The 57,671-nt window shown below is 56.5% G+C and carries 31 protein-coding genes (1 of these 31 running past the window's edge); 18 read left to right on the forward strand and 13 right to left on the reverse strand.

Features of this window, described 5'->3' with window-relative positions:
- Nucleotides 1–1,648: 1,648 nt before the first annotated feature.
- From CI070_RS02770 to CI070_RS02785, 4 genes are all read left to right on the forward strand, one after another.
- Complete coding sequence (locus CI070_RS02770) at nucleotides 1,649–2,119, forward strand: hypothetical protein (RefSeq protein ID WP_094153260.1); 471 nt, start codon at nucleotides 1,649–1,651, stop codon at nucleotides 2,117–2,119.
- 2 nt (nucleotides 2,120–2,121) lie between these two features.
- On the forward strand, nucleotides 2,122–3,816 hold the full coding sequence (locus tag CI070_RS02775; RefSeq protein WP_094135407.1) for a hypothetical protein: 1,695 nt from the start codon (nucleotides 2,122–2,124) through the stop codon (nucleotides 3,814–3,816).
- A 35-nt stretch (nucleotides 3,817–3,851) separates the two neighbouring features.
- A complete protein-coding gene (locus CI070_RS02780) occupies nucleotides 3,852–14,120 on the forward strand; it encodes an ADP-ribosyltransferase-containing protein (RefSeq protein WP_094135408.1) in 10,269 nt (3,422 codons plus the stop codon).
- A 353-nt stretch (nucleotides 14,121–14,473) separates the two neighbouring features.
- Nucleotides 14,474–14,752 carry a hypothetical protein gene (locus tag CI070_RS02785; RefSeq protein ID WP_094153252.1) on the forward strand — a complete coding sequence of 93 codons (279 nt, stop codon included), beginning with the start codon at nucleotides 14,474–14,476 and terminating at the stop codon, nucleotides 14,750–14,752.
- A 320-nt stretch (nucleotides 14,753–15,072) separates the two neighbouring features.
- Here CI070_RS02785 and sucD read toward each other — a convergent pair whose 3' ends face one another.
- Both sucD and sucC read right to left on the reverse strand, forming a co-directional pair.
- The gene (gene sucD / locus CI070_RS02790; RefSeq protein WP_094135410.1) at nucleotides 15,073–15,966 is read right to left on the reverse strand and encodes a succinate--CoA ligase subunit alpha; all 894 of its coding nucleotides are present in this window, start codon (nucleotides 15,964–15,966) and stop codon (nucleotides 15,073–15,075) included.
- A gap of 21 nt (nucleotides 15,967–15,987) precedes the next feature.
- Nucleotides 15,988–17,169, reverse strand: coding sequence for an ADP-forming succinate--CoA ligase subunit beta (gene sucC, locus CI070_RS02795; protein WP_094135411.1), 1,182 nt, complete (start codon nucleotides 17,167–17,169; stop codon nucleotides 15,988–15,990).
- 201 nt (nucleotides 17,170–17,370) lie between these two features.
- Here sucC and hisD point away from each other — a divergent pair, with 201 nt between their 5' ends.
- From hisD to CI070_RS02815, 4 genes are all read left to right on the forward strand, one after another.
- Nucleotides 17,371–18,669, forward strand: coding sequence for a histidinol dehydrogenase (hisD, locus tag CI070_RS02800; RefSeq protein WP_094135412.1), 1,299 nt, complete (start codon nucleotides 17,371–17,373; stop codon nucleotides 18,667–18,669).
- A 263-nt stretch (nucleotides 18,670–18,932) separates the two neighbouring features.
- Nucleotides 18,933–19,829 (forward strand): bile acid:sodium symporter family protein, encoded by an 897-nt coding sequence (locus CI070_RS02805; protein WP_094135413.1) that lies wholly within the window; start codon nucleotides 18,933–18,935, stop codon nucleotides 19,827–19,829.
- A 217-nt stretch (nucleotides 19,830–20,046) separates the two neighbouring features.
- Nucleotides 20,047–21,714 (forward strand): tetratricopeptide repeat protein, encoded by a 1,668-nt coding sequence (locus tag CI070_RS02810; RefSeq protein WP_094135414.1) that lies wholly within the window; start codon nucleotides 20,047–20,049, stop codon nucleotides 21,712–21,714.
- Between the two features lie 76 nt (nucleotides 21,715–21,790).
- Complete coding sequence (locus tag CI070_RS02815; protein ID WP_094135415.1) at nucleotides 21,791–23,383, forward strand: tetratricopeptide repeat protein; 1,593 nt, start codon at nucleotides 21,791–21,793, stop codon at nucleotides 23,381–23,383.
- A 364-nt stretch (nucleotides 23,384–23,747) separates the two neighbouring features.
- Here the strand turns inward: CI070_RS02815 and CI070_RS02820 are convergent, their stop codons facing one another.
- The 3 genes from CI070_RS02820 to CI070_RS02830 all read right to left on the reverse strand — a co-directional run bounded on the left by CI070_RS02820 (nucleotide 23,748) and on the right by CI070_RS02830 (nucleotide 27,746).
- Nucleotides 23,748–24,074: a hypothetical protein gene (locus tag CI070_RS02820; protein ID WP_094135416.1), complete on the reverse strand. Its 327-nt coding sequence runs from the start codon at nucleotides 24,072–24,074 to the stop codon at nucleotides 23,748–23,750.
- A 141-nt stretch (nucleotides 24,075–24,215) separates the two neighbouring features.
- Nucleotides 24,216–25,580, reverse strand: coding sequence for an exodeoxyribonuclease VII large subunit (xseA, locus tag CI070_RS02825; protein ID WP_094135417.1), 1,365 nt, complete (start codon nucleotides 25,578–25,580; stop codon nucleotides 24,216–24,218).
- 3 nt (nucleotides 25,581–25,583) lie between these two features.
- A complete protein-coding gene (locus CI070_RS02830) occupies nucleotides 25,584–27,746 on the reverse strand; it encodes an AMP-binding protein (protein WP_179218292.1) in 2,163 nt (720 codons plus the stop codon).
- Nucleotides 27,747–27,987: 241 nt separating this feature from the next.
- Between CI070_RS02830 and CI070_RS02835 the strand changes: the two genes are divergently transcribed.
- The 10 genes from CI070_RS02835 to CI070_RS02885 all read left to right on the forward strand — a co-directional run bounded on the left by CI070_RS02835 (nucleotide 27,988) and on the right by CI070_RS02885 (nucleotide 49,252).
- A complete protein-coding gene (locus CI070_RS02835) occupies nucleotides 27,988–28,284 on the forward strand; it encodes an autotransporter domain-containing protein (protein WP_094135419.1) in 297 nt (98 codons plus the stop codon).
- A 305-nt stretch (nucleotides 28,285–28,589) separates the two neighbouring features.
- Nucleotides 28,590–34,451 carry an autotransporter domain-containing protein gene (locus CI070_RS02840; protein ID WP_094135420.1) on the forward strand — a complete coding sequence of 1,954 codons (5,862 nt, stop codon included), beginning with the start codon at nucleotides 28,590–28,592 and terminating at the stop codon, nucleotides 34,449–34,451.
- Between the two features lie 322 nt (nucleotides 34,452–34,773).
- Nucleotides 34,774–37,332 (forward strand): DNA topoisomerase (ATP-hydrolyzing) subunit B, encoded by a 2,559-nt coding sequence (gyrB, locus tag CI070_RS02845; protein ID WP_094135421.1) that lies wholly within the window; start codon nucleotides 34,774–34,776, stop codon nucleotides 37,330–37,332.
- A gap of 23 nt (nucleotides 37,333–37,355) precedes the next feature.
- Entirely contained in the window at nucleotides 37,356–39,977 is a 2,622-nt protein-coding gene (gene gyrA, locus CI070_RS02850; RefSeq protein WP_094135422.1) for a DNA gyrase subunit A, read from the forward strand.
- A gap of 59 nt (nucleotides 39,978–40,036) precedes the next feature.
- Nucleotides 40,037–40,669, forward strand: coding sequence for a lactate utilization protein (locus tag CI070_RS02855; protein WP_094135498.1), 633 nt, complete (start codon nucleotides 40,037–40,039; stop codon nucleotides 40,667–40,669).
- 3 nt (nucleotides 40,670–40,672) lie between these two features.
- Nucleotides 40,673–41,944 carry a peptidase U32 family protein gene (locus CI070_RS02860; RefSeq protein WP_094135423.1) on the forward strand — a complete coding sequence of 424 codons (1,272 nt, stop codon included), beginning with the start codon at nucleotides 40,673–40,675 and terminating at the stop codon, nucleotides 41,942–41,944.
- A gap of 280 nt (nucleotides 41,945–42,224) precedes the next feature.
- A complete protein-coding gene (locus CI070_RS02870) occupies nucleotides 42,225–45,770 on the forward strand; it encodes an SUMF1/EgtB/PvdO family nonheme iron enzyme (RefSeq protein WP_094135425.1) in 3,546 nt (1,181 codons plus the stop codon).
- A gap of 14 nt (nucleotides 45,771–45,784) precedes the next feature.
- Nucleotides 45,785–47,647, forward strand: coding sequence for a hypothetical protein (locus tag CI070_RS02875; protein WP_094135426.1), 1,863 nt, complete (start codon nucleotides 45,785–45,787; stop codon nucleotides 47,645–47,647).
- A gap of 17 nt (nucleotides 47,648–47,664) precedes the next feature.
- Nucleotides 47,665–48,789, forward strand: coding sequence for a Rid family hydrolase (locus CI070_RS02880; protein WP_094135427.1), 1,125 nt, complete (start codon nucleotides 47,665–47,667; stop codon nucleotides 48,787–48,789).
- A 79-nt stretch (nucleotides 48,790–48,868) separates the two neighbouring features.
- Entirely contained in the window at nucleotides 48,869–49,252 is a 384-nt protein-coding gene (locus tag CI070_RS02885; RefSeq protein WP_094135428.1) for a hypothetical protein, read from the forward strand.
- A 144-nt stretch (nucleotides 49,253–49,396) separates the two neighbouring features.
- On the opposite strand, the gene CI070_RS02890 is transcribed toward CI070_RS02885, so the two are convergent.
- The 8 genes in view from CI070_RS02890 to cysK are tightly spaced (at most 55 nt apart) and all read right to left on the reverse strand, a layout consistent with a single transcriptional unit that may run on beyond the window.
- Nucleotides 49,397–51,037, reverse strand: a complete 1,641-nt coding sequence (locus CI070_RS02890) for an NADPH-dependent assimilatory sulfite reductase hemoprotein subunit (protein ID WP_094135429.1) — start codon at nucleotides 51,035–51,037, stop codon at nucleotides 49,397–49,399.
- 15 nt (nucleotides 51,038–51,052) lie between these two features.
- Complete coding sequence (locus CI070_RS02895; RefSeq protein ID WP_022198896.1) at nucleotides 51,053–51,832, reverse strand: ABC transporter permease; 780 nt, start codon at nucleotides 51,830–51,832, stop codon at nucleotides 51,053–51,055.
- Nucleotides 51,817–52,614, reverse strand: a complete 798-nt coding sequence (locus tag CI070_RS02900; protein ID WP_094135430.1) for an ABC transporter ATP-binding protein — start codon at nucleotides 52,612–52,614, stop codon at nucleotides 51,817–51,819. The genes CI070_RS02895 and CI070_RS02900 overlap by 16 nt, the downstream gene beginning before the upstream one ends.
- Nucleotides 52,607–53,632: an ABC transporter substrate-binding protein gene (locus CI070_RS02905; RefSeq protein ID WP_094135431.1), complete on the reverse strand. Its 1,026-nt coding sequence runs from the start codon at nucleotides 53,630–53,632 to the stop codon at nucleotides 52,607–52,609. Before CI070_RS02905 ends, CI070_RS02900 begins: the two co-directional genes overlap by 8 nt.
- A gap of 34 nt (nucleotides 53,633–53,666) precedes the next feature.
- Entirely contained in the window at nucleotides 53,667–55,394 is a 1,728-nt protein-coding gene (gene cysN, locus CI070_RS02910) for a sulfate adenylyltransferase subunit CysN (protein ID WP_094135432.1), read from the reverse strand.
- Nucleotides 55,395–55,439: 45 nt separating this feature from the next.
- On the reverse strand, nucleotides 55,440–56,435 hold the full coding sequence (gene cysD / locus CI070_RS02915) for a sulfate adenylyltransferase subunit CysD (protein ID WP_256943512.1): 996 nt from the start codon (nucleotides 56,433–56,435) through the stop codon (nucleotides 55,440–55,442).
- Nucleotides 56,375–57,058: a phosphoadenylyl-sulfate reductase gene (locus tag CI070_RS02920; RefSeq protein ID WP_094135434.1), complete on the reverse strand. Its 684-nt coding sequence runs from the start codon at nucleotides 57,056–57,058 to the stop codon at nucleotides 56,375–56,377. Before CI070_RS02920 ends, cysD begins: the two co-directional genes overlap by 61 nt.
- Nucleotides 57,059–57,113: 55 nt before the next feature.
- A protein-coding gene (cysK, locus tag CI070_RS02925) for a cysteine synthase A (protein WP_022198890.1) crosses the window boundary here: on the reverse strand, nucleotides 57,114–57,671 show its 3' portion. It continues 372 nt past the right edge of the window; 558 of the gene's 930 nt are visible here — the last part of the coding sequence; the start codon falls outside the window, past its right edge — the gene reads right to left on this strand; the stop codon is at nucleotides 57,114–57,116.

Raw genomic sequence — 57,671 nt, forward strand, 5'->3', positions numbered from 1 at the left:
AGATGTGTATAAGAGACAGGTGTATGATCCTGTGGCGCAGAGTTTGACTGCCTGCACGGTGACCGGGAGCAAGAAGGCTGTCTGGCATGTGATGCCGTTGCGGGATGGCCGGGCTGTGTTGTTGTGCGGAGAGAGTGCTGGGGATGTGGCGGATGGGGAGGCTGCCATGGGGAGTGTGTGTTTGTATGAGGATGGGAAGGTGGTTGAGAAGATGGGTTCCTTTTTGTGGCTGGCCGGGTGTGTGGAGAGGGAGGATGGGCGTGTGGTGTTGTTGTATTTTGGTTTTGGCGGTTGGGGCGAGTTTGTATGGGATTTGGAGGATGGCAAGACGATCGAGAGCAAGGTGACGGTGAATGGGTTTTGGCCGAGGAAGTGGAAGTGGTGCGGGTGGCGCAGCGGGGGGATGGATATGGTGAATTTTTTGTCCGGTGCCGTGGGGAGAGGCGTTGATCAGGTTTGGACGGCGGCAGAGATGGGTGGGATGAAGTGGAGGGTGCTGAGGTTGAGTTATAAGACGTATGGGGGGGCCGGATTGCCGTATGAGAGGGCGGTGACGGATGTGTGGAGCAGGGGGATGTTTGGGGGAGGGTGCGGGTGGCCGAGTGCTGTGGCGATGCACCAAGGGAGGTTGTGGCTGGCCGGGACGGCGGCGAATCCACAGACGGTGTGGGGGAGCGTGGTGGATGATTTTGCCAATTTCCAGATTGGGGACAGCGATGAAGATGCGATTCAGGTGACGCTGGCGGCCAAGGATTGCCACCGGATTGTGTGGATGGAGAGCGTGAATGATTTGTTGATTGGTTCCACGGCCCAGGTTTGGCGGCTGAGCGGAGGCGAGGGCGGCGTGGTGACTCCTGATTTTTGCCGCGCTGCCGTGCAGTTGAGGGTGGGGTGCAGCCGGGTGGATGCGGAGGCGACGGATGGAGGATGCGTGTTTGTCCAGAGAGGGGGGATGAGGGTGAAGGAGCTGGGGTACAGTTTTGAGGCGGACGGGTACAGGGCCGCCGATACGACGACGTTTGCCGAGCATGCAGGCGGGCCGGGAGGGTTTGTGGGGCTGGCCGTGCAGCGCGTGCCGGAGGTGAGGATTTGGGGGGTGAGGGCTGATGGCGGGCTGGCTGTTCTGACGTATAATGCCGAGCAGCGGGTGTGCGCGTGGACGAGGCATGTGCTGGGAGGGGGCGGCAGGGCGTTGAGCGTGGCCGTGATGGATGGGCAGGATGCCGATGAGGTGTGGCTGGCTGTGGAGCGTGATGGCCGGGTTAGTCTGGAGCGGCTGGTGGAGGGGTGCGGCGTGTTCCGGGACGGATGGAGCCGTGGGGGAGATGCCGGGGCGCCGTATGAGTCCGTACTGGTTACAAATGGGCTTGCGTTTGAGCAGGGTGCGGGGGTAAAGTCAGGGAGTGTGAGCGTGCGTGCGCGGTTTGTCGCGAGCGCGGCGGATGGGGTGCGTGCAGGGTTTTGCGGGCGGTTGACGGAGTTGAGCAGGAGCCGGGGCGATGTGCTGGACGGCTGGCAGGATTTGACGGTGCCGGGGGTGTGGAGTGATGAGCTGGTGTTTGAGTTGCGGTGCGCCGGGGATGGCGATGTGCGTTTGCTGGGGTTTGATGTGCAGTTTTCAAAGTAGTTTATTGATAGATATTATATTATGGAATGGTTTCAGTTAGGTATGGCCGGTCTTCAGGGGCTGGCCGGCGCGTTCCGGGGACGCGCCGAGAGGGAAGCCGGGCGGCAGGCGCGGCAGACGGCTTATTATAATGCGTCCGCGCTGGACAGGGAGGCGGATGCGCTGGATGCGGAGAGCGCGGAGAATCAGATGAGGATGCGGGCAATGCAGGGGGTGGCCACAGGGCAGGCCGCCGCGCAGACAGCGGCGAGCGGCGTGGAACGGAGCGGGAGCGCGCTGGGGAGGGAGATGAAGGTTGCGACGCGGTTTGAGCAGGAGGTGAATGATTTGGCGGCGCGCAGTTTGCAGCGGTCTTCCGCCATGAGGGAGCAGGCCCAGATGGAGAGGTGGAAGGGGAGGCAGGCGGAGCGGGCCGGCAAGGTGTCCGGATTCGGGAGTTTGCTGAGCGGCGTGGTGCAGGGCGGCGCAACGGCTTTTAATGCTTTCAAGTAGATATGGATAAGTTTTCTTTGTTGAGCGGGTATCATGAGCCTGTGCTGGCTGATACGGGGGCCGCAACGGCTCCGGCGCGCGCGGCGGCGGAGATGGCCGGGGAGATGGGGGCCGGGACGAGGTTGCTGGCGCGGGAGGATGAGGAGAGGGCGCGGTTGCAGGAGAAGGCGGACAGGATGGCCGATGCGGGGAGTTTTGAGGATGTGAAGAGGTTGATGGAGGAGGAGAGGGGGGTATGGGATAATGCCGAGCTGGCGGCGGGGAATAAGCCGGGGAGGGAGGCCCGCTGGAATGCGCTGGTGAGCAAGAGGCTGGGGCCTATGTTCCGCAAGGTTAAGTTTAAGACGCCGGAGGTGAAGGAGCGGGCGCGGCTGTGGTATGATGCGTTTACGTCAACGGGCCGTATTGATGCCGGGCGCAGGGAGTTGCTGGCGAGTAAGGAGAGGGCTGCCAAGTCTTTCAAGGCGAGGTATGATTTTTGCCTGAGGGGTGGGGATTATTATGGCGCGAGGGAAGCGGTGCAGACGGCTGGCGCGGAGGGGGTGATGGAGCCGGATGAGCAGCAGTTGATGTTTCAGGATGTGAGTTTCAAGGAGACGGAGAGCAGGGTGCAGACGGCGATTCAGAGAGATCCTTTTCATGGGTTGGATGCGCTGGAGAAGTCGGGAGGGCTGGATGCGGTGAAGGGTAGGCCGGATGTGATTGAGGGGTTCCGGAAACAGGCGGAGGCGGCAAGGCGCAAGGCTCAGGCCGGAGTGGCTCAGGGGTATGTGATGGATGCGTTTGAGGGCCGGGAGTTCCGGGGAAATGATTTGGAGAAGGATGTGAAGGAGGGGCGCGTGGCCGTGGATGACGCGATGAGTTTGCGGGCGGCGGAAGAGCGGCGGAGGAAGGCTGTGGAGAAGATGGGGAAGGAGGAGGCGGAGTTGTACACGAGTCCGGAGGATTTTATGCGGGTGGATGGTTTGTTGCGGGGGTATGAGCCTGATTTGGATGTTGACGGGACGATGTATGCGGAGGTGGAGAGGGAGATTGCCACGTCCATGCTTTCCAAGACGACGAAGGAGAGGATGATGGCGGAGCTGAAGGATCTGGCCGTGGGGAATGTGCCCGCACGGTTCCGGGGGGCGGCCAGGGAAGCGGCGAGTGTGGTTGAGGGGATGGTGGATGGAGAGGTGTTCGGGAAGTGGAAAGAGACGCAGAAAGAGGGAGATTTTGCCGGGTATGAGAGGTCTATGGCGGCGGCTTATCAGGTGAGACAGGGGCTGGAGCGGTGGGTACGAGAGAATCCGGGGGCAAGCCGAGAGGAGATTAGGGCACAGGCTGAGAGGCTGGCGGCGGATGGTACAGGGGTGAAGTTGTCAGGCCGTCAGAATGTTCCGGGTGTGGCGGCTCCTGAGCCTGAAGTGAAGCTGAAGAGTGTTGGCGCGAGTGAGGTGCTGGATGAGTTGGGGGTGGATATGAATGAGCAAGGTAATGCTGCTCTGCTGCCTCCGCTGAATGGGGATTGGGGTGCTCCGGCTCAGAACAGGGAGGGATGGAGAAAGGTTCTGGAGGGTGTGAGTATGAAAGGGAAGGATTTGAGGCAGTGCCATGCTGCCGTATTCAAGGTTTTAGATGTGAAGTCCGCCAAGGATGTAGCGGCATTGAAGCGGGTGGTGGAGGAGAAGTGGGCGTGGGAGAATGGGGAGAAGTGATGTTTCTGGTTAATGTTTAATAGTTAAAAGTTTTTATGTTTGGTAATGATATTTCACAGGTAGCGGCTCAGGCGAGGGAATTTGAACGTAGCGGGAAGAGGGATAAATTTTTGGAAGAGAGCGCGAATGCTGTTTATGATGACGGAGAGGGCAGGCAGTTGTTCCCTGTGGAGATTGATCCGGCAATGGATCGGTATTTGCGGCAGAAGGGGGAGGGTTGGCAGGCTGACGCTTATCGGAGCTGGCAACGCGGGAAGATGTTGGCCGCCGATTTGAGGAAGGGCGGGGATGATCCGATGAAAGCGGAGAAGGAGCGCGTGCTGGGCGAAGAGAGAGCCAAGGTGCAGGAGTATGTTAATGAGAGGACAAGGCGCGGCATGCCTTTGTTTCCTGATGCATTGGCGTTTAAGAGTGCTCAGGAGGATGAGGCGGAGTATGCGAGGAGAAAGGATAAGGTGGATTGGCACCGGAGCGTGTTTAACGGGGATTTGAAGAAGGTGCCGGAGAGTGTGAAGAAGGAGTTTGAGGCGCAGTTTTTCCCGGATAATGAGCTGGGGGATGAGTTGCGAGCGCGGTCGCTGGTGCTGGGATGGGCGTTGGATGAGGGAGGATATACCGAGAATCAGGTTTCGGCGCGAAACGGGGTTCCGCTACTGGAACAGATGGCTATACGGCTGAAGGAGCAGGGGGAGCAGATTGATTTTAATAAGCCGGGGCTGACGGTGTACAGGTTTCTCAGCAGGCGGGCGCAGGAGGATGCTCATGCTGACGAGTTGCTGAAGGGGGCTGCCGAGAGCGTGAGGCAGGCTGTGCTGACGGGCGGGGACGGAAGACAGGCGTTGTGGGAGCAGAGGGGACAAATGGGAGAGGATATGTATAAGAAGGTGGGGAATACATTGCGATGGGTGAAGGCGGATGCGGAGAGGACAAGGCGAGGGCTGGAGCCGGTATTGCCGCGCGTGATGGAGGGGCTGGAGTGGGCCGTGAAGTATGCTGACGGGACGGCGAACCGGATTTTTCAGCCGGAGGGGATGGCTTCAATCCACCAAGCCCTGAAGGCGATGGATGGCCTTACGGATGCCCAGATGGATGCGCTGGCGGAGATTGTGCAGCGCAAGGGCGGGAATGAGAGGAGTTATATGGCGAATGTATGGAAGGCCGGGAACCGTGGCTGGGAGGATTTAGGTAATGGAATCAGGTCTTTGTTGCGCGGCGGGATTGCCGCACAGTTGGATGTGGCGGGGGGAGTGAAGGAGTTGTTTGGCGGGGACGGGTCTGCCCTGAAGGCTGACGCGAAGGCGGCGGATGAGTATGGCCGGAGGCTGGATGCTTTTCTGGCGATGGCGCAGGGGACGTACAGGCCGATTAACAAGCCGGAGTATGGGTGGTTTGGGAATGGGGTGCTGAGCGCGGTGCGGTCTGTGCCGATTACGGCGTTGAGTTTTTCCGGCGTGGGGGCCGGAGTGGCGGCGATGTCTTATGCCGGGGATAGTTACAGTAAGGCCGTGCAGGAGCGTCCAGATGGCGGCAGGCTGGCGAGGCTGGGAGGCGCGGCGGCGAGCGGCGCGGTTCAAGGGGCGTTGGATCGGGCCGGGGCGATCGTGGCAAAGGGAGTGATGGGGTTGAGATCCGGGAGCGCGTTTGTGGATAAGTGGATGAGCAAGTTGAGTCTGAGCCGTCAGGCGATGCGGCTGAAGAGTTCCGCCCTGCGGGCAGGGGCGCGTTCCGGCGTGGCTGGGGGAATGGTGCTGGGCGAGGAGATGACGACGGAGAAGTTGCAGGATTTGGCCGATCCTGTGATGCAGAGTTTGGCTTCCGTGATGGCCGGGGAGGCTCCGGGGATTGATTGGGAGCGGTTTTGGAAGGATTTTACGAACCGTGACCAGAATATGGAGTTGTTTGGTTCCGTGCTGGCGTTTGCGCTGGTGGGGGCCGGGGCGCGGTTTACGGCTGAGGCCGGGATGCAGCGGCAGTTGAGCCGGGAGTATGGGAAGCTGAAGCGGACGTTTGGTTTTAGCGATTCCCTGCTTGCCCGGATGCGGGCGGAGGAGAGTGACGTGGCGCGGTATGCGATGATGCAGGATGGGATTCAGGATTTTATGCGCCAAAATTATGGGAAGGAGGTGGACGGCGTGAAGGTGGGGCTGGGTGACGCGGACGGGATGAGGAAGCTGGCTGCCCGCGGCGGGGTGAGGACGATGGATGTGGTGGCCGCCGCTGAAGCGCATGCGGCGGAGACGGCGCGAGGGGTGGATGAGGTGCGTGTGGATGGAGCGGAGGTGCAGGAGGGGAAGGGTGCTGTGGTGGGTGTGAAGGGGCCGGAGAGCGGCGGCGTGAGCGAGGTGGGGAGTGGGCCTGTGCTGAGTTTTGAGCATGGGCCTGTGCCGGAGCGCAAGGGTGGAAGGCAAGTGGATGAGAAGGAGGCGATGAAGCAGTATGTGGAGGCTGTGAATGAGCAGTTGCGGGAGTTCGGGGCGAGTCCGATCCGCGAGGAGATGAATGAGTTTACGGAGGAGATGCAGTATGTGGTGGAGCTGGGGGACAGGCCGGAGTTTTATGATACGTATGATGATGCGTATGAGGCCGTGCTGCGGCATTTGGAGGAACGGGAGGATGAGGTGGTGGCCGGGCTGAAGAGCAGCTTGCGGCAGTACCGGGATAAGGATGAGGGGTATGTTGGGAGGGTGCAGGATGAAGCGAATGAGGAGATGATGCAGCATTTGAGCGATGTGGGGCAGGATGGGCGGATGAGTTTTGACCGGAGCAAGTTGAGTGTGCCGATGACGTTGGCGCAGTTGAAGACACAGGGTGATTTTATGCGTAAGTCTGCCGAAGGCCGGGAGAGGATTTATGCGGCGCAGATGGGAGTGGAGGCCGGGGTGGATGCTGCCCGGTTGCGGGTGTACGGAGCCAATGTGGCGCAGGAGTTTGCGAACGGACGGTATGAGGTGGTGAGCAGATTGTACCGGGGGGCTAATCCGTTTGACGTTTATGAGGAGTGGACGGAGGGGATGACGAAGGTGTTGATTAAGGATAATGAGTGGACGGTGGCGGAGTTTGAGGATGAACTGAAGCGGCTGGAGGGTGCAACGGGTGAGACGTTTTTGGCGACCGGGGAAGGGGTGGACAGGTTACAGGCGGTTTGCGAAGGGGTGAGCAAGGCGGCGCGAGCACATTTGATGGGGCACATTTCCGATGAGAGGCTGCCGGATAAGTTGCGGCGGTGGTTCAAGATGTTCGCTTTGTTGTTTGCCAAGTATTTTGAGTTTGCACAGGATGTGATGCTGGCGAAGAAGATGCTGGGCGCGGACGTACAGGGGAAGATGAGCGAGAAGTTTCGCCGCCTGTTGAATGATTTTGCCGGGTTTGACGAGGCGGCGATTGCGGAGCGCGCGAGGAGGGAGGAACAGGCGCAGATTGAGGCGGAGGCGATGGGGGATGTGCCGGAGATTGGAGAGTGGGTGGCCGGGAGGCTGCCGCACCCGAAGACGGCGGCTGAGGCCGGTTCCGATTTAACCGGAGAGCTGCAACGGATTTATGATGCCCTGACGACGACGCGGACGGCCAAGGGCAGACGCAGGAAGGATGGTACGCTGGGGAAGAGTTTTGAGCAACGGGTGGTGGCGCGTGCAGAGCAGTTTTTCAGCCGGGAAGGGCGTGTGTCCGATGTGCTGGAGGCGGCGAATGAGGCCGGGTTTGATTTTGCCGATTCCGGGGAGTTGTTGAGCGCGGTGTATGATAGCGTGGTGTATGGGTATAAGCGGTATGCGGCGCGAGGGGAAGGGCAGGAGGTGAGTTTCAGCATGGGGGACAGGGTAAGGCGCGTACCGATGGCGGAGGCCCGGCGTGTGGCTGATGCGTTCCACCGGGTGGAGGGGATGGAGCCTGTTGCTGCGGATGTGCCGGCAGCGTATGCTTCTGATTTGAAGGATGCGCTGGGGGATATTCGGGAACGGTATAGAGTGTTGCAGAAGGAGACTCAGGAACAGGGGTATGCGCTGGTGATGGGGGACGGGAAGCGGGTGCAGGTGGGAGGCAAGGGGTGGAGGGAAGTGAAACAGCATGCAGCCGATAGACGGGTTTTAGCTGCGTTAGCCGTGCTGCCGGAGTTGGCCGGGCGGGCTGAGTTTATTTATTCCGGCGAGAATTCAGATTTGAAACGTAAGCCTAATATAGCCAGATTTCATTATTATTTGACGAAAGCGGATTTCAAGGGGGCTTCCGATGATGGGAGTGCTGATTTGGCCTATGTGAATATTGCCGTGGCAGAGGGGAAGAATGGGGAGTTGTTTTATGATCTGGATGCTTCCACGGTGGAGGACGTAGATAGCATGAAGGGTACTTCCGCCACCCTGCAACGACCCCGCGTCCCAAACACGGGCGAGGCAGGGGATGGAGTACCCCACAAGGGAAGGGTAGCGTTGTTGAAGGAGTTTGTCAATTATGTTGACAGAGATTTAGCTGGACAAGGAAGAGAAGGGCGTGAGGTGAGTGTGCAGGATGTGGAGGCGCAAGGTGGTTTTGATGAGCATGGGGTTCTGGCTGCGGAGAATGCGGTGGTGGTGAAGCCGGATGGCGATGTAACGATGTCTGTCCGCGCTCTGCATGCAAGTCCTCACAGTTTCCGGAAGTTTGATACGGCGTTCATGGGCAAGGGCGAGGGAGCGCAGGCGTATGGCTGGGGGCTGTATTTTGCGGAGTCAGAGAAGGTGAACCGGGATTATATGAACTGGTTCGCGCAGGATAATGCGACATGGAAGTTCGGCGATGTGGAGACTTCCAATATGGAGGTGATGCATCAAGCCCTGTATGACAGGTTGTTGCCGAAGGATGCCCTGCCGGAGGTGAAGGAAGATGCGAGTGATATGATCTGGACTGTTCTCGGCGATTTGTCTGACGCCAGAGGGGATGAGGGAAAGATAGAAGCGATTAAGAAAGAGTTGCGCGAGGACATTCAACATTCCATGGAATACGGGAGTACGTACCACCAGACGCTGGAGAAGATGCTCCAGCTGCACGGCGTTTACCGTTCCCTGATTGATCTTCTGGACGAGATAGAGGTCAGGCCGGGCATGCCTTCCAATTACAAGGTAGAGTTGAATGTAGAGGATTCTGAGCTGCTGGGCTGGGATTACGTGGACGAGACGGTTCTTTCTTTGTTGAAGGATTCCCCGGTGGAAGAGGTGCGGTATGCTTTGGAACGTGCCGAAAGCCGGGCGGATTACCGCGGCGAAAACGTGAGCGGCAAAGATGTTTATCAGGAGTTGTTTGATGCTTTTTGGGATGGAGAAGATGGCACGAAACAGGAGGCACAGAAGGCCGCCAGCGTGTCTTTGCTGTCCAGCGATATTAAAGGCATCAGGTACGCAGACGGCTATACCCGCGGGAAAGCGGAGGAAGAGCAGACGTATAATTACGTGATTTTTGATGGCAACGATATTAAGATTACGGCGTTTGCGGATGAGAGCACCGGGGGAGAGTGGGCGGATTATGTGGATGGGTCGGCAACGTTTTCTATAAGGGAAAAGGCGGATATTAAGAAGAAAGCGGAAACTGAGGGCACGTTCATGAAGGCCCCGAATGGGAAAGAAACGAAGTTGACGGAAGACCAATGGCTTGCTGTGCGCACGGAGGCGTTTAAGAATTGGTTTGGGGATTGGGAGCATGACCCGGAGCAGGCCTCCAAGGTAGTTGACGAGAACGGAGAGCCATTGGTGGTGTATCATGGGACGCAGAATCGAGGCTTTACGGTGTTTGAGAAAAGCATGATGCGTTCAGGCGGCGCCAAGAAAAATAAGGGAAAGAATCTTTACGGAGACGGGTTTTATTTTGCCTCGGATTACTATACGGCACAGAGTTATGGAAGAAATATCCTCGAATGTTTTCTTAATATCAGGAATCCCGCTCCTAATGATTTGATGTTGGATGCGGAAAATGACGGCATCAGAGGCAGTGTGCCGGGTAGTGTCATTTTCGTCGCTTTCGATTCTACACAGATCAAGTCTGCCACGGATAACCGGGGTACGTTTGACAGCGAGAACCCGGATATTACGTTTTCTGTCAGGGGACTTAGAGCACTTGACCGGGAGTATTTGGATGCCGTGGAGAAAGGCGATATGGAGAAAGCCCAGCGCATGGTGAATGAGTTTGCCAAGGCAAAAGGGTATGTCGTAGATGATAGCTGGAAAATGGACCACAGGGCTCCGAGCAAGTCCGGCGATACCCCGCAGGAACGGCAGAAGAATGGGGAAGTCAGCCTACTGGATATGGCGGATGGGTTCGGAATCATCCCGGAAGAAATGATTCTTGATTCCTCCCGGAATCTTGAACTGGGCTGGGATAATGCTCACATGAATGCTTTGTCCGCCGTGAGGCGTGCTATGGAGCAAAGGAGGTCTCTTCTGGAAAAGGGGAAGAACAACAAGATACCGGCGATTGCCATGTACAGGGCTGTCCCCCGTGAGATTAAGGAAGGTGATTTCCGGGGCGGCGATTGGGTAACTCCCTCCATGGAGTATGCCCGCGAACACGGAGAGTCCAGCCTGGATGGAAAATTCAGGATTATTTCACACAGGGTGTCCATCAAGGATGTGTATTGGAACGGGGATGATATTTGCGAGTGGGGGTACGATGACGGGGTGAATTATGCCTATCGCAATACGAAGAATAACCGTAAGCTGCTGGACCCTGTCACTTATGATCTTGTAGAGGTAAGAGACGAGAATGGAGAGTATGAAGGGTACGATCCCGGAGAATGGGATAGCGAAAAGAAGAAGTTCTCCCTGATTCCCTACCGGTTTAATTATGAAGAGAGGGTTATACCTCTTTCCAAGAGATTTAATTCAAGGAATTCTGATGTATCTTTTTCCATGCGGATGATGCGTGGCGGGCAGAGTGTGTGGGATTATTTGACGGCTGTGCAGGGGCAGGCTTACGAGCAGGAAGCAAGGTTGTATGAAGCAATGCAGAAACGGCTGGAGAGCGCGTTGCAGGCGAACGGGTTTACAAGGGATGGAGTGTATAAGGATGAGCAGGGAAGAGATGATGAGGCTGTGAGGGAGCGGATGCTGGCCGTGATGGCCGTATGTGATGCCGTGGTGACGGAGCTGCCGAGGGATGTGCGCGGGGGGATCAGGCCGGAGGTTGTTGCTTCCTACCGGGAGGAGGTGATGGAGAAGAAGACGTGGAGGGGGAGGATGAATGCGCTGAGGCGTATGGTGAAGTATGTGGATTGGCATATTGTGAATGAAGGGAAGAAGAGCCGATTTAAGGAGTTTGAACGGTTTAGAAAATGGGCGGCGGCAAGTGTGGGCGAGAACCGGGTACGGCGTGGGAAGATGAATGCGGAGATTCAGAAGCGGCTGGATATGGTGGAGAGGGCGTTGGAGTTGGATGCGGATGAGCTGGAAACGGCGAAGAATACGGCTGAGAAGGTGGTGGAGGAGAAGGCATTGATTGGCGGGGCTGAGTATGATGAGGCGGTGGAGTGGGTACGTGCGCTGGATGCGTTTGGCGGGTTGTATGAGAGGAATATGCACGGGAGGCTGACGGCTGATTTGGAAAGAGTGCAGGCCGCGCTGGATGCCCTGAAGGAGATGTATGCTGCCGGGAGGCTGGCGAATGAGGCGTTTTGGGAGGATCGGCGTGAGCGTATTGCGGATTTGCTGGATGAGGCCGGGAAGGGGCTGGGGCGTGAGCAGCCGGTGAGCGTGAATGAGCGCACCGGAGCGGCGAAGCATGATGTGGGTGTGGGTAAGGGGATGCGGAATTTGGTGCGGGGGTTTGTGAGTTTTGAGAATTTGATGGAGGATTTGTTTGGAGAGGGGAAGGTGACGGAGTATTTTGCAGAGGGCATCAGGAAGGCGCGGCTGGAGTTTAATGATGTGCGACAGAGGCGAGTGTTGCGGTATTACGGTGCCTTGTACCGGATTGCGAGGCCGGAGGAGTTTTTGAAGAGGGCTGACAGAAAGGTGGATGGTCAGGTGAAGCTGGGCGTGAGGCGTGTGGTGGATGGTATGTTGAAGGATTTAAGCGAGAATCGGACTTGGGGGATTGAGGTGAAGATGCCAGGCGAGTTCAGGAGTGAGCGGGTGCGGATTGAAGAGGCGCGGGCGGTTGCGGAGGGTAAGATGGAAGCAGAGCAGATGCCGAAGTGGGCGAAGAATCAGAAGGCGATGGATGCCCTGAAGATGGCGTTGAGCGAGATTCCGGCGAAGAGCAGGAAGGAGTTTGTGAAGTTTTCATGGCTGGAGCAGGGCGCGGAGCTGGTGGAGATGGAGATGAGCGATTTGGAGGCGGCGTATTTGCTCCAGATGTCCGCGATGCCGGAGTATGAGGATAATCTGGAGGCGTTGGGTTTTGACGAGGCTGCGATTGGGAAGGTGAGGGATCATATTGATGTGCGGGCGTTGCGGGTGGCGGAGTATTTAGGGGAGGAGTATGAGCGGGGATATAAGGAGTATAATGAGGTGTACAGGAGGTTGTTTGGGTGTGATATGCCTAAAGTGCAGAATTATGCTCCGGGGTTTTTCGTGACGGATAATGCCGCTGAAGCCGTTGATCCGATGGAGTCCAGAGGGAGCGGATGGCTGAGTGTGGGGAGCATCAAGATGCGTCGGAAGCATTATGCGCTGCCGCGTGTGGTGAGTTGTGTGAATGCGTATTGGGCGCACAGTATGCAGATGGATCACTGGGCGAGTTTTGCGGAGATTATGAGGGATATGAAGGCGGTGTTGTTGAATGGAGAGCTGGGGAACAAGATTGATGCGGTGCATGGGGCGCAGGCAAGGACACATTTGACCAAGTGGGTGAAGGATTTAGAATTTGACGGTTCGCAGGATTCGGGCGGAGCCGGACAAGCTCAGCAAGTAGTGAGCCGGGTGTTGGGGGCGATGGCTCAGGGTGCGCTTTCATATAACCTGAAGACGTGTCTGAAGCAGCTCCCGGCCATGTTTTCCAGCATGGCGGATATGTCCCCCTCAGATGCCATGAAAGGGTTTATTGGGGCATTGGCGAATCCGGGACAGTTGGCGGAGGTTTGGCAGAGTCCGACGATCCAACAAAGGCTGATGCAGGGCATGAGTCCCGAAATGAGGCGGGCTTTGACGGCGAACAGGATGAAGGTGAGCATGCTGGGGGATGCCGTGGAAGCCGGGATGTTGCCGATTGGATTGACTGATGCGGCATTTACAACGTTTTCCGGGGGTATTGCGTATATGGCGGCCAAGAAGAAAGCCATGAAAGAGGGATTGAGTGATGAGGTTGTGGAGCAGAGGGCGTTGGCCGCGCTGGACAAGGCGGTGCGGAGGACAGCTCAACCTATTGAGACAGAGCAGAAGAGCCCTTGGGAGATTCATGCGAACGCGCTGGGGCGTATGTTTATGATGTTCCGCTCTGATCCGCGCAAGCAGATAGCGTTGAGTTATATGGCGATTGCGAAGTGGAAGAGAGGAGAGATTGGTATGGGAGAGGCTGCGTGGCGGTTTGGTCAGGCGTGGGTGGTGTACGGAATCATGAATCAGGTGATTGTGGAGTTTCTCAAGTGGGTGATGGGGCAAGGTGACGATGAGGAAGAGTTGGATTTGTGGGATAGGTGGAAAGGGTTTGCGGTGAGTGGAGCGATGGGGGCGTTTTCCGGTATTTTTGGATTGGCTGAGGTAATAGAGTTCATCTATTCAAAACTGGCTGGCGAAAAGTACATGAAGTTTAGTAATACGATGGTCGATCATGCTGAGGCGTTATGGAGAGGAGGAGAAGGTGTAGTGAGGATGTATAACGGTGAGGAAGAGGAGTATGGGAAGGTAATGAATCAGTTGGGAAGAGGGTTGAATGGTATGGGATTGTTTGCGGCGGCAGGAAGGCCGGAGATTGGAGCTGCGGTGCAGGTGATGGGGCGTATTGTGAAAGAGACGAAGAGTATGGCCGGAACATGGGGGCATCTGTGGGATAATGAGATGGCTAAAGCCAGAGAGCAGCAGAGATTGATCCAAGCGACCAAAAAAGAAGAGAAGGAAGAACGGAAAGCAAAAATGGAAGAGAGGAAGGAGTTGATGGCGCGAGTGAAAGGTTTGGATTATTCAAGCCGGATGAAAGTGTATCAGGATGTCGGACTGGATAAAGAAGAGAGGAAGTTGATGGAAAACCGGGTGAAGATGGATGGAGCTTCCGAGGTTGTGAAGGCTGTGAGCCGGGTAAAGAAAGATAAGAGGAAAGAGCTGGTAGAGAAGTTGAAGGGGACGATGAGTGAGGTGGAGTATGAGGAGTTTGTGACTGAGCTGAAGGAGAAGGGAGTGAAGTGGAAGTGATATGGCAGGTAATGCCATTTATAATGTCATTTTTATGTAATATTCTAATTGTAAATAATTAAAATAGTTCCCGCTCCGCCAAAACCTTTCTTTTTTGAAGAGCCTGCACTTTAACGGTGTAGGCTCTTTTTCTTTGCAAATCAGGGGGATTAAATGGTGGGGAATTATTTGCTGGTCTGACTGTCTTATTTGATATTTATCAAATTTGAATAACTTGGGCCCAAAACGCCGGTTAGAATGCCTAGCCAGCATTTGGAGAGTACAAAAATCAAACCCGCCGCACGTGTGGCCTGAACCAGTTTAATGATCTCCCTGAAGCTTTGAAAGAAAGAGGGTGGGAGATTCCGGCATTCATGGAAGAGTTCGGCTTGAGGCTGGCTGTTTCCGAGGACGGAAGCGGAAAGTTTTCAGATATTTTTATCCCGTGGATTGAATGTCCCTACGGGAAAGTTGGCGACCGTTTGTGGGGGCAGGAGGCTATTATTCACATGCCGCGTTGGGCTTCCCGGATTTTATTGGAAGTTGCGGAAATCAGAGTTGAGCGGCTTTTGGATATTACGCCGAACGGAGGCACGGATGGAAGGCATGGAATGCTGTCTGGCACGATGAAGAAACCAATGCCTGGTTTATGAAGGGGTGACACGGAGAAATCCGCGGGGTTGGCTTTTGCCCGGTTATCTTTCTTTCCCTTATGGGGAAAAATGAAGAGGAGCGGTTCCGCCGAACTGAATCCGCGGATGTGGGTTATTCAGTTCAATGTATTAATTATCAACGGAAAGATCAAATAAAAGAATATTTCGGTTACAGAGATTTCGTCCTGCTGGGCGGAGGGAATTGCCTCTGTTGCCATTCAGACAAAATCCGCTTATGTAATCAACTCCGTTTTACCATGAAAAAAGCGCCTTCCGGCAAGGGAAGGCGCTGGATATGAAAAGGTGAAAAAGAGAGGGGATTACATCCCCTTGTTTTTCATGGCTTCCGCCAGGGCGGCGCCCATTTGAGCCGGGGTTTTGGCAACCACAATACCGGCGTTCTTCAGGGCTTCCTGCTTGGCGGCGGCAGTACCTTTGCCTCCGGCAACAATGGCTCCTGCATGTCCCATGCGGCGGCCCTTGGGAGCCGTGGCTCCTGCGATGAACGCGGCAACAGGTTTTTTGCAGTTGTTCTTGATCCATTCAGCGGCTTCTTCTTCTTCGGAACCGCCGATTTCACCAATCATGATGAAGGCGTCCGTGTTCGGGTCTTCCGTGAAGAATTGCACGGCCTGCTGTTGGGTCATGCCGTGGACGGGGTCGCCGCCGATGCCAATGCACATGCTCTGGCCCAAGCCCATGTTGGTGACCTGCCAGACGGCTTCATAAGTAAGCGTGCCGGAACGGGAGACAATGCCGATTCTGCCGGGTTTGAAGATGTAGGCCGGCATGATACCGATCTTGCAGTTAGCGTTAGCGGAGGGATTGACAATTCCGGGGCAGTTCGGGCCGATGAGAGTTACGTCCTTGTCCTTCAGGAAAGTTTTCACCTTCTGCATGTCCTGTACCGGGATGCCTTCCGTGATGCAGACGATGAGCTTCACGCCCGCGTCCGCGGCTTCCATGATGGCGTCCGCAGCGAAGGGCGGGGGAACGAAGATCATGGAGGCGTTGCAGTCCGTGGCCCTTTTGGCTTCCGCTACAGTATCGAAGACGGGGACCTTGCCTTCAAAGAGCTGGCCGCCCTTGCCGGGGGTCACGCCGGCGACGACGTTGGTGCCGAAGTCCATGCAGTTTTTGGCGTGGAATGCGCCGGCGCTGCCGGTGATGCCTTGCACGACCAGACGGGTGTTCTTGTCAATGAGAGATGTCATTGTCGTAATAAATAGTGAGGGTTATTTGACTGCTGCCACCGCTTTCTGGGCGGCTTCGTCCAGGTTGTCGGCAGGGATGATGGCGATGCCGCTGTCTGCGAGGATTTTCTTGCCGATTTCCACGTTGGTGCCTTCCAGGCGGACGACGAGCGGGATTTTCATGTCGATGTTTTTCGCCGCGGCCACAATGCCCTGGGCGATGACGTCACAGCGCATGATGCCGCCGAAGATATTGACCAGAAGGGCCTTCACATTCTTGTCGCTGGTGAGGATGCGGAACGCGTTGGTTACCATTTCCTCCGTGGCGGAACCGCCCACGTCCAGGAAGTTGGCGGGTTCTCCGCCGTAGTATTTGATGATGTCCATCGTGGCCATGGCCAGGCCGGCGCCGTTCACCATGCAGCCGATGTTGCCGTCCAGGCCGATGTAGTTCAGATCGTACTTGCCGGCTTCCACTTCACGGGGGTCTTCTTCCGTTTCATCCCGCATTTCCATGATTTCCGGGTGGCGGTACAGGGCGTTGTCGTCAAAATTGAATTTGGCGTCCAGGGCGCACACGCGGTCATCCGTGGTGACTACCAGGGGGTTGATTTCCACCAGGGAGCAGTCCAGAGCGGTGAAAAGCTTGTAAACGTTGGTGATAAGCTTGGTGGCCTGGCGGAGCAGGGGGCCGGTCAGTCCCAACGCCACGGCGATTTTGAGAGCCTGGAAAGGCAGGATGCCCATCGCCGGGTTAATGTGTTCGCGGATAATGGCTTCCGGGCGGGTGGCGGCCACTTCTTCAATGTCCATGCCGCCTTCCGTACTGGCCACGATAACGGGGCATTCCCGGGCGCGGTCCTGAAGAATGGCGAAGTAGCATTCCTTTTTGAGATCCACGGCTTCCGCCACCATGATTTTGCTGACCAGCTTGCCGGCTTCCCCGGTTTGCTTGGTGACCAGAACCTGGTTGAGCATTTTGCCGGCAACTTCTTCCACTTCCTCCACGGACTTGACGACGTGGACGCCTCCCTTAAAGCCGTTCTTGAAGGTGCCTTTACCACGGCCGCCAGCGTGTACCTGTGCCTTAACTACGTATTGGGAGAGGCCCATGTTCCGGGCCGTTTGTGCTGCTTCCTGAGCTGTGGAGGCGGCAATGCCCTTGGGGGTTGCCACGCCAAAACGCTCAAAGAGTTGTTTTGCTTGATATTCGTGAATGTTCATGACAGTGGGCCGTTTGGCCAAATGTTTGCGGAAGAAAGGCTAGGCCTATTTTTGGTGTCGGTCAAGGGAGAATGGTTTGGTCTTTTGATTTTTTGTCCGGAGGCGCCGTGAAGTTCCGTCGGAAATCAAAGAGGACAGAAGGCTTGACTGCGTGCTTAAAGATTGTGAAACTCCCTTCCCGTTTTTCTGTAGAGACCTTTTATGAAAATTTACCGTCCTTCCGATACCTGCTTTGACGAGATGAAGCGCCGGATGAACCGCCGCGCACTCCCGGAGGATTCCGTAAGGGATACCGTGAACGCTATTATCCGGGATGTTTCCGCGCGCGGAGATGAAGCCCTGTTTGATTATGCCGCCAGATTTGACAAAGCGCATCTGGATTCTTCCTCCCTGTTCGTAACGGAGGCAGAACTGGCGGAAGCGGAGGCCATGGTGGAGAAGTCTGTGAAGGAGGCCATTGCCGTTTCTCTGGCAAACATCCATTATTTTTCAGACCGCAGCCGCAGGCGGGACTGGTCCGGCGTGAATGCGCAGGGCGTGGAGGTAGCGGAGCGGTTCCTTCCGTACGACCGAGTGGGCATTTATATCCCCGGAGGTAAAGCACCTCTGGTGTCCACTTCCATCATGACGGGCGGTTTTGCTCAGGCCGCCGGCGTGCGGGAGATTGTGGCCGCCACGCCCTGCGGGCCGGACGGCCGGGTGAATCCCGCGCTTTTGTATGCGCTGAAAGCCTCCGGCGCAACGGAGATTGTCAAGATAGGGGGCGCCCAGGCGATAGCCGCCCTTGCGCTGGGGACGGAGAGCGTGCAACCGGTGGAGAAGATTTTTGGCCCCGGCAACCGTTTTGTAGTGGAGGCCAAGCGTCAGTTGGTGGGGGCTGTTGCCATTGATTTGCTGCCCGGCCCCAGTGAAGTAATGGTGCTGGCGGATGATACTGCGGATGCGGAGTTCCTTGCTGCCGACCTGCTGGCGCAGGGCGAGCATGGCCCGGACAGCGTAGTTGTTTTTGTCACCACATCGGAAGCGTTATTGGAGCAGGTGGAGGCGGAAGTGGAACGCCAGGCTGCCCTGCTGAGCCGCGGGTCCATCATCCGGGAGGTGCTGGACAAGCATGCCTACGGTTTTCTGGTTTCTTCCATTCAGGAAGGGGTGGAACTGGTTAATGCCTTTGCGCCGGAGCATTTGGTGCTCGTCACGCGGGATGAAGAAGCCGTGCTGGATGGCATCAGGACGGCGGGAGCCATTTACGCTGGCTCCCTTTCTACTGTAGCCTGCGGGGATTTTTTGGCGGGCCCCAGCCATACGCTGCCTACCGGCGGCGCCGGCAAGTCTTTTTCCGGCTTGCGGGCGGATCAGTTCCAGCGCCGCACCAGCGTGGTGCGCATGGACCGGAATGCCGTGCTGAACTCCGCCCCGTATGTGGCAGAGTTCGCCCGGGTGGAGGGGCTGGACGCCCATAACCACTCCATTCAGGTGCGCGCCGCCCGTGTGGACCGGTAATCCCGGATTTTTTTCAATTCTCTCCATGATGCAACAGCGGGGAATCAGGGAACGGTTGCCAATTGCAGCAGGTCTCCTTGTTGCCGGATATGGCGGTAGGGGCGTTTCCCGGCATCATGGGGGTGGAGTGGCGCCGGCTGTTGAGAGCATGATAGCCGGCTTGCCGATTTGTTGGCGAGATTCGTTGGGATGGAGCGTCCGCGGGAGGGGCGGATTCATCCATTTGCTCGGAAATCCCGCGTAATCGTTTCACCGCATTCCGCATGTTCAAGTCCCTCATCCGCACATTTGCCATTGTGGCGGCCTTCATCGCGGGGTACATGATGCCCGGTCTGCATGTGTACAGCTGGACGTTCAAGTGGATGCTGATTGTGATGCTGTTCGTAACCTTTCTGGGCATCCGCTTCAAACGCATGAAGCCGGAACGGGCTCACTGGCTCCTGACGGGGGCTAATCTCATGGTCGCCCTGGCGGCATGGGGTGTGTGCCGCCTTGTTTTTGGGGATGGGTATCTGGCTCAGGCCGCTTTTTTCGTAGGCATCATGCCTACAGCCACGGCGGCTCCCGTGGTGATGGGGCTGCTGGGCGGCAGCGTGGAGTTTATGCTGACCGCCCTTTTGCTGATTAACGGTATTATCTGCGCCCTGCTGCCTTTCATCCTGCCGGCGGTTGTGGGGCGGGGCGGTTTTGAGATTTACCTGAACGTGGCCCAGAATATTTCCCTGGTCATGTTGCTTCCCCTGGCCCTGGCGCTGGCGGCGCGGCGTTTTTATCCGCGCGCGATTGCCTGGCCCAGGAAGTTGAAAGACGTCACCTTTGGCATTTGGGTGGTGATTCTGGTTTTGATAGCCGCAAACGCTTCTTATGATATTTCCTCCCGTGAGGGCATTTCGGAACGTGTTTTGGAACAGATTGGCGTGATTGCCCTGCTGGTTTGCGGGCTCAATTTCGGGCTGGGGCATTTGCTGGGGGGGCGCACGCGCGCTGCGGAGTGCAGCCAGGCGCTGGGCCAGAAGAATACCACCCTGTCCATTTATCTGGCTTTGACGTATGCCAGCCCCATTGCCGCTCTTGGCCCTACATTTTATGTACTGTGGCATAATTTATGGAATGCCTGGCAGTTGTACCGGGCGTCCGAACGAAAGCGCAGGGATGGATAAGGGATGAGCCAACCGGTCCGGCGGAGGCGTCCGGCAGAGTTATAGGGGTGTCCATAGCCGGAAAGAACGGGTGGGAGGGGCTTTTGATACGGTTCCCAATGACGGCCGGCAGACTGTTGATGGTTCTTTTTTATCCACGGTCAGAAACGGCAGAGGATTGCTCCCCGTGCAAAAAGCTTGAAATTCAGGGAACGCCCGGTAACGTTATGCACCTGTTATGCAGGCATCTTCTCCTTTGCCCCCTCTGTCTCCGCGTACCAAGTGGCTGATTGCCCTGTGCCTGTGCGTTCTCGTGATGCTGCTGGAGTTTCTGACGTACCATATGGCGTACCGCATCGGCTATGATGAAGGGATGCTGACCACTCCGCCGGTGGTGGTGCAGAAAAGCGATGAAAAGGCCATGCAGAATTTGTCCCGCTTCATGGCGGATGTCTTTGCCTCGCGCGAGAGCCTGGCCGGCATTCTGGACAACCGGGAGGAACGCCTGGCATGGATCAGGGATCCGGAACTGCGGACAGAAACGGCCTGGGGCCTTACCCGCGAGTTGATTAGCCGGGGCGGCGCCATTCTTGCTCTGCCTGCGGCCAGGGAATTAATTGACGCGGGATACGCCGCCGGACGCTGTCAGGTATGGGCCCCCCGCGCGGATGCCGTGGCAAAGGCCCTGTTGGCGGAGCACCAGTACACTTCCGCCTACGATTATTTGAAAACCGCAGAGGAGGGATATGAGAAGGAAGGAATGACCGAACCGCTGGTGCGGACCCTTCAGACTATGAGTTCCATTGACCAGATGCTGAACAGGAATGAGCAGGCAAATATGTTGCTCCAGCGTGCGGTGGATGCCGCCTCGCATCTGGGGCCGGATGCCCTCCCTGTCAGGTCCAGGCTTTTGGCCGCCCAGGGAAGGCTGGCGCGCACTACGGGACGCATTCCGGAATCGCGCGAGTATTTCAAGAAAGCTCTGGCCCTGTGTTCCCAGCCGGACAAGACCACCGGAGACCTGGCCCTAGCCAGCATCAGCATGGGGGAGGCCATGTTGGAAGCCGGCAGGAAGGAGGAGGCCCGGGAATTGTTTTTAAAGGGACTTTCCGGCTCGGAAAATGCCTCTTACCTGTTGAATGACTGCCTCAATGCCCTGCGCGGTCTGGCCCGCATTTCTACGGAGCAGGGGAATTATGAGGAAGCCCTAGCTTATCTTTACCAGGCGGAAGGAGCTGCCCGCGGCGTATTGCCGGCAGACCATGCTTTTTGGACCGGGTTATATGATCAAAGGGGATGGGTCAACATCTTGCGCAAGGCCGCTCCGGAAGCCCGGGCGGATTTTTTAAAGGCCATTTCCAACAGCTCGGCTTCTCCCATCATTTCCGCACAGTCACGCGAAGGACTGGGCAAGGCATGGCTGGATGCCGGGGAGGGGGGCAAGGCCAGGGAGAATCTGGAAAAGGCTCTTCAGTTGCGGAAGTCCCATTTCGGCTCGGATCTTCTGTCCCTGGGCCGCGTATATTATTCCCTGGGGCTTGCCTGCGATATGGCAGGGGACAGGGATGGCGCCCTGATTGCTTATGCCGGAGCGGTGGATTCCCTGTTGAAATGCGTGGAGGGGGCGGAACGCAGAGATTTGCTGGTTCAGTCTTATCTGTGCAAAGCGTACGCCCTGTGCGACGGAGAACAATGGAAGGAGGCCGCAGAGGCTTTTGAGGCGGTTCTTCCCATGCTGGAAGGGGAGCAGCGGTCGGAAAATTACAAACAGCTTGGACGCTGTTACGACGAACTGGGCATGAAGGAGAAAGCGGATGACTGCTGGAAGGAATCCGGTTTTCCCCGGGTGCGCATGGCGTCCCCCGGACGCAGAACCTCCGTGAACTCCAAATCTTCACGGAGATAGGATGCAGGAGTTTCGTAAGACGTTGCGAGGCGTTTATTTTGCTTGATTTGTGCCGTCTTTTTGGCTCAATGCCTGCATGAGTTCCGAGCGCCATTTTTCCAGTAAGCCCTACCGTCCCGCACGCAAGAAAAAGTCTTATTGGAAACCGGTCCTCTTTCTGGTCCTCCTGGGAGGGCTCTGGTTTGGCTACATCCAGTGCTGGCCTACGATAGAAGGGTGGTTCAAGCCAACCATCCATGAGGTGCACAGCCAGACGCAGGCCATGGGGCATTTGCAGGATATGCTGGCTTCCTGGAACGGCTCCGATGCAGAGCTGGCGCAGATGGCATCCTCCGTGGACAAGCAGGTGGAATGGATGAATTCTCCCGAAGCCAGAGATTCCTTTGCATGGCTTTTGGCGGTGGAAATGGACCGGCGCGGCATGTTGAAAGAATCCGAACCTATGCTGGCTGCGCTCCTGGAAAAAAAGCTCGCCGCTTCTTCCTCTATGGCGGCGGAGGACAAAATCCGCCTCCTGGGCGTCAGCCTGAACTGGGCTCAGGAATTCGCCCGCCGCAAGCATGATGCCGTGGCGGAAAAGCTTTATGAAGTGATTTTGAAAAATACGCCGGAGGACCAGGTTTCCCTCCATTTAGCTTGCCTGGAGCCATTAATCCGTTATGCGTATGACCAGGCCAGGTTTGAGCGTTTTTCCGCGTTGTGCAAACAGGCTGTTTCTCCTGTCATGAGGAGCATGCTTAACAAGCCGGAGGATGTGAAGAGCATGGTTAAAATCCTGTTGCTTCAGGATACCCTGCCTGACAAGGCTACCGGGTTGCCCAGCGGCACAGGAAGCGCGATTGCCCGGGAGCTTCTTACTAAATTCCGCCTGACCGCCAACCCTGATATGGGCCGCATTATCCTGAATGAACTGAAGATGCCGCTTAATGCGCGCCGGAAGTATTCCCAGGAAGAATTGAAGGCCATGGCCGACCAGCTGGAAGCAGCCCTGATCTGCTTCCGTGCGGCTGAAACGGAGATGGACTGCACGCCGGAGACAATGCTTGCCCTGGCGCAGGTAAGGATGCAAATGGGGGATTTGAGGGAGGCTTCCCGCCTGTTGTCCCGTGCGGAAGGAGCCGCCATGACGCTTGGCGTGGATGCTCCCCGTATTTTGAGCGGCTCCAGCCTGAGCCAGGATATTGCGTCCATGCGCTCCCAGCTTGAAAAATACAGCCAGGCAGAGGCTTTGGTGAAACGGGCTTATGAAGATGTGAATATCGCCGCGGCTTTCCTGAAGGCGCGGGATTACGATCAGGCTGTGAAGTATCTGGAGCAGGCAATGAAAGTGGCCCGTGAAAATACCACGTTTGTTCAGGCGCTTCAGCCGGTCATTCTGAATCTTCAGGCGGAGATAAGCGCCGGCAGGGAACAGTGGGCTTTGTCGGAGGCCCAATATGGAAAGTTGATTGAGGAGTGGGATGCGTTGACTTCGGAAGATAAGGAGAAACTCCGGAACAATCTGGCCTCTATTCAGTTGGGAGAGCTTTACCATGAAATTCACCGCAACTGGGCTGGCGTGTGTCTCAAGCAAAAGCGAACCACGGAGGCCCGCAGGGTGCTGGGAAAAATAGGGGAAGTTCCGGCGGAAGAGCCGGAGAGGCGCGCCTCGCGCCGCCGCCGCAGATAGTCGCCCCTGCTCTCAGTCAGGCTTTCCTTTTTTGGAAAAGGCAAAGTTCTCAATTGGCATACCGGAGGGACGCAAAGTTTCCTGGAGGCTCCGGTTGGGGCTTGAACCGAGACAGGATGCCTGCGGGCGGCTGCGTGATTGCTGAAGGGGCTTTTTACGCGAAATGCCGCTTTAATCCTCCCATGGCATCATCAAAGAACTTTGGGCAGGTTCCGTTTCCCTGTATTGACGGGTATTCCGCATTCTGAAGGGGAATACGGATTCCAGACCTGTCAACAAATTATATGCCTCTTTTTGCAAATGTAACGTTTCCGGTATGATTCATACCTTCAGGCAGAACTGAAAAACAGCTTCCGCAGAATCTTTAGCTGCGGACTTTGTCTTTCTGCCTCACATGGCTGAGAGCTCTTTTCCCATGAACCATTTTTTCACGGCGGTCAGCTGCAGACTGACGGCGAGAGCGCACAGTATATTTTGCGAAAATTTGGCTAACCGTAAGGTTGCCCTGTTCGAAAAGTTTGAAAATATTATCTCTCACCCTCATGGCTTCCTGAAGCGCCGCATCAGCGCCCCCGTATTGAGAATCGGAGAAATAACGGGTGAATAAACGCTTGTTCTTACAGATCGCCAACCGGTAGCCCTGAAAGGCCGTTGTTTCGTAAGTGTAACGGGTGATGTTTTTACAAGGCATATGAACAGGAGTTGTGGGACCGGGTGATAGAAGCAGTGGTAAGCTTCTATTAGGATAGGTTCCATTTCCTGCAAAATCCAGAAAAAAAACAATTTGTTAGATTGAGTGCAAAAAATGCACCGCTAGATGTTTGTAGACAGTTTATTGCGGTGTGTCATCCCTGACATAAAAACAACCGTCGGAAACGCGGATTTTCAATTTTTCTCCTGCCTTCACCTGGTTTGTTTGCCGGATAAGCTGCTTATCCTGGTTTTCCACCAGGGCATATCCGCGGCGAAGGGTCTGTTCCGGGCTGTGAGCTTCAAGATGCGTCTGAATCAGAGTAAGTTGTGAAGATAAATCCGCCATGCGGGCGGCGACTGCATGAGATAAGCCGGCCTGAAGGGAAGCCAGAAGCTGCGTGCGCTCCCGATTCCTGTGGGCCGGGTGGCGCATTTGTAGATGGTGTTCCAATTTATTGATATTCAGTGTACTCTGAAAAAATCGCGTGGCTGCGGCATTTTGCAGGGTTTCTTGCATATCGTCCAGGCGCTGGGAATAAGGGGAGAGCAGGGAATACGCATCCAACAGTTTCCCCCGCAGGTAAACATCCAGTTTCAGCTTGGAACGCAATAGGGAATGCCGTGCGGAGGCCTGAAGAGCCTGTTCCATTCTGGACAGTTTGCGGAGCCATTCAGGTCCGTCCGGCGTGGCCAGCTCCGCAGCTGCGGTGGGGGTGGGCGCGCGCAGGTCCGCTGCGAAATCCGCAATGGTGAAGTCCGTGTCATGACCCACTGCGGAAATCACGGGAACGGTGCATTCGTAAATAGCGCGCGCCACCGTTTCTTCATTGAAATTCCACAAATCCTCAATGGAGCCGCCGCCGCGGCCTACAATGAGCACGTCCACGGGGGGAAGGCCGTTGGAGGGAGCTCCGGACCAGGCGCGCACGGCAGCCGCTATTTCGTGCTCCGCTCCCGTCCCCTGCACGCGTACGGGCAGCAGATAAGCCTTCACCCACGGAGCACGGCGTTCCAATACGTGCCGTATGTCCTGGATGACGGCGCCAGTGGGGGAGGTGACGATGCCGATGGCGCGGGGGAACGTGGGAATCTTCTTTTTATGTTCCGCGTCAAACAGCCCCTCGTGCTGGAGCTTTGCTTTCAACTCCAGAAAGCGAGCCTGCAAATCTCCCTGTCCCGCGGCTTTTACCTGCCTGATGACCAGCTGGAGCTGTCCCCGGTCCGGGTACACGGTGGCGCTGCCCAGGACATGGACTTTCATCCCTTCCTGGAGCCGTATGGGACATTTGGATGCCGCTGCCTTGAAAAAGGCGCAGAAAATTTCCGCTCCCTGCTCCTTCAGGGTGAAATAAACGTGGCCGCTGGTGTGATGCCTGACGTTGCTCAGTTCTCCCACTACCCACTGGGTACCCACGGCGATGCTGACTGTGTCCCTCAGGCGGTAAACGAGCTGTTTGACCGTGATGGGGTTGGGCGCGGCGGGCGTTTCCTCCAGGAATTCCATAAATTATGGTTCAAAGGGAATGTTCAGAGCTTCATACGCCAGCATCCTGCATTGCTTGATATCCAGTTTGCCGGATGGGAGCACCGGAATGCGTTCTACGGGAATAATTTCCTTGGGGCACCAGAGGGCCGGCAGTCCCTGGTCAATCAGGCCATGCCTGATGAGGGTCCGAGCCTGGTGTACGTAATCCGTCACCAGGGTGGTGAGCAGGGCTACGGCTTCCCCTTTTACGGGATCCGGAATGGTGACGACGGCTATCCGTCGTTCTTCGTCCGCCGGATCCAGATTCCAAATGTTCATAATGGCGGCTTCCAGGGCTTCATGAGGCACCATTTCCCCGCCTATTTTGGAGAAGCGGGAAATGCGTCCTTCAATCTTCAGGAAGCCGAATTCGTCTGCGGAACCTATGTCTCCGGTTTTTAGCCAGCCGTCCACGAAAATGTCCCGGTCGATTTCCGAGCCGCCCAGATAGCCGGGAAAGATATTCGGCCCTTTCAGCCAGATCATGCCGGGAGTAGTGATGGGAACCACGTGTCCCGTGTGGGGGCTGGTGATGCGTATGGCGAGCCCGGGAAGGAGGGCTCCTACAGAACTCTTCTTCATGCCGGGAATGAAGTCTCCGGCGGCATTGGATGGCGCCGGATCAATGAAGTTGACGGAACAGACGGGAGATGCTTCCGTCAGGCCGTAGCCCTCGCAGGGAATGACGCCGAATTTTTCCCGGAAAGCAGTAGCAAGGTCTTCCGGCAATTTTTCCGCGCCAACGATCAGATAGCGGACGGTTTGAAAGGTGTCCGTTTCGCAGCGTTTCATAAAACCGCGCAGGAAAGTGGGCGTAGTGACTACCAGACTGATTCCGTACTGCTTGATAAGGGCTCCCAGCCGTTTAGCCTCAAGAGGGGACGGGTAGGTGACCATGTCATATCCGCCGATCATCGGATACCAGAGTCCGATGGTGATGCCGAAGCAGTGGAATACAGGCAGGCTTCCCAGAAACCTGCTTTGCGGTTCCAGCGTAATGCGGGAAGAACATTGAGAGATGTTGGAAAGAAGATTGTGATGGGTCAGAGGCACGCCTTTAGGCTCTCCAGAAGAGCCGGAAGTGAACATCAGCACGGCTTCGTCTGCTCCTGTAGGAACATCCAGCCCCAGCTTCTTAATAATGAAACCCGCTGTCAGGAATTTAATGGCGAGGCCCCAGCGTTTGGCGGAACCTTTAAGCAGGGGAAGTTCCCGCTCCATGAGGATCAGATCCCGCTGGGGGGGCCACGGGAAATTCTGGAGCTTTCGCATGAAGGTATCCGCAGTGATGAACCAGTCCACGCCGGACTGCTTTACAGAGCTGGCGAAGGCTCCTTCCGAGGCGGAATAATTGAAATTCACCGGCGTTTTCCCGGCGAACAGGCAGCCCAGATTAGCAATGGCCGCCCCCTTGCCCGGCGGAAGAATGATGCCGACCCGGCGGTTTGCGGTAATTTTTTTCAACCTCTTGGCAAAGGCTACGGAAATGGCCAGCAGCTGGCCGTAGGTCAGCGTCGTGTCGTCAATGCCGTCGATGACCCGGCAGTCGGAATGAAGTTTAAGGCTGCGGAAAAGGAGGGCGGACAGGGAACCGTGGAGCTGAGGCAGCGTGGCGTATGCCTGGGCGGAGCATTCCAGCCACGCGGAAGTAAGGCGCGCCGCCATCTCGGCCCCAGGGGCCAGTTTGGGGAGAATATGTATCTGGATATCCGCCTGGGCGTCCGTATCGGCCTCCGCGTCCAGCACGGAGTTCGTATAAAAGCCGGTATAGACCGGTACGGGGGAAATGTGCAGGGCTTCCAGAGCCTTGATGACCCGCGCCGGAATTTGGCTGATGGAGCCTTTCACATGGGAGACGGGGCCGGGCAGGAATACTACTCTTTTGCCTGCGTTAAGGCGTTCCATGATGGCGGAACGCAGCGCAATAGGGTCGCTGCCCCCGGCCTGGAACAGGATGCCGTCCGCTTTAGTGGATTCCAGATGGGAGGCGGTGGCTGTATCCGGAGGGAGGCCTTCTTCCACCAGGTAGGTCATGCGGTCCCTGCCCAGTTCTTTTTCGAACATCAGAAGGGTTTTGTAAGATACTTTGTTGAAAATCAACAAATCACCTGATTCGGATAAATTGGAGGAACCAAAAATGGCCATGGGAAAAAGATAAAAACTTGCTTGAAGCATTTTAGCAAGTTGCAGGGCCGGGAGCAAGGAGGAAAGATATGACCCCAGTTGCTTTTCCTTTAGTCATGCCTGTTATTGAAAACCTTTCCCGGCTTGGTGCGCTTTTATGAAAAAATGTTGTCTTTTTCGTGGAATGGTCTGGATTCTGCGTTTTTCTCCTGCGGAGGCGTTTCCGTGAATCAGTTTGTTCCGATATTTCACTTGCTGATTGATGGAGCTGGCAGGCAGCAACATCTTCGGACGAGAAGCGCTGGGGGAAATCCGGGTCAACGCGGCGCAGGACCTGGGAGACCGGAGGGGAGAAACAAACGTCTCTCTGCTGGGCAACCCCGGCTTCGCGCAAAGCGTGAGAGGGGCGAAAGCGGGAACGACGGCGCTACAGCTCGGAGCGGGGCTGGGCGTGTCCGTGGAGACGAAAGGAACCGTCTTCGTCAACGGCAACGCGGATATCCGTGACGGAGCCGGCTCTACTGTTCGGAGTAGTAGTTTTCATAATATATTGGAATAATTTATATTAAAATTGTTTTTTCGTCAAAATCGCTTGGATTCATAAAGCGGATTAAAAATTCGCCGTGCGATGGGAACCGGGCCAATATACCAGAGTTGGCCCGATTGTTTGTTTATACTGATAAGGATAGAGTGATGGATATCCTTGGCTCCAGACCAGATAAAGGATGAAAGGTCTCTTCTGAAAGATGCGCAACACCTACGGAATCAACGTTTAAGCTTGTAGGTGGATTTTTAATCCGCTAATGATGATAAAAAGCCTCCTGTCAGGTTCGGGAGGAAGTTTCCGTACATCTTTTAAAAATCATGAAGCTGCACCTTCCTTTAAGTCTTTTGTCCTCCCTGCTTGCCTGCATAGCCGCTGTTTCCTCACCACGTGCCGCTGCGGAAACCTATACATGGCTAGGAGGGACGGTGGATGTTCATTTGAATACTAACTGGACTCCGGATTACGGCAGCGGCAACTGGTCGGCAACATGGGCCGGTACGGCGACGAACAGCATGCGTTTTGATGCGGGAAGCATGACGGGGCAGCTCAAGGCTCTTCAAGCTTCTTTCAATACGCTTTCGCTTGGGGGCATAACTGTTACGGATAATTCTGACGGATTCAGCGTTTCCAAGAGCAATGGCTCCAACCGCACCATTAATTTGCGTGATGGAGGAGAAGGATATGCGCTGTTTGACATAGGCGGGGATTTTTCTCTGGGTGTTGCCAACCAGGTATGGAATGGAGTTGTTTTCAATTCCGGCGCCCTGTTTAAAATTGCGGCCGGCAAGACCATGAATATTTACGGTGGTCTTGGAACGGCCGGGACGGGAGCCAAGACAATGACGGTGGGGGCTGACGGTTTTTCAGGTATCCTTGTTCTGAATACGGCGGCCCAGTCCTCCATGACGGCTGACTGGGTCATTTCCCATGGGGCGACCATTCAATTGAACAATGCCGCGGCTCTGGGTTCCGGCTCAGTCAGCTTAAACGGCGGCAATGTGACGGCCCAGCATAATGCCGTCTATAATAATGCCCTGACCGTGAGCGGTTCCTCCGGCATGACCGTGAATGCTGCCACTCAGTTCGCCAATGTCAGCCTTTCCAATGCCTCGGCCCTGAATATGAACGGAGGAACGCTCGGCATTGCGAACGCCGGTGTTTTGACGTTGGGCTCTTCAGGAACCATTACAGGGAATTTGACGCTGGGAAACGCGTCTCTTCTGAATTTTTCCGCTCTTCCGGCGTCCGGAGCATACTTGCTTAATGTAACAGGAACGCTGACCGTGAACAGCGAACTGCTTCTGGGGCAGGGAACGATGGAAGGCGTGGCCTGGGCGGAGGGTTCGTACAGCCTGATTCATGCGGGTTCCGTGACAGGAGTCCCTGCCAGTTCCTTTGTTCTGGGCGACAATCTTCTGGGTTCCTGGAGCACGGAGAACAATAATCTTACCCTGGTGGTGGAGCAGGTTGCTTTGCTTGAATGGAAAGGCGGCGACGGGATATGGTCTGTAACTGCTCCGGCTTCTTCACCGTGGAAAAATGACGGCGTGTATCATAATGGTTCCGGAGTGGTCATGGGAGATATTGACGGGAATTCCCTGCAAACAGTAACCATTGATGGCGTTGTCTCTCCCACAATCATGATGGTTCAGGCGGATACGACGGATTATGTATGGAAGGCCGCAGAGGGAGGAGGAGCTCTGGAAGGCAGCGGAAATCTGGAGAAGACCGGCAATGCCAAGCTAACCATTAATATGGATAATGCTGATTATGCCGGAAAGGTTATTCTGGAGGGTGGAACGCTTGAAATGGGGAATGACGCTGCTTTAGGCACAGGGGATTTGGCGTTTGACGGCGGTACCCTCCGGTATGGAACAGGAGTAACGGCGGATATTTCCGGTCAGATTTCCTCCATGAGCAAGAGTTCCGTGAAAGTGGATACCAACGGCAATAACGTAAGCTGGGCTTCCGCAGATCGTTACAAGACGCTGAACCTGGAAAAGTCCGGCGACGGCGTGTTGGCTCTCGGCGGCGCCGTGTATACGGGGGCCCTGACGGTGGATGAAGGGGGCGTGTCCATTGCTTCCGGCAGTGTTCAAACGAAGTTTTCCGCGGGAGTTACGGTGAATGCAGGCGGGACGCTTGCCATTTCCAGCACCATTAACGGAATATCTGCCGGAGACAATGCCAATATCGTCATCAACGGCATGAGCGGAGCGGGGCGGATTGAGCTGGACAACCAGGCTGCCAGGTCCCGTTTCTATATTTCCGGAGATAATTCTTCCTTTACCGGGGAATTGGTGGCAGCCGGGCTGAACAATAATCCGGGAAATTCGAATGATGCCCGCGACCTTCAGTTTGCCACCGCCGCCAGTATGGGGCGGGGAACGGTCACCTTGAATGGACGCGGTTTCTGGCTGGGAACCGTCAACACGGCGGATACCGCTGTTATGGCGACAATCAATGTTCTGGAAAAAGGTTCCTATCTGAACGGGGGAAGCGGAAATTCCTATTACTTCGGCGGGGCGTTTACCGGGTCTGGCTCCATGACCACAGCTCTGGGCAATGCGTTCGCTTATTTGACGGGAGATATGACCGGGTTCCAGGGAGCATTTTCCCACACAGGCGATTCCCTGTTTACATGGGTGTTCGGCAACAATACGGATGCAGTTCTGAATGATGGAAAGCTTTTCGGGGATGGCGTGGTGTTGAAGGCTGACGGAGGGACAAGCCTGTTTAAATTTTCCTACACCAATGATATTATCCTGATGAACGCCACTGTAGGAGCGGCAGGGGCCTTGAACGCCAGGGTGGAACAGGCCGGAGCCGGAACGCTGGTGCTGACGCAGGATAATAGCGCGACGGGAACGCTCGCCATTACCGGCGGCACGGTTCAGCTGGGCAATGGAGAGGCTTCCGGTTCCTGGGCTGGGCAGATTACCGGAGCAGGGGCGCTGGTAGTGGACAGGGCTGCCGGTTCCGCGGCCCTGGAACTGAACTCCACCAACAATTATCAGGGAGGAACTACGCTGAATGGCGGTACAGTGAAAGCTCTGGGCGCCGGGTCTCTGGGCGCCGGAGATGTTTTCGTCAACGGCGGCGCCATTCTGGATATGAACGGCCAGGAGATTGCCAACAATGTCAATATTACCAAAGGAGGGCTGCAACATGCCGTCTCTTATGTTACGGCGGGCGGCGTAACCGTAAACGCGGAGGCCGATTCCGGGGATATTGATTTGGGCGGGCTGTCCGGCGACAAAGTGGGCAGCATCAACACCGCTACGGCGGGAACGTCCATTACCGGGCTGACAGGGAATCTGACGCTGACGGGAAGCAATTCCCTGCATGTGGGAGTGGAAAATACCACGTATGCCGCTGCCGGGGACCAGAGTAGTCTGATTCAGTTTAATGATACGGCTACGGGGACTGTTTCTTTCGGCGGAGATTCTTCCGATCTCACGCTGCACATGGATATTGATACGGATATCCTGATTGCCATGCGCGAACAGGAATCTGTCGGTATTCTGCTGACAGACGGGACGATTACCGGATTGCCGGACAGCGGCCTGGTGGCATGGCTCAACCGGCATCTTACGTTTAATGCTACGCTGGAAAGCCTGGGCTTTGGCATCCAGGGAGTGGATGGCGGCAGCATTATCATTTCCGGAAGAACGGACCAGATTTATATCGCTTCCGCAGACGGTTCCTCAGTAACGGAAATTCCGGCCCTGAATTCCTATGCGCAGGTGATTGTGGACACGAATCTCACCCTGAATTTTGACGTACCCGCAGCCAATACGGACAAGACTGTTATCCGGCATCTTTCCTCCGGCACCAGCAGCACGGGTAACCTGGCGGTGAATGCCGCCGGAGACGGTTCCCTGGAAATCGAACTTGCGAACGATCTGAACGACTCCGTGTTCAACGGCAATCTTACCGTGAACGGTGACGGCACGGACCTGATCAAGACGGGAGAAAAGACCTTGGCGCTGAATGGCAATGTCAATACCCCCAATGCGGTTGTTGTTAAAGAAGGCACGCTGGAACTGAACGGAAGCGCCAACAATGTCGGCACGCTGACTCTGGCCTCCGCTTCTGCAGATGCAATGGCGCGCACCGTGATTGGAGGGACTGTCACAGCCACTCTGTCGGATGAAGATGAAGGCGGTTCCCTGGAAATTGCTGCGGGGGGAATATTCAGAACCGCTGGGGATTCCGTCCTGGATCAGGAGACTTCCATTTCCGGAGCGGGGAGTTTGAATATTCAGGAAGGTTCCTCCCTCTCCCTGACGGGGGAAGCCGGCCTGTCCGGAACTTCCGTGACGCTGAACGGAACGCTGAGCCTGTCCGGGACTGGGGAAAAATCTATCCAGTCCCTCTCCGGTTCCGGAATGCTGGCGTTGAACGGCGGCGCCCTGTCTGTCTCTTCCGCTTCCGCCAGAAACGGTTCTTTCTCCGGTACGTTGGATGGTGAGGGGCGCATTGACGTATCCGGCAGCGTGACCCAGGTAATGCAGACGGGAAGCTCTACGTATGACCTGGGCGTTCATGGAGGGGGGACGCTGGTATTGAAAGGCACCTCTGCCGCTCCCTCGCTTGATTACCGGAATGTTGCAGTAGGTTCTGCCGGCGCCCTGCGTATTGAAGCCATTGGACATGAAGCCGGAGACTCCAATACCTCCTTAAACGTCGGCAGCATTGATTTCCAAAGCGGTTCTACGACGGAATTCGTTTATAATCTAAGCGCGGCGGATCCTTTCGGCTCCGCTATGCTGATGGCGGATTCCATCACCATCGGGAATGGGGCGGGGTTCTCGCTTGCCAATATGGAAGGCAACACGGGGCTGGGAACGTATGACAGTCTGGACGGCGTGGTTCTGATGACAGCGGACACGATTGACGGCCTGGCGGAGGGAGAATCCATATCCGTGGGAACTTCCGGCCTGTTTGCCGTTTATTACAAGGATGCGACCATGAGCCGGGAGGGCAATCATATTGTGCTGAATGCCACGGTGCAGCAGGACAATATTTTTACGCCTGCGGTGAACTCCCATAATTCCGGAGCAGGTTCCGACCTTCTGTGGGAGGCCAAGAATAATCTGGATGCCACTTCCCAGCTTGGGCAGGTGATGCATTCCATCAGCACCATGGTTACGGGAGATCATTCCGACCTGGCGGGAGCATCCAGGGCTATGGCAGCGGTGTCGGGAAGCACAGTCAACGCGCTGGGTACGGCGCAGCGGGACGCCCTGCGCGACCAGATGGGCTGGATCCGCAACCGGACCACCCTCATGGGCGTCAACCCCGCCTACGTCAACGACGACCTCCCCCGCTTCCACATGTGGATGGAAGGCACGGGCTCCTACGCCCAGCTCGACACCCGGGGAGATGAAAGCGGCTACCGGCTCACCACCTGGGGAGGTACTGTGGGCATGGACGCGGACCTCAGCGACCGCGTCACCGTGGGAGCGGCCTTCACGGCCAGCTACGGCGACCTGACGGCCAGCGCGGCGGACAGCGCCGACGGCCACCTGGACAGCTACTACGCCAGCCTCTTCGGGCGCTACCAGAACAAACGCTGGGCGCACACGCTCATCCTGACGGGAGGATGGAACGACGCGAAACTCAACCGCACGGTCAACTACGGGGAAGGAAGCTACAGCACGCAGGGCAGCACCAGCGGGTGGGGCCTTGGAGCCATGTACGAACTCACCTGCGACATCTACCTTGACGAAAACCGCAGCAGCGTGCTGCAGCCGCTGTTCAACGCCTCGGTGGTGACGACGCGGATGGACGGCTATGAGGAAACGGGAGCGGGCAACGCGGGCCTGAACGTCGGCCGGCAGGACTGGACGACGGGGACGCTGGCGCTGGGCGGCCGTTGGATGGGTCTGATAGGCAGCAACATCTTCGGACGAGAAGCGCTGGGGGAAATCCGGATCAACGCGGCGCAGGACCTGGGAGACCGGAGGGGAGAAACAAACGTCACCCTGCTGGGCAACCCCGGCTTCACGCAAAGCGTGAGAGGGGCGAAAGCGGGAACGACGGCGTTGCAGCTCGGAGCGGGGCTGAGCGTGCCGGTGGGGACGAAAGGAACCGTTTTCGTCAACGGCAACGCGGACATCCGTGACGGGTCCAGCTCGGTGAACGGAAGCGTCGGCTACCGTTACGACTTCTAACAGGAAGAAAAGGGAAAGGAGGCTCCCCGCAGCCTCCTTCCTCCGGGTCCTCCAGAGCCGTTCCGGAACAACTCCGGAACGGCTCTGTTGCCCAGGGAAAACCCGCCAGTGCCCCAAGAGGGGCAAAAATGAGGTAAAAACGCGCCAAATGTTCCCGGCCCCCTCTTCCGCTATCCGGAGCCGGAAAAAACCGGAACGCGAGTAACAGGGCCTTTTTTATGCGATTTCAGCGGAGTTTTGAACGGACAGGCCCTACGCGCGCGCACGCGTTTTATAATATTAGCCTTGCAAAAAATTAAGATAAGCGTAGTATATTTCGGTTATGTCCGAAGATACCAACGAGGTTGTTGAAACCACCGTTTCCACGACGGCGCAGCATGAATACGGCGCCGCGCAGATTGACAAACTGGAAGGCCTGGAGGCCGTGCGGAAGCGGCCCGGCATGTACATCGGGGACCCTGACGAACGGGGCTTGCATCATTGCGTATTTGAAGTGCTGGATAATTCCATTGACGAGCATCTGGCCGGCTATTGCAGCAAGATTGACATTGTCATTCATGTGGACGGTTCCATTTCCATCGTGGACAACGGACGCGGCATTCCGGTGGATATCCACCCGAAGTTCGGCATTCCCGCCGTGGAACTGGTTCTGACCAACCTGCACGCGGGCGGCAAATTCGGCCAGGGCGCGTACAAGTACTCCGGCGGCCTGCACGGCGTGGGCGCCAAATGCGTGAACGCCCTGTCCGACTGGTTTAAGGCGGAGGTGCGCCGGGACGGCAAGCGTTACCAGATCAAGTTTGAGCGAGGCAAGACGGTGGAACCCCTCCGTACCGTAGGTTCCTGTGCCTGTGAAGTCACGGGAACCACGATCACGTTTTTCCCGGACGCCACCATTTTCACGGATACCACGGAGTTCAAGTTTGACCGCCTGACGACGCGCCTGCGGGAACTGGCTTTCCTGAATCCCGGCCTGGTCATTGAACTGATTGACGAGCGTGAAGCTCCGGCGCGCCGGGAAACGTTCTTTTATAAGGACGGCATTGTGGAGTTCGTTCGCCAGCTGGGCACGAACAAGGAAGTGATCAACGAAGACCCCATTTCCATTTCCGGCGTCCGGAAGGTGGAAGTGGAGTACGACGGCAAGAAGATGGAGGACGATGTTCTGGTGGACGTAGTGTTCCAGTACAACAACACGTATGAAACGAATATCCTTTGCTTTGCCAACTCCATTTACAACGGGGACGGGGGAACGCACCTTTCCGGTTTCCGCGGCGCCCTGACGCGTGTCATCAACGGTTACGCGAAGGCCAACGGCCTGCTGAAGGAAAAAGATCCCTCCCTGAGCGGCGAAGACGTTCGTGAAGGCCTGGTGGCGGTCATTTCCGTCAAGATGCCCAACCCGCGTTTCTCTTCCCAGACGAAGGACAAGCTGGTGAATACGGAGATTGAAGGCGTGGTGGGCAACGTCGTGTACGAGGAAATCAAGACGTACTTTGAAGAAAACCCGGCGATGGCCAAGAAGATCATCGAGAAGAGCATCACGGCCGCCCGTGCCCGGGAAGCCGCCCGCAAGGCGCGCGAAACAGTCCGCAAGAGCGCCCTCTCCATCGGCGGCCTGCCCGGCAAACTGGCAGACTGTTCCGACCGGGATCCCGCGAAGTGCGAGCTGTTCATTGTGGAAGGTGACTCCGCAGGCGGTTCCGCCAAGATGGGGCGCGACCGCCGCACGCAGGCTATCCTGCCCCTGCGCGGGAAAGTGCTGAACGTGGAAAAGGCCCGCCTGGACAAAGCCCTGGGAAGCAAGGAAATCCAGAACATGATTACGGCCATCGGCGCCGGAATCGGGGAAGGGGACGATGAAGCCTCCTTCAAACTGGACCGTGTGCGTTACCACAAAATCATCATCATGACTGATGCCGACGTGGACGGCGCCCACATCCGCACCCTCCTTCTCACTTTCTTCTGCCGCCACATGCCGCAGCTGGTGCGCGCCGGGTATCTGTACATCGCCCAGGCGCCCCTGTACCGCATCATCCGCAGGAAAAAGGAAGAGTACGTGCAGGATGACGTGGCCCTGAACCGCAAACTGATTGAACTGGCCGTTAATGACGTGACCCTGCGTTTCGCGGACGGTTCCCGTGCCTTCTCTCCCGAAGAACTCTCCGCCATTCTGGAAACGCTGGTCAACCTCCAGCGCTATACGGAATCCATGCAGGCGCAGGGCGGTTCCCTGGAAGACCTGCTCAGCCACCGGGAGGCCAACGGGGAATTCCCGGAATTCCTGGTGAAGGTGCGCTGCGGCAATGAAGAGGAAATACTCTTCTTCCATGACATGGAGGCCCTGACTGCCTTTTCCGACGAAAACAGGGACCTTTTCATCTTCGGCATGCCCTCGGAAGAGGAGCTGCTGGAAAATCCGCTTCCGGAACGGGAGGGCCCCAGCCGCCGCTCCATCACCCATGAACTGCATGAAGCCAAAGCCATCACGCGGGCTCTGGCACGGCTGGCGGAACTGGGCATTCCGGGGAATATGATTGTCTCCATGGACACGCCCCTGTTTGAACTGGTGGAGGGCGAGGGGGACAAGGAAAAAGTGACCCCCCTGTTTTCCGTCATGGACATTCTGGAATCTGTCATCTCCATCGGCAAGCGCGGGGTGGAAATTACGCGATTCAAAGGGTTGGGTGAAATGGACGCCAAGGACCTGTTCAAGACGACGATGGACCCGGAACGGCGCGAGCTGCTCCGCGTCATCCTGAACGATGACAACGCCGTCAGGGCCGATGAAATGTTCACCATCCTGATGGGGGATGTGGTGGAGCCCCGCAAGAATTACATCGTGGACCATGCCCTCAATGTCCGCAACCTTGACATCTAACCCCCGCACTCTCTTTCAGCACCATGGAAAATAATAGAATCAAACCGGTGGATGTAGCCAACGAGCTCTCCACTTCTTTCCTGGACTACTCCATGTCCGTCATCATCTCCCGCGCCCTGCCGGACGTGAGAGACGGCCTCAAGCCTTCCCAGCGGCGCATCCTGTACGCCATGAAGGAACTCAATCTGTCCCCCGGGGGCAAGACCCGCAAATGCTCCAAAATCGTGGGCGACACGATGGGTAATTACCACCCCCACGGGGATGCCGCCATTTACGGCACCCTGGTGAACATGGCGCAGGACTGGTCCATGCGGGATATTCTCGTGATCGGCCAGGGCAACTTCGGCACGCCGGACGGAGACCCCCCCGCCGCCGCCCGATACACGGAAGCCAAGCTCTCCGGCATGGGCGTGGCCCTGATGGCGGATCTGGATAAGGATACCGTGGACTTTGTTCCCACATACGACAATGAACACACGGAACCTACCGTGTTCCCCTCCGCTTTCCCGAACCTGCTGGTGAACGGCGGCACGGGGATTGCCGTGGGGATGGCCACCAACATGCCTCCGCACAACCTGGGGGAAGTGGTGGACGGCATTTGCGCCGTAATTGACAATCCCCACATGACGGTGGATGAGCTGCGCCAGTACATCAAGGGGCCGGATTTTCCCACCGGAGGCGACGTGCTGGGCTTTTCAGGCATTGACAGCTACTTCCGCACCGGGCGCGGCTCCGTGCGCATCCGCGGCAAGATAGACATGGAAGTAACGGATTCCGGCAAGGACCTTCTCATTATCCGGGAAGTGCCGTTCGGCGTGAACCGTTCCGCTCTCCAGGAACGCATCGCGGAACTGTACAAGGATAAAATTCTGACGGACATTTCCGGCATCCGGGATCTTTCCGACGAGAAAACCTGCATTGAAATCGAGCTGAAGCGGGATGCCCGCCCGCAGGTGGTCATGAACCAGCTTTACAAGCTCACCTCCATGGAAACTTCCTTTGCGGTGAACATGCTGGCGATTCATGACAACCGCCCCAAGACGCTCGCCATGATGGACGCCATCAACTTCTACATCGAGCACCGCCGCGAGGTAGTCGTGCGCCGCACGCGCTACCTGCTGGGGGATGCGGAGAAGGATGCCGAGCGCCTGGAAGCTTTCCTGCTGGCCCTGCACCACATGGATGACTTCATTTCCATTATCCGGGATTCCAAAAACCGGGATGAAGCCCGTGAACGCCTGCAGAACTACACTTTCTCCACGCAGACGGCGGAAAGCCTGGGCATCCTGATCCGTTCCCAGGCCTCCATCCAGGGGGACCGCTACGTCTTCACGGAACGCCAGGTGAACTCCATCCTGGACCTGCGCCTGTACCAGCTGACCGCTTTGGAAAACGACAAGATTTCCGGGGAATACGCGGAACTGCTGGTCCGCATCAAGGACTACCTGGATATTCTGGCGAACGAATCCCGCGTGCTGGGCATTGTGAAGGACGAATTGAAGGCGATTAAGGACAAGTACGCCACGCCGCGCGTCACGCGCATCATTCCCTTCTCCGGGGATATGGCCATTGAGGATCTCATCCCGAATGACACGATGATCGTCACCATCACGCACAGCGGCTACATCAAGCGCACCAACTCCGCGGAATACCGCGTGCAGGCGCGCGGAGGCAAGGGTGTGAAGGCAGCCACTACCAGGGGGGCCAAAAAGGACGCGGAGGCGGACTTTATCGAACACCTGTTCGCCGCCCAGAACCACGACTACCTGATGTTCTTTACGAACACCGGGCGCGTGTACGTGGACCGCGTGTATGAGATTGACGAGGCGGCGCGCAGCGCGCAGGGCCGCAATATCAAGAACCTGCTGGATCTCCAGCCGGAAGAAGCCATCGCGGCCATCCTGCGCCTGGAACGCCGGGTGGATGAAAAAGGCAATGACATTACCTTTGCGGAAGGCAGCGGCAATGTTGTTTTCGCCACGAAGGACGGCACGGTGAAGAAAACCAGCCTGAACGATTTCGCCAATTACCGCAAGGCCGGCATCATCGCCATTAATCTGGAGGAAGGCAACAGTCTGGTGAACGCAGAACTTACCAGCGGGACTGATGAAATCGTGCTCGTCACGCATGACGGCATGAGCATCCGCTTCCCGGAAGAAGATCTGCGTACGCAGGGCCGCAACACCATCGGCGTCCGCGGCATCCGCCCGCGGGCGGGGGACTATGTGGTGGCCCTGGCCATTGTGGACCCGCAGAAAACCCTGCTGGTGGCTTCTGAAAACGGCCTCGGCAAGCGCACTTCCTTTGACGAATACCGCACGCAGGGCCGCGGCGGCACCGGCATCAAGACCATGAACTGCACGGACAAGACCGGCAAGGTGGTTTCCGCCACAGTCGTGTCCGACGAAGACGAGCTGATGCTGATGACCACGGCCGGACAATCCGTCCGCATCAAGGTGGCGACCGTGCGTGAAACGGGCCGCGCCACCCAGGGCGTGAAGCTCATGACGCTGAATGAGGGCGAATCCATCCAGGACATTTCCATCGTCATTCCCGATGATGAGGATGAAGAAGCCCCGGCGGAAACGGAAGACGCGGGAGCCGGGGAAGTGCCCGGTGAAATGGAAACTCCGGCGGAAGAATAATATTCAGGTTTTCCTGCTCCGGCGTCATGCCGGAGCAGGGGGCTTCATGGGCCGTTTTTATGGAAGACCCCCTTTCATTGGAGCAATGTGCCGGACGTCTGGAACGGCGCGGATTCCGGAGCTTTGTAGTGCCGGGCCTGAAGGAGGCTGCGGAGGTGATGCGCGGCCTGGTGCGGGAGTTCAGTCCGTCGTCCGCTTCCTATGGGGATTCCATGACCTTGAAGGCTGCGGGCATTCTTGATGACCTGCGCTCCAATCCGGACATTCAGTTCTATGACGGCTTTGTTCCGGGCATGGTGCGGGAGGAAAAATGGGAGATCCGCCGCCGGGGCATGACGGCGGACCTGTTTTTAACCGGCGTTAATGCCGTCAGCATGGAAGGGACCCTGCACTGGGTGGACATGGTGGGTAACCGTGTGGCTCCGGTGGCATTCGGACCCCGGCATGTCATTCTGCTGGCCGGTTCCAACAAGCTGGTGGCCACGCCGGCAGAGGCCCGGGAACGCATCCGCCGCATTGCGCCCCTGAACGCCAGGCGGCATGAAGGGTTCAGGACTCCCTGCATGCACACCGGAATTTGCGCGGATTGCAATTCCCCGGACCGCCTGTGCAACATCCACATGTCCCTTGTTAAATGCTTTCCCAAAGGAAGAATTTCCGTCATTCTGACGGAAGAACCCGGAGGACTTTGACTCATGCCTTTTCAAAACCGGATAGAAATCATGGCCCCGGCGGGGTCGTTTGAATCCCTGGCGGCCGCCTTGCAGGGCGGAGCGGACTCCGTGTACTTCGGAGTAGGAAAGCTGAACATGCGTTCCCGCGCCACGGTCAATTTTTCGGAAGAAGATTTGCCGGAAATCGTCGCGCGCTGCCATGAGGCGGGTGCCAAAGCCTATCTGACGCTGAACATCATCGTGTACGATGAAGAGCTGGAAGCGGTACATGCCCTGTGCTCCGCCGCCCGGAAGGCCGGTGTGGATGCCGTCATCGCTTCCGACCTGGCGGTGATTTCTTATGCGCGTTCCATTGGGCTGGAAGTCCATATGTCCGTGCAGGCCAACGTCTGCAACATGGCCTCCGTCAGATTTTACGCGCAGTACGCGGATGTGGTGGTGCTGGCCCGGGAACTCACCCTGGCGCAAATCAGGCACATTATTGAATCCATCCGGAAGGAGGGCGTGAAAGGCCCCTCCGGGGAGCTGCTGCGGGTGGAAATTTTCGCCCACGGGGCGTTATGCGTGGCCGTGTCCGGCAAATGCCACATGAGCCTGGCGGCCTACAACTCCTCCGCCAACCGGGGGGCCTGTTTCCAGAACTGCCGCCGCGCCTACCGCGTGACGGACGAGGAAACGGGCAATGAGCTGGTGATAGACAATAAATACGTGATGTCTCCCAAGGACCTGTGCACCATTCCGGTGCTGGACCAGCTTCTGGACGCGGGCGTTTCCGTGCTGAAGCTGGAAGGGCGCGGCCGTTCCTCGGATTACGTCAGGACGGTCACCTCCGTGTACCGGGAGGCCGCGCGGGCGTGCCAGGACGGAACCTTTTCCGCGGACAGGGCGGAAGCGTGGATGAAACGGCTGGAATCCGTCTTCAACCGGGGATTCTGGCAGGGCGGGTATTACCTGGGCGTGAAGTGGGGGGAATGGAGCGGTTCCGCCAACAGCCGCGCAGCCCTGTTGAAGATTCACATTGCCAGAGTAGAAAACTTCTATAAGAAGAACGGGGTGGCAGCCCTGTTCCTGGAAGCCGGCGGCTTGTCCGTGGGGCAAACCATCCTTATAGCAGGTCCCACTACGGGAGCCGTCCGCATGGAAGTGACAGCCATGCGGAGGGAGACGGCAGAGGGAATGGAATCCGTAGAAGCCGCTCAAAAGGGAGAAACCGTCTATCTGGCGGTTCCCGAACAGGTGCGCCGCCGGGACAAGGTGTATCTGCTGCGCCCTCGGATGCTGGAGGATGCCTGAATGCCCGGCTGTCCCTTTTCTCTTCTGCCTGTCTTTTCCAAAAACCGGGAATCGACGGGCAGAATGATTTTAATTTTTCCGTTTCCTGCCCGGCTGGGCCGGCGGGGCGTCCGGTTTCAGCCGGGGCCTCTTGAAATTCACGGCGGATTTCCGGTTTGGATATCCGGCTTAATTAAGCTATCCGTTCATTATCTTTCGTTTGGGATAAAAATGTTGGAAAGTGATTTTCCAATTGAATGAAAAAGAATTTCCCTGGCGTATTATTTGAAAACCATACGCCATGCCTGCCTATATTTCCTTTCTGCGCCTTTTTTCATGTTCCTGCGCCTTGCTGGGAGCAGGAATGCTCCATGCTTCCGGTTTGCAGCCCTGGCTGCGGGAGCTGGCCGTAATTCCGCCTGCGTCTTCCGTGAAAGGGAAGGATGCATGGATGCGGCAGGTGTGGACAAGGACGGCGGAGTATGCGGCTTCCCTTTCCGAGCCGGCTGCCGCCGACGATTGCGGGGATGCGATGGTTCTGCTGGTTCCCGTATTTCAGGCATGGCCGGACGGGAAGGCTGCCGGCTCCGCACTGGCGGAAATTCTTTCCGTTCCGGCAGAGAGTATTGGAGCCGTTTCTTCCTGGGATGACCTGGTTAAGCATCAGGAAGCCATTCAGGAACGAGTCCGTTTCCTCAGGCTGAAGAAGCTGGCGGCCTATTATGATTCTGCGGCCATCCGCCGTGCGGTGAAGCGAAACCGGGACAAGTACGGGGAACGGTACGCCGGAGCGGAAGGTTTCCTGGCGCGGCTGGATGAGTGGGAGAAGGAGCTGGGGCCTCTGGACCGGTGGGTGGAGCAGGCCGGGCCGGGACAGGCGGCCCGGCTGCGGGAGATGGTGGATCTGCGGAGAAAAGCCCTGATTGAAGTCCTGCCGGAACAGAACGGCCTGAAGGCATGGGTGAGCGTGCGGCGTTTCAATCCGTCCGGGAAAAGTTCTTTCAATCATGACCGTCCGGCGAACTGGCAGGGTATTTCCAGCATGCCGGGGCCCGGGCGCAGATACCGCAGCGGCATTGTGAAATTTAACGGGGTTTCCTCTTCTTCCCCTGTGGAGCAGTTGCTGGCGGACGACCGCTGGGTCGGGCATCTGGATGTTGATTTTTCCGGGGAGAAGCTCATGTTCACCGGGAATGGATTCGGCAAGAAGGAAAACAGGCCATGGGACGTGTTTGAGCTGGACTTGAAAACCGGGAAAAAGGAATCCCTTACCGCGCATATGCCGGCGGATACGGACAGCTATAATTCCTGCTACCTGCCGGACGGCCGGATTATTTTCGTCAATACTTCCGGCATGCAGGGTGTGCCCTGCGTGGCCGGGGTGGATTACGTGGGCAACCTCCACCTTTACGACCGGGAAAAGAAAACGACCCGCCGGCTTACCTTTGACCAGGACAATAACTGGTTCCCTACCATGCTGCCGGACGGCAGGGTGATGTTCCTGCGCTGGGAGTACACGGAAAGCGCCCACTATTTCAGCCGCGTGCTGATGCACATGAATCCGGACGGCAGCGACCAGAAGGAATACTATGGTTCCAACTCCTACTGGCCCAACAGCTTGTTCAACGCGCGGCCCCTCCCCGGCAGGCCGGGCATGTTTGCGGGCATTGTCAGCGGGCACCATGGAGTCAAGAGGCTGGGGGAACTGGTGCTTTTTGACGTGAACAGGGGGCGCACCGTCACGGAGGGTGCCGTTCAGAAGATTCCGGGGTATGGAAAGCCCGTGGAAAACGTGACTAAAGATCAGCTGGTGCAGGGATTGAAGACTCCTTATTTCGCAGAACCTTATCCGTTGAATGACGAGTGTTTCCTGGCCGTTTCCTCCCCCTCCGGCAGCCAGGGCGTGACCAATGTGGTCTGGTGCGACATATACGATAACATTGTTCCTCTCACGGCCTCCTCCTACTTCGTCTATGCAGACCCCGCGCCCCTGGGGCCGCGCCAAAAACCGCCCGTGCTGCATGACCGGGTGAAGACGGAAAGCAAGACGGCTACGGTTTATATTTCCGACGTGTACCGGGGCCGCGCCATGGCCGGAGTGCCCAGAGGGGAAGCCAGGGCCCTGCGCGTGTTCATGTCCGAGTACAGCCCCCGCAATACGGGAAGCCACTATGCCATGGGCATGGAAAGCAACTGGGACTTGAAAGTGCTGTACGGCACCGTGCCCGTGAATCCTGACGGTTCCGCCATTTTCACGGCTCCCGTCTGCCAGCCTCTGACGCTTCAGGTGCTGGACGGGGAGGGGCGCGCCCTGGCGCTGATGCGGAGCTGGTTTACCGCCATGCCGGGGGAAACGCTCAGCTGCATCGGCTGCCATGAACGGCAGAACTGCGCTCCACCCGCCAGGGCGGTCATGGCCTCCCGCCAGAAACCCGCCTCTATCGTCCCGTGGTACGGCCCCGCGCGTACCTTCTCCTTCATGAATGAAGTGCAGCCCGTGCTGGACCGCCATTGCATACGCTGCCACACAGCGGAAGGCAAGGCCCGTGAAGGAGTGCCGGATTTCATGACATTGGAGGCCGTCAAGGGGGCGCCCGCCCCCGGCTCCGTCTCTTATTGGAACCTGCACCCCTATGTGCGCCGCAACGGACCGGAGGGGAACTATCTGGGGCTGGCCCCCACGGAGTTTTTCGCGGATACGTCGGAGCTTTACCAGCTCCTTAAAAAAGGCCACCATGGCGTGGACATGCCGCAGGAGGACTGGAACCGCCTGGTCACGTGGATGGACATGAACGCTCCTTATCTGGGCGAATGGCCGGGAGAGCGCAATGAAGGGCTGCTGAAACGCCGTTATGACCTGCACGGCAGATTTTCAGGAGCGGAACGTAATTACGTGACGATGAAGGATTCCCTGTTCCGGAGAAGCGGCGGCGGTTCCATCCCTGACGCCGGGAAGTCCATTACCCGCGCCGGAGAAAAGAGCGTTCCCGTTCCGGAACCGCGAAATGAAACGCTGACTGTGGATTTGGGGAACGGCGTGAACATGACGTTCCGCCGCATTCCCGCAGGGAAGTTCAGGATGGGGAATGAACGGGAAACACCGGCGGAACGTCCTGTTTCCACGGTGGGGATTGAAAGGCCGTTCTGGATGGGAGAGGCGGAAGTGACGCTGGAACAATACCGCCGCTTCGACCCGGAGTATGTTAACGGATGGTATGACATGCATTACAAGGATCAGGTGAAGCCCGGCTACGACATGGATGCCGATCCGCGTTTTCCCGTCATCCGGGTGCCTTGGGCCCGGGCCATGGAATTTTGCCGCTGGCTTTCCGGGAAAACCGGGAAAAAAGTGACCCTGCCTACGGAAGCGCAGTGGGAATACGCGGCCAGGGGGGGCGCGGATACGGATTTCTTCTTCGGGGAACGGGATGCGGATTTTTCCGCGTATGCCAACCTGGGGGACGTGACGCTGAAGGAGCTGGCCGTTTCCGGCGTGGATCCCAAGCCGATTAAAAATCCCAACCGTTTCTGGGACTTCGTGCCGAGGGATGAAACATACAATGACGGAAAGCTTCACCTGGCCCCCGTCAAGAGTTACAAGTCGAATGCCTACGGATTGTACGACATGATCGGCAATGCCGCGGAATGGACCCGTTCCGAATACAGGCCCTATCCCTGGAAGGAAGGGGACGGACGCAATGAAAGCCTGGATTCCCGTGTTCCCCGTGCGGTGCGCGGCGGTTCCTGGTATGACCGTCCCAGACGGGCCACATCCTCCTGGCGCTGGGGATATCCCGGCTGGCGTCCGGTGTACAACGTGGGGTTCCGGGTGATCATAGAAGACTGATTGTTGAAATTGCCATGAAACTGACAAAAATGTTCCGCGTCTCTGCGGCTGCCCTTGGCTGCCTGCTGGCCCTCATTTCATGCAGGCAGGGGGAGGATGCCGCTTCCGGCCCTCTGGCTCCGGTGGATGTGAAGGTCGTTAATCACCTGGTTGCCGTGTTGGAGCATGAGAGCCGCGTGCTGGAACTGGTGGACCCTGCTTCCGGGGAAAAGGTGAAAAGCATCCGGCTGGCCCAGCCTCCCAACGGCATGGCCGTGGATGGCGCGACGGCTTATGTGGCGGAGGGGGGAGCGCGCGGAGTGGTGGAAGTAGTGGACCTGGAAAGCGGGGCGTTGAAGCGTTCTTTTCCTGCCGGGCATACGCCCATGTCTCCCGTGGTGCGGGGGGAAAAGCTGTATGTGGCCTGCCGGTTTGATTCCCGCGTGCTGGAAATGGACGCCGCTGCCGGAACCGTGCTGAATTCCTGGAATGTCCCCCGTGAACCCGTAGCGCTGGCCGTTTCTCCGGACGGCAGGAAAATCTGGGCTGCCGGCCATTTGCCGGCCGGGGCTGCGGACGGGGATTTCACGGCTGCTGCGCTGACTCTGGTGGAAGACGGAAAAGCTGTCCATTTCCCGCTTTCCAACGGGACGCAGGGCGTGCGCGGCATGGCGATAAGCCCGGATGGACGCTATCTGGCCGTGGCGCATGTATTGAGCCGATACCAGGCGCCCACCACGCAACTGGACCGCGGCTGGATGAACACGAATGCCGTGACGGTTATCGATACGGACGAGCCGGACAAGCCTCATCCCGTTCTGCTGGATGATCCGGATGCGGGGGCGGCCAATCCGTGGGGCGTTTCTTTTTCCGGAGATGGCGGAACACTGTTCGTGACGCATGCGGGGACGCATGAACTCTCCGTAATTGATTTCCCGGCCCTGCTGGAGCGCATGAAGCGGGAAGACCGGAGCAATGAGCCGGTTTCCGAAAGGCTTGGTTTCCTGCACGGTCTCCGCGCCCGGATCTCTCTGCCCTTGAATGGCCCGCGCGCCGTGGCCTCCGATGGGAAAAACGTTTATGTGGCCGGCTATTTTTCTGATTCTCTGGCGGAAATCTCCCTGAAGGATGCCCGCAAATCCAGGGCAATTCCCCTGAATGCCCCATTCCGGCCTTCCCGGGAAAAACTGGGGGAACGGTATTTTAATGACGCTTCCCATTGCTTCCAGGGGTGGCAGAGCTGCGCCACCTGCCACCCGGACGGCCGGGTGGACGGCCTGAACTGGGATCTGCTGAATGACGGCATGGGCAACCCGAAAAATACGCGCACCATGTTCCTTTCCCACCGGACGAGCCCGGTGATGACGCTGGGCGTCCGCGCCTCTGCGGAAGTGGCCGTAACGGCGGGTTTTGTGCACATCCAGTTTCTGGAACCTTCCGGTGAATTGGCGGAATGCGTGAATGCGTACCTGAAAAACATGAAGGAAGTTCCCAGCCCGTTCCTGGTGGCGCATACCCCTTCCAAACAGCAGACAGGGGGGGAGGGGTGCGCTCAGTGCCATGCTCCCGGCGTGGAAAGGGGCGCCTTGTCCGAATCTGCCCGGAGGGGCAGGGAAGTGTTTAAAACAGCCGGGTGCGTGCGGTGCCACCCCCATCCTTACTTCACTAACAAGGAACTGGTGGCCACGGGGACGGCCACGGGGCTGGATGAAGGTAAAAGCGTTCTGGTGCCTTCCCTGGTGGAAGTGTGGCGGACCGCTCCTTACCTGCACGACGGCCGTGCGAAGACGATACGGGAAGCCATCACGACATGCAATCCGGGGGATCTCCGCGGGAAGACGAGTTCCCTGAATAACCGTGAACTGGAGGATTTGATCAATTACGTGCAGTCCCTGTAAAGGGGCGGGAGGGCATCATGACGGCGAAGGTACCTGAACGACTGGAATGGTCCGGAAAAAACGGGGCGGAAGAACGCTTCTTCTGCATGACGGCGGAGCCGGGCGCGAGTTTTGAGGAAGAACTGCGTTCCCTGATGGCCAGGTACCGCAATCTGGGGGGCGGGGAAGAAGATGAATTCCTGCTGCGTTTCCATGTCAGCGACCCGGTGCACCAGTCGGCTCCGCTGCGGCGGATAACAGGAGAACGGAATTCTTATGTTTCCATAGTTGGACAGCCCCCTGCGAACGGGGCCCGCGTGGCTCTGGAAGCCTGGCACATCGGCGGAATGCTGGGAAAAAGGCGTAGGGCGGAGCAGGGAGGAACAGTCGTGGAAGCCCTCCGCGCGCATTACCGGCTGTTTCTGGCGGGCAAGGGGGAATTCTCCGCCCCGGACAGCTGCGGCCAGATGCGGGAGGAATTCCGCTGGCTGGACCGGATTGCCGCCTTACAGGGGGAAGCCGTGCCGGATTTGGTTCACCGCACCTGGATTTATTGCCGGGATATTGACAACAACTACCGGGGATTGGTGGAAGGCCGCAACGGATGCTTTGACCGTTACGGGCTGACTCCGGAGAGCCATTTCATCGCCAGTACCGGCATTGAAGGCTGTACGGAGCTGCCGGGGCGCCTGCTGCATATGGACAGTCTGGGCATCGCGGGGCTGGAGCCCGGGCAGGTCCGGTACATGGAAGCGCCGGACTACCTGTCCCCCACGCATGTGTACCGGGTGGCCTTTGAGCGCGGCGTCCGTATTGTGTACGGGGACCGCTCCCATTATTTCCTTTCCGGCACCGCCAGTATTGACGCGGAGGGAAACATTGTCCATCCGGGGGACGTGGTGGGCCAGACGGCCCGCACCCTGGAAAATATGAGCGCCCTGATGGAAAGGAGCGGGGGCAGCCTGTCCGACCTGAAGCAGGCCGTAGTGTACCTGCGCGACTGGGCGGACCGGGAAACGGTTCGGAACCGACTGATGGACTCTCCGTTGGCCGCAGTGCCGCATGTGATGCTGAAAGCCCCTGTCTGCCGCCCCGGCTGGTTGGTGGAAATAGACGGAATAGCCGTCAATGGAGCCGGGGAACCTGCCTTTGCCCCATTGTAAATTCTGCCGTTCCAGGAACCGCGGCGCGCGGGCGATTTCCCTTGTTATCCTATGCACGGAAATGGTATCATGAAAGCGCATGACCTATCGCCTTAATACGGACCGTCTGGTATTTCTTTCCGTGCTGTTGTGGGTGTTGTTGCCGCCGGGCGTTTTTGCCTGGGAAGGTAATCCGCCGAGTCCGGATAATGTGCGGTGGCTGGATCAGTTCTGTTCCAGCTATGTGCAGTTTCTGGCCCTGGGCGGCGTGTTGTGCGCGGTGATCGGTTTTGTGTGCGCCGTCCTGGTCTGGCTGGTGCATCGTCTGGACTGGGCGCGGAGTTTGAAAATCAGCGTGCTGTTTGTCATGTCCATCCTGTGCCTGGTTTTGTATGGCGGCTCCCTTTCCTTTGCCGTGTTTTATCTTCCCCTGGCCCTGATTAACCCCGCCGTGTATTGTTTCAGCGTTAGCAGGGTGGAATGAGAGTTCCTGGCGGCGACGGAGGGATGTTTTTCCTGGGGGAAGAGGCTTCATAATTTTATTTTTGGCATATCTTTTGATTTTCAAAGATAGCAGGATTTGCCCCGGAGCCGTCCGCGGCAAAAACGGCTCCGGGTGTTTATGCTTTTATAAAGATTGCGGATGTAATGCGCGGATGCTCCAGTCACCGAATCCTTCCCCCAGGTTGCGTTCCGCCGCAAAACGTGCAAATACTGGTCGGAGCACGTCTGCGATTTCCTTTACGGGTACAGATTCCTGATAGATGAAGCCCAGCCTGTCTCCTCTTCTGGAACCGCCCATCCAGATATTGTACTTGCCCGGACCTCTGCCGACGAAAGCCAGTTCTGCCAGATATGGTCTGGAGCATCCGTTGGGACACCCGGTCATGCGGATGGAAATTTCTTCGTCCCATAGCCCCAGTTCTTTTAACTGCGGTTCCAGTTCATCCACCAGTTTTGGAAGCAGCCTTTCGGAGTCTGTAAGGGCCTGCGGACAAAATGGCAGGCTGGTACAGGCGGAGGAATTGCGCCTGAGCCCCGAATCGTTGGGGAGAAGATTGTACTTCCCAATGATGGATTTGATTTGCTCGGCAGTATCCGGTGTGATGCCGTCAATGACCAGATTCTGATTACCTGTGATGAAAAAATCTCCTTGATGAATGGAAGCTATTTCATGAAAAGCGGTTTTGAGCTGTTGCCTGTTTGAATTCTGGATGCGGCCTCCTTCAATTTCAATGGTCTGGCGGCCAGGAACATCTGCGGCGTCTCCGTTCGTAGATAATGAAAAAGGTCTGGCCGCTTGAAGCGGAAATGGAAGGCGTGTTGCAAGTTCGTTAGTGAACCAGTCCAGCCCTTTGCCGGCAATGGTGTACCTGAGCCGGGATGTTTTTCTGTTGCAGCGGGTGCTGAATTCTTTATGGATCAAAAGCACCTGCCGGGCTACTTCCTCCACCTGCTCCGGGAAACAGAATCCGATAATATCCGCAAGGCGGGGGAAAGAACCGGGATTGCCGTAAGCATAGCCCATTCCTCCGCCGGCCAGGATGTCATATCCCAGGAGTTTTCCCTCTTTTTCAATAGCCACGAAGCTCAGGTCCTGGGCGTACACATCCACATCATTTTCCGGGGGAAGCGTAAAAGCGATTTTAAATTTGCGCGGCAAATAGCCGGGACCGTACAAAGGCTCTTCTTCCGCGCCCGAGTAGATCCGTTTGGCATCCAGCCATATTTCATGATAGGCGTGCGTCTGCGGTTCCAGTTTTCGGGAGAGTTCCCGGGCTTGATTGAAGACTGTCTCATGGATGCCGGAATCTTCCGGGTGCAGAGAAACCATGACATTGCGCGTGGCGTCCCCACTGGCGGCAATCGTGGTGATGGCCGCGTGGTGGATATCTTTCATGGTCTGTTTCAAGTCCTGTTTGACGACTCCGTGGATTTGAATGGCCTGGCGTGTCGTAAGTTTAAGGGTGCCGTTGCCGAATTGGTCGCTTAGCGTTTCCGCGGCCAGCCATTGGCTGGGCGTCATGCGGCCCCCGGGGAGGCGCAGCCTCAACATGAATAACCAGTTTCTTTCCTGTCCGTTTTTCTTCCGGATAAGCCGTTCATCCCGGTTATCCTGCTGGGTAATCCCGTGAAATTTCAAAAGAAATTCTTCTTCGGACGGGAAATGGGTAATGCTGTCGTCATGGAGGAGGTCAGAGATGTTTCCTCTGAGGAAATCGCTTTCCTCCTTGATTCGTTCGTTGGATGTGTATCCTTCTTTAGTCATGATATTTTCTGTTGGTTAAGCTAAATTAGTCCCCCAGCGTCTGTAGATGGCTTGTTCCAGGGGAGAGAAGATGAGTTTGTCTGAGAGCAGGCCTATGAGAATAATAACGAACATGATGCCCATGACCTGCTCCATGGAATTGAGTTCTCTTCCGAAGTGCAGGAGCTGTCCCAATCCCAGTCCTGTCAGGATGGGAACAAAAATTTCTGCGGACATCAGGGAGCGCCAGGAAAAGGCCCAGCCCTGCTTCATGCCGCTGACGATGAATGGAGCAGAGGCCGGAAGCGTGACGAAGAGCAGCGTGTAGGCAGAGCCGGCTCCCATTGTCCGTGCTGCGCGGGCATAAATCGGAGGGACGTTGGCAAGTCCATTTTCTGTGGCCAGTATGACCGACCAGACGGTGCCCATGACAACGACGAACAGGATGGCCGCTTCTTCCTGGCCGAACCACAGGATAGCCAGAGGGACCCAGCAAACGCTGGGAAGCCCTTGAAATCCCAATGCCAGAACTCCGATGGTGTTTCTCATTAGCTGGAAACGGGCAGATAAAAGTCCTGCCGGAATTCCGATGGAGATTCCGGCCAGGTACCCCAGGAGCAGTCTCCGGATAGTAACGACCGTAGCGGCCCAGAGAGAGTTGTCCCTGATTGCTTCTTCAAGATAGCCGCTTATGGCGGAAGGAGCCGGGAATAGGAAAGGCCTCCACCAGCCGGATAGAGAACCGTATTCCCATATAGCCAAGGCCAGCAAGATGAATACTGAGGATTGGAGAATATTTTTTATGGAAGGGTGCATGATGTTTGTGCGTCTTGTTTTTCTTCTGCGGGCCTGGAAATCGATTTTAATGCCCGTGTGATGTTTGAAGCTAGCCGGGCCACTCCCGGATCATTGATTTGGCGCGGGCGCGGCAAACGAATGCAGAATTCTCCGCAAATACGTCCAGGGTGGGATGAAAATAAAATGACTCTGTCTCCCAGGCATACGGCTTCCCGTACATTATGGGTGACAAAGACGACGGTAATTCCATGCCCGGCGCAAATGGCCTGGAGGTCCGCATAAAGCTGTTCCCTGGTCATGGCATCCAATGCGGCGAAGGGCTCATCCATCAGGAGAACCCTGGGACGCAATGCAAGGGCCCGGGCTATGGCCACGCGCTGTTTCATTCCTCCGGAGAGTTCATGGATACGAGCATGCGCAAAGTTGTCCAAGCCTACTGATTTCAGGTTTTCCAAAGATATTTGGAGGCGTTTTGCGCGGGGAATTCCGGTAAATCGGAGACCGAATTCTACGTTGTGCAGCACGTTTAACCAGGGGAACAGGGCGAAATCCTGAAAAACGACTGTCCTGTCCGGTCCCGGTCCTGAGATTATTTCCCCATCATAGGAGATGCTTCCCGTATCCGATTTGATCAGACCGGCGATCATATTCAGCAGAGTTGTTTTGCCGCAACCGCTTGGACCTACCAGGCAGATGAATTCTCCTTCCCCTATGTCCAGATTGGCGGAAGAAAGAGCCAGAAGCGATTTTTTTCTGGAAAAATAACTTTTGGAAACGTTTCGTATGGATAATCTACTCATGGGCGGGATTATTTTTATCATTCCGGATGATGCCTTCGACGTGGGGGAGTTTCTTGTAAAATCCGGTCCGTACCGTATCCTTGGCTAATTCGTGGAGCTTTTCTTCGGATATTTCATTCGTGAGAATTAACCTGGGCCATGCATGGATAATTAAAGCGGGATCAATGCTGGAACGGGTGAGTTCCCTCAATTCTTCTACGACGATTTTTTGAGCTTCCTGGGGATGTCCGATGATCCAGAGAGTGAGTTCTCTGTGAGCTTCAATCATGGCCTGCGCCACGTCCGGCTGTTTTTCCAGGAAATCCTTTTGAGCTGTCAGAACAGTGGTTACGGCATCCTTTTCAAGAAACAGGAGCTTGCCTCCGGCTTCTTTTTCCAGGCGGCTAATCCATGGTTCTACAGTCCAGGAGCCGTCCAGTTTGCCTTGACGCAAGAGGGGTATCTGTTCTGGGTTGGGGGTAGGAAGTATGCTTGCGTCTCCTCCGGTTTGAGTGACTGTTACGCCTCCCAGGGCCAACCATGTCCGGCAGGCTATATCCTGAGTATTGCCCAATTGGGGGGTAGCGATGATTTTCCCTTGAAAGTCTTTTTGCGTGCATGCTCCGGAATGGGTGGGAACGACCAGTCCGGACCCTCCCTGTACGGCTCCCGCTACGATTTGCAGGAGAGTTCCGTTGGATTTGGAATACGCATTAATGGCAGGGCCCGGCCCAACGTAGGTAAAATCCAGGGAATTGGCGAACATGGCTTCCATAGCGCCAGGGCCGGCGTTGTAAGCATACCATAGAATGGAGATATTTTTCCCCGTCCGTTCAAAGATGCGTTTTTCAAACCATCCCTCCCCCGTGCGGCTGAAATGCCTGGCAACCAGCCCCTGGACATGGGTTACGTTGGGAAAAAGGCCAAAGCGTATTTGAGCCTGCCGTTCGGGGGCTTCCCGACAGGATGCCAGAAAAACTGGAGCCAGGAGAGCGCCAACGCAGAGAAGAGCATTTAATGCAAGAGGCTGAGTTTTCATAAAATGATGGAACGGGTATTAAAATGGGATAAAATCAAAATTCCACATAGAGAGTGCGCGCCAGAAGAAACGCGGTATTTTCATTTGCCTTTGCGGGGGGGAGGATGCGGTCTGCCGTTTCTGGCGCGGAGACGACGTTCCCCAGCCAGATGCAGTAGGCCCCCTTGGTGTTTCTGGGCAGGACGGGAAGTCCCGGCAGCACTGCAATGCTCATCAGCCCCGCTTCGGCCAGCAGGCCTGAGGCATTGACGATTTCTTTAGCGGATCTTCCCCATACGCCTTCCGCCTTGAAATCCAGACCGTAGGTATGGGCTTTGAGCCGGTGGAGTTCCCTTTCCAGCTGTTTGGCGAAGCTGCGCGCCAGTTCGCTGTCTTCTCCCGCTATGTAAATTTGTTTTCCGCCATGCCCGAAGGTTTCTGCGCGTTCATCGCTTGAAACGAATGTCGGAAGTTGCTCCTGTTCTTTTTCGGGAGCCTTATCTCTGTGAGGAGGGCGAAGCATACCGGCTCCCGCCGTGACGTTATTCAGCGGGTCAATCAGGATGAAAGCTCCTCCGGAGCGGTTATCCCGGTAATAATCATAGAACAAGGGGGAACTTGTTTCCAGGACGATACGACCGACATGGTTCAGAGGAAGCTGTGTCGCATGGCGGCTTTCCAGTGTATTGACGTCTATGTCGTACTGGAGTTCTGCTATCCGCCCCTGGATATTTCTGCCCGCATGGCGAATCATGTATTTGCTTCCGGGAAGAAGGGGTTTTTCAGACATCCAGATGACACGGGCCTCCAGCCGATCTTCGATATGGGGGAGATTCCCTTTTTTGACGATCATGTCACCGCTGCTGATATCTATTTCATCCTCAAGTTCCAATACGACGGCCTGGGGAGAGAATGCTTCTTCCAGATCTCCGTCCGGAGTAACGATCCTCTTGATCCGGCTGTTTTGGAACGAAGGCAGCGTTACGACAGGGTCACCCCTGCGGATGGCTCCGGAGGTAATGGAACCGGCGAACCCCCGGAAATCGAGATTGGGGCGTATGACTGTCTGTACTGGAAAGCGGAAATCCCGGAGATTCCTGCTGTCGCTGGAATCCAGCGTTTCCAGGATGGAAAGCAGATGATCTCCCCGGTACCAGGGCGTTTTCCCTGTTGTCTGAGTCACATTTTCCCCTTCAATGGCGGAAATGGGAACGAAACGAACGTCCGGGATATTCAGCTGTTGCGTGAAGCTTCCGAATTCTTCTTCAATCTTCCGGAATTTTTCTTCAGAGTAATCCAGAAGATCCATCTTGTTGACGGCTACGATGAGGTGCCGTATTTTCAGAAGAGAGGCGATGAACGCATGCCGCTTCGTTTGTGTGAGTACTCCGTGGCGGGCATCAATCAGGATGATGGCCGCGTCCGCCGTGGAAGCTCCGGTGGCCATGTTCCGTGTGTATTGTTCATGGCCGGGACAGTCGGCAATGATGAATTTGCGGCGGGGGGTGGTGAAGTACCGGTAGGCTACATCAATGGTTATTCCCTGTTCCCGTTCCGCTTTAAGGCCATCCAGCAACAGGGCGTAATCAATGTTGCCTGCCCCCGTAGTTCCATTTTTTTCACTGGCTTTGCGCAATTCTGCCAGCTGGTCGTCGAAAATCAGTTTGCTGTCATAAAGAAGGCGTCCGATGAGTGTAGATTTCCCGTCGTCCACGGAACCGCAGGTAAGTACGCGCAGCAGGCTTTTATTTTCGTGTTCGTTCAGGTATGAGTCGATGTCCATAATGGTAAAAAGAAGAGGTGTCGTCAGAATGATTCATAATAGGGGTTAAAAATATCCTTCCCGTTTTTTTTGCTCCATGGAGGCATCACCATCGTGGTCAATGATGCGGGAAGAACGCTCGCTCAGCCTGGTTTCCAGCATTTCCGCCACAATCTCTTCTACAGTGCGGGCTGTAGATTCTATGGCTCCGGTTAGAGGGTAGCAGCCCAGCGTACGGAAACGGACGGTTCTCATTTTCGGTGTTTCCCCCGGTTCCAAAGGCAGGCGGTCGTCGTCCGCCATAATCAGGGAGCCGTCACGTTCCACAATGGGACGGGGTTTAGCGAAATACAGGTCCACCACCTGTATTTTTTCCAGGCGGATATATTGCCAGATATCCAGTTCCGTCCAGTTGGACAGAGGAAAGATACGGACGCTTTCTCCCGGATTGATACGGCCGTTGTAAATGTTCCATAATTCCGGTCGTTGATTTTTGGGGTCCCATTGGTTGAATTTATCCCGGAAAGAGAAAATTCGTTCCTTGGCCCGTGATTTTTCTTCGTCGCGGCGGGCTCCTCCGAACACGGCATCATATTTTCCTGCGGTCAACGCCTGAATCAATGCCTGTGTTTTCATAATATCCGTGTATTTGCGGCTGCCGTAAGTAAAAGGATTAACGCCGGCGGCAATGCCTTCCTGGTTACTGTGGACAATCAGATCCAGATCATTTTCCTGAACGAATCTGTCCCGGAATTCTATCATCTCGCGGAATTTGAATGTGGAGTCTATATGAAGAAGCTTGAAGGGGAGCCTGCCGGGATAGAATGCCTTTCTGGCCAAGTGGACCAGTACAGAGGAGTCTTTCCCGATGGAATAAAGAAGTACGGGATTTTCAAACTGGCTGATGGCATCCCGGAAAATGTGAATGCTTTCTGCCTCCAGCTGCTTAAGCTGGCTGAGTCTGCAAATGCTGTTCATTTTGTATGTTCTTTTTTTGATTGTTAATGTCTTGGCCTGCGGTGTAGTCCGCACTCCCTGTGTTCTTTTTCTTCCCACCACCATCGTCCGTCGCGTACGTCTTCTGTCCTCTTGACGGCTCTTGTGCAGCAGGCGCACCCGATACTGGGGAATCCTGCATCATGAAGAGGATTGTAGGGAATGCCGTAAGCGCGGATATAGTTCCAGACATCCTCTTCTGACCAGTGGGCCAGCGGGCTGATTTTGATGATGCCGTTCGCCTCATCGTTTTCTGTGATATGAAGTCCTTTCCGGGTGATGGACTGGGTGGATCGTAATCCGCAAATCCACGCTTTTTTCCCGGCAAGGAGCCTTTTCAGAGGGCGCAGTTTGCGGATATTGCAGCATTTGTGACGGTTTTCCACACTGTTGCGGAACAGGTTGACGCCTTTGTCCAGGATCATGCTTTCCACTTCTTCCGCTGCCGGAAAATAAGGAATAATGCGAATGCCGTATATTTCCTCCGTTCTTGCCCAGAGTTCATAGGTTTCCGGAAACAGACGCCCCGTGTCCAGAGTAGCCAGAGGAATATTCAGGCCAAGATGGGAGATCATATGGGTAAGCACCTGGTCTTCTGCCCCGAATGATGTGGCAAAAACAAGGTTTCCTTCGTATTGCGCCGCGGCTTGTCGCAACGTGTCTGTAGCGGTTGGGGAATGAGCGTTCATGAATGTTGAGCCGGTTGAAGGCGGATAGCCGTATCTGGTAGAAAAAAACGGGATGTCAGATGAACAGGGGAGTTGAGTAGTACCGGTCCGCTGAATCGGGAAGGATCACTACTATATTTTTCCCTGTATTCTCTTTTCTCTTAGCAACCTGGACGGCTGCCCATAGGGCTGCCCCGCTGGAAATCCCGGTCAGAATTCCTTCTCTGACGCCCAGTTCTTTAGCTGTGGAAAAGGCATCTTCATTGGAAACGGTGATGACTTCATCATAGATATCCGTATCCAGGGTTTCTGGGATAAAGCCGGCTCCTATTCCTTGAATTTGATGGCTTCCTGCCTGGCCGGCGGATAATACGGGGGAATCTGCCGGTTCCACGGCAATGACGGTGATTCCTCCGGGTTTGCGTTCCTTGAGTAGTCTGCCTATGCCGGTTATTGTTCCTCCGGTGCCTACTCCGGCTACGACGATATCTACTTCTCCGTCCGTATCTTCCCATATTTCAACCCCTGTCGTTTCATAGTGGGCCCTGGGATTGGTCGGGTTGGTGAATTGGCTGGGAATGAAGGAGCCCGGAGTAGTGGCCGCCAGATCCTGGGCTTTGGCAATGGCTCCTTT

It is taken from the genome of Akkermansia muciniphila, assembly GCF_900184965.1.
GTDB classification, from domain to species: domain Bacteria; phylum Verrucomicrobiota; class Verrucomicrobiia; order Verrucomicrobiales; family Akkermansiaceae; genus Akkermansia; species Akkermansia muciniphila_A.

Excerpts from the sequence above, each read along its gene's own strand:
- cysN (WP_094135432.1), bottom strand. The coding sequence starts at position 55,394 with ATGGACATCGACTCATACCTGAACGAACACGAAAATAAAAGCCTGCTG.
- gyrB (WP_094135421.1), top strand. The coding sequence starts at position 34,774 with ATGTCCGAAGATACCAACGAGGTTGTTGAAACCACCGTTTCCACGACG.
- CI070_RS02780 (WP_094135408.1), top strand. The coding sequence starts at position 3,852 with ATGTTTGGTAATGATATTTCACAGGTAGCGGCTCAGGCGAGGGAATTT.
- CI070_RS02815 (WP_094135415.1), top strand. The coding sequence starts at position 21,791 with ATGAGTTCCGAGCGCCATTTTTCCAGTAAGCCCTACCGTCCCGCACGC.
- CI070_RS02890 (WP_094135429.1), bottom strand. The coding sequence starts at position 51,037 with ATGACTAAAGAAGGATACACATCCAACGAACGAATCAAGGAGGAAAGC.
- CI070_RS02840 (WP_094135420.1), top strand. The coding sequence starts at position 28,590 with ATGAAGCTGCACCTTCCTTTAAGTCTTTTGTCCTCCCTGCTTGCCTGC.
- sucD (WP_094135410.1), bottom strand. The coding sequence starts at position 15,966 with ATGACATCTCTCATTGACAAGAACACCCGTCTGGTCGTGCAAGGCATC.
- CI070_RS02870 (WP_094135425.1), top strand. The coding sequence starts at position 42,225 with ATGCCTGCCTATATTTCCTTTCTGCGCCTTTTTTCATGTTCCTGCGCC.
- CI070_RS02835 (WP_094135419.1), top strand. The coding sequence starts at position 27,988 with ATGGAGCTGGCAGGCAGCAACATCTTCGGACGAGAAGCGCTGGGGGAA.
- xseA (WP_094135417.1), bottom strand. The coding sequence starts at position 25,580 with ATGGAATTCCTGGAGGAAACGCCCGCCGCGCCCAACCCCATCACGGTC.
- CI070_RS02775 (WP_094135407.1), top strand. The coding sequence starts at position 2,122 with ATGGATAAGTTTTCTTTGTTGAGCGGGTATCATGAGCCTGTGCTGGCT.
- CI070_RS02820 (WP_094135416.1), bottom strand. The coding sequence starts at position 24,074 with ATGCCTTGTAAAAACATCACCCGTTACACTTACGAAACAACGGCCTTT.
- CI070_RS02805 (WP_094135413.1), top strand. The coding sequence starts at position 18,933 with ATGTTCAAGTCCCTCATCCGCACATTTGCCATTGTGGCGGCCTTCATC.
- CI070_RS02900 (WP_094135430.1), bottom strand. The coding sequence starts at position 52,614 with ATGAGTAGATTATCCATACGAAACGTTTCCAAAAGTTATTTTTCCAGA.
- CI070_RS02860 (WP_094135423.1), top strand. The coding sequence starts at position 40,673 with ATGCCTTTTCAAAACCGGATAGAAATCATGGCCCCGGCGGGGTCGTTT.
- CI070_RS02895 (WP_022198896.1), bottom strand. The coding sequence starts at position 51,832 with ATGCACCCTTCCATAAAAAATATTCTCCAATCCTCAGTATTCATCTTG.
- CI070_RS02770 (WP_094153260.1), top strand. The coding sequence starts at position 1,649 with ATGGAATGGTTTCAGTTAGGTATGGCCGGTCTTCAGGGGCTGGCCGGC.
- CI070_RS02810 (WP_094135414.1), top strand. The coding sequence starts at position 20,047 with ATGCAGGCATCTTCTCCTTTGCCCCCTCTGTCTCCGCGTACCAAGTGG.
- CI070_RS02905 (WP_094135431.1), bottom strand. The coding sequence starts at position 53,632 with ATGAAAACTCAGCCTCTTGCATTAAATGCTCTTCTCTGCGTTGGCGCT.
- CI070_RS02785 (WP_094153252.1), top strand. The coding sequence starts at position 14,474 with ATGGAAGAGTTCGGCTTGAGGCTGGCTGTTTCCGAGGACGGAAGCGGA.
- sucC (WP_094135411.1), bottom strand. The coding sequence starts at position 17,169 with ATGAACATTCACGAATATCAAGCAAAACAACTCTTTGAGCGTTTTGGC.
- hisD (WP_094135412.1), top strand. The coding sequence starts at position 17,371 with ATGAAAATTTACCGTCCTTCCGATACCTGCTTTGACGAGATGAAGCGC.
- CI070_RS02830 (WP_179218292.1), bottom strand. The coding sequence starts at position 27,746 with ATGGCCATTTTTGGTTCCTCCAATTTATCCGAATCAGGTGATTTGTTG.
- CI070_RS02880 (WP_094135427.1), top strand. The coding sequence starts at position 47,665 with ATGACGGCGAAGGTACCTGAACGACTGGAATGGTCCGGAAAAAACGGG.
- CI070_RS02920 (WP_094135434.1), bottom strand. The coding sequence starts at position 57,058 with ATGAACGCTCATTCCCCAACCGCTACAGACACGTTGCGACAAGCCGCG.
- gyrA (WP_094135422.1), top strand. The coding sequence starts at position 37,356 with ATGGAAAATAATAGAATCAAACCGGTGGATGTAGCCAACGAGCTCTCC.
- CI070_RS02855 (WP_094135498.1), top strand. The coding sequence starts at position 40,037 with ATGGAAGACCCCCTTTCATTGGAGCAATGTGCCGGACGTCTGGAACGG.
- CI070_RS02875 (WP_094135426.1), top strand. The coding sequence starts at position 45,785 with ATGAAACTGACAAAAATGTTCCGCGTCTCTGCGGCTGCCCTTGGCTGC.
- cysD (WP_256943512.1), bottom strand. The coding sequence starts at position 56,435 with ATGGTGGTGGGAAGAAAAAGAACACAGGGAGTGCGGACTACACCGCAG.
- CI070_RS02885 (WP_094135428.1), top strand. The coding sequence starts at position 48,869 with ATGACCTATCGCCTTAATACGGACCGTCTGGTATTTCTTTCCGTGCTG.